General features: G+C 58.5%; 51 protein-coding genes (1 of these 51 running past the window's edge). 23 read left to right on the plus strand and 28 right to left on the minus strand.

Annotation, left to right across the window (positions count from 1 at the left end):
- The 3 genes from GSQ94_RS07170 to GSQ94_RS07180 form a co-directional block, all read left to right on the plus strand.
- Positions 1-975, plus strand: a 975-nt coding sequence (locus GSQ94_RS07170; protein ID WP_158943266.1) for an IS91 family transposase, incomplete at its 5' end; no start/stop codon positions are given.
- Between the two features lie 612 nt (positions 976-1,587).
- Positions 1,588-3,555: a glycosyltransferase family 39 protein gene (locus GSQ94_RS07175; protein WP_254063709.1), complete on the plus strand. Its 1,968-nt coding sequence runs from the start codon at positions 1,588-1,590 to the stop codon at positions 3,553-3,555.
- A 258-nt stretch (positions 3,556-3,813) separates the two neighbouring features.
- Positions 3,814-4,473, plus strand: coding sequence for a MarC family protein (locus tag GSQ94_RS07180; RefSeq protein WP_158942894.1), 660 nt, complete (start codon positions 3,814-3,816; stop codon positions 4,471-4,473).
- A gap of 41 nt (positions 4,474-4,514) precedes the next feature.
- On the opposite strand, the gene GSQ94_RS07185 is transcribed toward GSQ94_RS07180, so the two are convergent.
- A complete protein-coding gene (locus tag GSQ94_RS07185) occupies positions 4,515-5,969 on the minus strand; it encodes a PLP-dependent aminotransferase family protein (RefSeq protein ID WP_158942895.1) in 1,455 nt (484 codons plus the stop codon).
- Between GSQ94_RS07185 and GSQ94_RS07190 the strand changes: the two genes are divergently transcribed.
- Positions 5,962-6,942 carry a hypothetical protein gene (locus tag GSQ94_RS07190; protein WP_254063710.1) on the plus strand — a complete coding sequence of 327 codons (981 nt, stop codon included), beginning with the start codon at positions 5,962-5,964 and terminating at the stop codon, positions 6,940-6,942. The two genes, GSQ94_RS07185 and GSQ94_RS07190, sit on opposite strands and share 8 nt — an antisense overlap.
- A gap of 200 nt (positions 6,943-7,142) precedes the next feature.
- Here the strand turns inward: GSQ94_RS07190 and GSQ94_RS07195 are convergent, their stop codons facing one another.
- Complete coding sequence (locus tag GSQ94_RS07195; protein ID WP_158942896.1) at positions 7,143-8,033, minus strand: SDR family oxidoreductase; 891 nt, start codon at positions 8,031-8,033, stop codon at positions 7,143-7,145.
- A 175-nt stretch (positions 8,034-8,208) separates the two neighbouring features.
- On the opposite strand from GSQ94_RS07195, the gene GSQ94_RS07200 reads away from it, so the two are divergent.
- Positions 8,209-9,111 carry an AraC family transcriptional regulator gene (locus tag GSQ94_RS07200; protein WP_158943269.1) on the plus strand — a complete coding sequence of 301 codons (903 nt, stop codon included), beginning with the start codon at positions 8,209-8,211 and terminating at the stop codon, positions 9,109-9,111.
- A 34-nt stretch (positions 9,112-9,145) separates the two neighbouring features.
- On the opposite strand, the gene GSQ94_RS07205 is transcribed toward GSQ94_RS07200, so the two are convergent.
- From GSQ94_RS07205 to GSQ94_RS07220, 4 genes are all read right to left on the minus strand, one after another.
- On the minus strand, positions 9,146-9,529 hold the full coding sequence (locus GSQ94_RS07205) for a nuclear transport factor 2 family protein (RefSeq protein ID WP_158942897.1): 384 nt from the start codon (positions 9,527-9,529) through the stop codon (positions 9,146-9,148).
- 208 nt (positions 9,530-9,737) lie between these two features.
- Entirely contained in the window at positions 9,738-10,127 is a 390-nt protein-coding gene (locus GSQ94_RS07210) for a VOC family protein (RefSeq protein WP_158942898.1), read from the minus strand.
- Between the two features lie 311 nt (positions 10,128-10,438).
- Positions 10,439-10,894: a VOC family protein gene (locus GSQ94_RS07215; RefSeq protein ID WP_158942899.1), complete on the minus strand. Its 456-nt coding sequence runs from the start codon at positions 10,892-10,894 to the stop codon at positions 10,439-10,441.
- Between the two features lie 76 nt (positions 10,895-10,970).
- Positions 10,971-11,879: a LysR family transcriptional regulator gene (locus tag GSQ94_RS07220; protein ID WP_158942900.1), complete on the minus strand. Its 909-nt coding sequence runs from the start codon at positions 11,877-11,879 to the stop codon at positions 10,971-10,973.
- 293 nt (positions 11,880-12,172) lie between these two features.
- Here GSQ94_RS07220 and GSQ94_RS07225 point away from each other — a divergent pair, with 293 nt between their 5' ends.
- Together GSQ94_RS07225 and GSQ94_RS07230 are read left to right on the plus strand one after the other, a co-directional pair.
- Entirely contained in the window at positions 12,173-12,913 is a 741-nt protein-coding gene (locus GSQ94_RS07225) for a 3-oxoacyl-ACP reductase family protein (protein WP_158942901.1), read from the plus strand.
- Positions 12,914-13,051: 138 nt separating this feature from the next.
- Positions 13,052-13,819 carry an SDR family NAD(P)-dependent oxidoreductase gene (locus GSQ94_RS07230; RefSeq protein ID WP_158942902.1) on the plus strand — a complete coding sequence of 256 codons (768 nt, stop codon included), beginning with the start codon at positions 13,052-13,054 and terminating at the stop codon, positions 13,817-13,819.
- 85 nt (positions 13,820-13,904) lie between these two features.
- Here the strand turns inward: GSQ94_RS07230 and GSQ94_RS07235 are convergent, their stop codons facing one another.
- Together GSQ94_RS07235 and GSQ94_RS07240 are read right to left on the minus strand one after the other, a co-directional pair.
- Positions 13,905-14,909, minus strand: coding sequence for an NAD-dependent epimerase/dehydratase family protein (locus tag GSQ94_RS07235; RefSeq protein ID WP_158942903.1), 1,005 nt, complete (start codon positions 14,907-14,909; stop codon positions 13,905-13,907).
- 181 nt (positions 14,910-15,090) lie between these two features.
- A complete protein-coding gene (locus GSQ94_RS07240) occupies positions 15,091-16,935 on the minus strand; it encodes a mechanosensitive ion channel family protein (protein ID WP_158942904.1) in 1,845 nt (614 codons plus the stop codon).
- Between the two features lie 72 nt (positions 16,936-17,007).
- Between GSQ94_RS07240 and GSQ94_RS07245 the strand changes: the two genes are divergently transcribed.
- Positions 17,008-17,889, plus strand: coding sequence for an ABC transporter permease (locus GSQ94_RS07245; RefSeq protein ID WP_371417464.1), 882 nt, complete (start codon positions 17,008-17,010; stop codon positions 17,887-17,889).
- Between the two features lie 21 nt (positions 17,890-17,910).
- Here the strand turns inward: GSQ94_RS07245 and GSQ94_RS20965 are convergent, their stop codons facing one another.
- Positions 17,911-18,171 (minus strand): hypothetical protein, encoded by a 261-nt coding sequence (locus tag GSQ94_RS20965; protein ID WP_174240891.1) that lies wholly within the window; start codon positions 18,169-18,171, stop codon positions 17,911-17,913.
- A 1-nt stretch (position 18,172) separates the two neighbouring features.
- Here GSQ94_RS20965 and GSQ94_RS07250 point away from each other — a divergent pair, with 1 nt between their 5' ends.
- The 3 genes from GSQ94_RS07250 (at position 18,173) to GSQ94_RS07260 (ending at position 20,570) form a co-directional block, all read left to right on the plus strand.
- Positions 18,173-18,619 carry a hypothetical protein gene (locus GSQ94_RS07250; RefSeq protein ID WP_216843042.1) on the plus strand — a complete coding sequence of 149 codons (447 nt, stop codon included), beginning with the start codon at positions 18,173-18,175 and terminating at the stop codon, positions 18,617-18,619.
- A gap of 6 nt (positions 18,620-18,625) precedes the next feature.
- The gene (locus tag GSQ94_RS07255) at positions 18,626-19,084 is read left to right on the plus strand and encodes a metallophosphoesterase family protein (protein ID WP_158942906.1); all 459 of its coding nucleotides are present in this window, start codon (positions 18,626-18,628) and stop codon (positions 19,082-19,084) included.
- 112 nt (positions 19,085-19,196) lie between these two features.
- The gene (locus GSQ94_RS07260; protein ID WP_158942907.1) at positions 19,197-20,570 is read left to right on the plus strand and encodes a choice-of-anchor tandem repeat GloVer-containing protein; all 1,374 of its coding nucleotides are present in this window, start codon (positions 19,197-19,199) and stop codon (positions 20,568-20,570) included.
- A 90-nt stretch (positions 20,571-20,660) separates the two neighbouring features.
- On the opposite strand, the gene GSQ94_RS07265 is transcribed toward GSQ94_RS07260, so the two are convergent.
- Positions 20,661-21,749, minus strand: a complete 1,089-nt coding sequence (locus tag GSQ94_RS07265; protein ID WP_158943273.1) for an aldo/keto reductase — start codon at positions 21,747-21,749, stop codon at positions 20,661-20,663.
- A 125-nt stretch (positions 21,750-21,874) separates the two neighbouring features.
- Here GSQ94_RS07265 and GSQ94_RS07270 point away from each other — a divergent pair, with 125 nt between their 5' ends.
- The gene (locus GSQ94_RS07270) at positions 21,875-23,068 is read left to right on the plus strand and encodes an amidohydrolase family protein (protein WP_158942908.1); all 1,194 of its coding nucleotides are present in this window, start codon (positions 21,875-21,877) and stop codon (positions 23,066-23,068) included.
- Between the two features lie 25 nt (positions 23,069-23,093).
- Here GSQ94_RS07270 and GSQ94_RS07275 read toward each other — a convergent pair whose 3' ends face one another.
- The 6 genes from GSQ94_RS07275 to thrC all read right to left on the minus strand — a co-directional run bounded on the left by GSQ94_RS07275 (position 23,094) and on the right by thrC (position 29,193).
- Positions 23,094-23,768: a hypothetical protein gene (locus GSQ94_RS07275; protein WP_158942909.1), complete on the minus strand. Its 675-nt coding sequence runs from the start codon at positions 23,766-23,768 to the stop codon at positions 23,094-23,096.
- Between the two features lie 18 nt (positions 23,769-23,786).
- Positions 23,787-24,755, minus strand: coding sequence for an ABC transporter permease (locus GSQ94_RS07280; protein ID WP_254063712.1), 969 nt, complete (start codon positions 24,753-24,755; stop codon positions 23,787-23,789).
- Positions 24,752-26,149, minus strand: coding sequence for a hemolysin family protein (locus GSQ94_RS07285; RefSeq protein ID WP_158942910.1), 1,398 nt, complete (start codon positions 26,147-26,149; stop codon positions 24,752-24,754). Before GSQ94_RS07285 ends, GSQ94_RS07280 begins: the two co-directional genes overlap by 4 nt.
- A gap of 120 nt (positions 26,150-26,269) precedes the next feature.
- Entirely contained in the window at positions 26,270-26,602 is a 333-nt protein-coding gene (trxA, locus tag GSQ94_RS07290) for a thioredoxin (protein ID WP_158942911.1), read from the minus strand.
- A gap of 291 nt (positions 26,603-26,893) precedes the next feature.
- On the minus strand, positions 26,894-27,811 hold the full coding sequence (thrB, locus tag GSQ94_RS07295; protein WP_158942912.1) for a homoserine kinase: 918 nt from the start codon (positions 27,809-27,811) through the stop codon (positions 26,894-26,896).
- The gene (gene thrC / locus GSQ94_RS07300) at positions 27,808-29,193 is read right to left on the minus strand and encodes a threonine synthase (protein WP_158942913.1); all 1,386 of its coding nucleotides are present in this window, start codon (positions 29,191-29,193) and stop codon (positions 27,808-27,810) included. Before thrC ends, thrB begins: the two co-directional genes overlap by 4 nt.
- 116 nt (positions 29,194-29,309) lie before the next feature.
- Between thrC and modA the strand changes: the two genes are divergently transcribed.
- From modA to GSQ94_RS07315, 3 genes are all read left to right on the plus strand, one after another.
- Positions 29,310-29,993: a molybdate ABC transporter substrate-binding protein gene (gene modA / locus GSQ94_RS07305; protein ID WP_254063713.1), complete on the plus strand. Its 684-nt coding sequence runs from the start codon at positions 29,310-29,312 to the stop codon at positions 29,991-29,993.
- 92 nt (positions 29,994-30,085) lie between these two features.
- The gene (gene modB / locus GSQ94_RS07310) at positions 30,086-30,751 is read left to right on the plus strand and encodes a molybdate ABC transporter permease subunit (protein ID WP_371417465.1); all 666 of its coding nucleotides are present in this window, start codon (positions 30,086-30,088) and stop codon (positions 30,749-30,751) included.
- Positions 30,752-30,851: 100 nt separating this feature from the next.
- Positions 30,852-31,556 (plus strand): ATP-binding cassette domain-containing protein, encoded by a 705-nt coding sequence (locus GSQ94_RS07315; RefSeq protein ID WP_158942916.1) that lies wholly within the window; start codon positions 30,852-30,854, stop codon positions 31,554-31,556.
- A 6-nt stretch (positions 31,557-31,562) separates the two neighbouring features.
- Here GSQ94_RS07315 and GSQ94_RS07320 read toward each other — a convergent pair whose 3' ends face one another.
- A complete protein-coding gene (locus GSQ94_RS07320; protein WP_158942917.1) occupies positions 31,563-32,648 on the minus strand; it encodes a UDP-N-acetylmuramate dehydrogenase in 1,086 nt (361 codons plus the stop codon).
- A gap of 124 nt (positions 32,649-32,772) precedes the next feature.
- Between GSQ94_RS07320 and GSQ94_RS07325 the strand changes: the two genes are divergently transcribed.
- A complete protein-coding gene (locus GSQ94_RS07325; RefSeq protein ID WP_158942918.1) occupies positions 32,773-33,198 on the plus strand; it encodes a BrxA/BrxB family bacilliredoxin in 426 nt (141 codons plus the stop codon).
- Positions 33,199-33,207: 9 nt separating this feature from the next.
- Here the strand turns inward: GSQ94_RS07325 and GSQ94_RS21640 are convergent, their stop codons facing one another.
- Positions 33,208-33,342 carry a hypothetical protein gene (locus GSQ94_RS21640; RefSeq protein ID WP_256369964.1) on the minus strand — a complete coding sequence of 45 codons (135 nt, stop codon included), beginning with the start codon at positions 33,340-33,342 and terminating at the stop codon, positions 33,208-33,210.
- 64 nt (positions 33,343-33,406) lie between these two features.
- Between GSQ94_RS21640 and GSQ94_RS07330 the strand changes: the two genes are divergently transcribed.
- The 4 genes from GSQ94_RS07330 to GSQ94_RS07345 all read left to right on the plus strand — a co-directional run bounded on the left by GSQ94_RS07330 (position 33,407) and on the right by GSQ94_RS07345 (position 38,099).
- Complete coding sequence (locus tag GSQ94_RS07330) at positions 33,407-34,330, plus strand: sigma 54-interacting transcriptional regulator (RefSeq protein WP_158942919.1); 924 nt, start codon at positions 33,407-33,409, stop codon at positions 34,328-34,330.
- A 27-nt stretch (positions 34,331-34,357) separates the two neighbouring features.
- The gene (locus tag GSQ94_RS07335; RefSeq protein WP_158942920.1) at positions 34,358-36,163 is read left to right on the plus strand and encodes a DUF885 family protein; all 1,806 of its coding nucleotides are present in this window, start codon (positions 34,358-34,360) and stop codon (positions 36,161-36,163) included.
- Between the two features lie 37 nt (positions 36,164-36,200).
- The gene (gene proC / locus GSQ94_RS07340) at positions 36,201-37,052 is read left to right on the plus strand and encodes a pyrroline-5-carboxylate reductase (protein ID WP_158942921.1); all 852 of its coding nucleotides are present in this window, start codon (positions 36,201-36,203) and stop codon (positions 37,050-37,052) included.
- A 66-nt stretch (positions 37,053-37,118) separates the two neighbouring features.
- Positions 37,119-38,099 carry a COX15/CtaA family protein gene (locus tag GSQ94_RS07345; protein ID WP_158942922.1) on the plus strand — a complete coding sequence of 327 codons (981 nt, stop codon included), beginning with the start codon at positions 37,119-37,121 and terminating at the stop codon, positions 38,097-38,099.
- A 63-nt stretch (positions 38,100-38,162) separates the two neighbouring features.
- Here GSQ94_RS07345 and GSQ94_RS07350 read toward each other — a convergent pair whose 3' ends face one another.
- Entirely contained in the window at positions 38,163-38,528 is a 366-nt protein-coding gene (locus GSQ94_RS07350) for a hypothetical protein (RefSeq protein WP_158942923.1), read from the minus strand.
- A gap of 338 nt (positions 38,529-38,866) precedes the next feature.
- Here GSQ94_RS07350 and GSQ94_RS07355 point away from each other — a divergent pair, with 338 nt between their 5' ends.
- Positions 38,867-40,594 (plus strand): sodium:solute symporter family protein, encoded by a 1,728-nt coding sequence (locus GSQ94_RS07355; RefSeq protein WP_158942924.1) that lies wholly within the window; start codon positions 38,867-38,869, stop codon positions 40,592-40,594.
- Between the two features lie 12 nt (positions 40,595-40,606).
- Positions 40,607-40,849 (plus strand): hypothetical protein, encoded by a 243-nt coding sequence (locus GSQ94_RS07360; RefSeq protein WP_158942925.1) that lies wholly within the window; start codon positions 40,607-40,609, stop codon positions 40,847-40,849.
- Between the two features lie 52 nt (positions 40,850-40,901).
- Here the strand turns inward: GSQ94_RS07360 and GSQ94_RS07365 are convergent, their stop codons facing one another.
- Genes GSQ94_RS07365 through GSQ94_RS07375 form a run of 3 tightly spaced genes read right to left on the minus strand, consistent with a single transcriptional unit; the run spans position 40,902 to position 42,019 of the window.
- Entirely contained in the window at positions 40,902-41,099 is a 198-nt protein-coding gene (locus GSQ94_RS07365; RefSeq protein WP_158942926.1) for a hypothetical protein, read from the minus strand.
- Positions 41,096-41,434 carry a hypothetical protein gene (locus GSQ94_RS07370; RefSeq protein ID WP_216843043.1) on the minus strand — a complete coding sequence of 113 codons (339 nt, stop codon included), beginning with the start codon at positions 41,432-41,434 and terminating at the stop codon, positions 41,096-41,098. The genes GSQ94_RS07365 and GSQ94_RS07370 overlap by 4 nt, the downstream gene beginning before the upstream one ends.
- Positions 41,435-41,443: 9 nt before the next feature.
- Positions 41,444-42,019 carry an RNA polymerase sigma factor gene (locus GSQ94_RS07375; RefSeq protein ID WP_158942927.1) on the minus strand — a complete coding sequence of 192 codons (576 nt, stop codon included), beginning with the start codon at positions 42,017-42,019 and terminating at the stop codon, positions 41,444-41,446.
- 163 nt (positions 42,020-42,182) lie between these two features.
- On the opposite strand from GSQ94_RS07375, the gene ppk1 reads away from it, so the two are divergent.
- Complete coding sequence (gene ppk1 / locus GSQ94_RS07380) at positions 42,183-44,348, plus strand: polyphosphate kinase 1 (RefSeq protein ID WP_158942928.1); 2,166 nt, start codon at positions 42,183-42,185, stop codon at positions 44,346-44,348.
- Between the two features lie 26 nt (positions 44,349-44,374).
- Here the strand turns inward: ppk1 and GSQ94_RS07385 are convergent, their stop codons facing one another.
- The 6 genes from GSQ94_RS07385 to GSQ94_RS07410 all read right to left on the minus strand — a co-directional run.
- Positions 44,375-48,661 carry an Ig-like domain repeat protein gene (locus GSQ94_RS07385; RefSeq protein WP_158942929.1) on the minus strand — a complete coding sequence of 1,429 codons (4,287 nt, stop codon included), beginning with the start codon at positions 48,659-48,661 and terminating at the stop codon, positions 44,375-44,377.
- Between the two features lie 194 nt (positions 48,662-48,855).
- Positions 48,856-51,864 (minus strand): protease pro-enzyme activation domain-containing protein, encoded by a 3,009-nt coding sequence (locus GSQ94_RS07390; protein WP_158942930.1) that lies wholly within the window; start codon positions 51,862-51,864, stop codon positions 48,856-48,858.
- 300 nt (positions 51,865-52,164) lie between these two features.
- Positions 52,165-53,994: an acyl-CoA dehydrogenase family protein gene (locus tag GSQ94_RS07395; RefSeq protein WP_158942931.1), complete on the minus strand. Its 1,830-nt coding sequence runs from the start codon at positions 53,992-53,994 to the stop codon at positions 52,165-52,167.
- Between the two features lie 42 nt (positions 53,995-54,036).
- A complete protein-coding gene (locus GSQ94_RS07400) occupies positions 54,037-54,477 on the minus strand; it encodes a transmembrane domain-containing protein (protein WP_158942932.1) in 441 nt (146 codons plus the stop codon).
- Positions 54,478-54,479: 2 nt separating this feature from the next.
- On the minus strand, positions 54,480-55,658 hold the full coding sequence (locus tag GSQ94_RS07405; RefSeq protein ID WP_158942933.1) for an acetyl-CoA C-acyltransferase: 1,179 nt from the start codon (positions 55,656-55,658) through the stop codon (positions 54,480-54,482).
- A gap of 61 nt (positions 55,659-55,719) precedes the next feature.
- Positions 55,720-57,359, minus strand: the 3' portion of a protein-coding gene (locus GSQ94_RS07410) for a 3-hydroxyacyl-CoA dehydrogenase/enoyl-CoA hydratase family protein (protein ID WP_158942934.1). It continues 850 nt past the right edge of the window; only the last 1,640 of its 2,490 coding nucleotides appear in the window; its start codon lies beyond the right edge, outside the window — the gene reads right to left on this strand; the stop codon is at positions 55,720-55,722.

A 57,359-nucleotide genomic window follows, 5' to 3' on the forward strand; every position in this document is an offset into this window, starting at 1 on the left:
TGCCCGAAGTGCCAGGGCAACGCCCGCATCCGCTGGCTCCAGCAGCGCGAACGCGAGCTGCTGCCCACCCGCTACGTCCATGCGGTGTTCACGCTCCCGCGTGAACTGGCACCGCTCGCACTCCAGAACAAGCGGTTGATCTATGGACTGCTGTTCCGCGCCAGTGCCGCCACGTTGCTGGAGGTCGCTCGCGATCCGCGACACCTTGGAGCCGAGATCGGATTTTTCAGCGTGCTCCACACCTGGGACCAGAGGTTGGAGCATCATCCCCATGTCCACTGCGTCATCGCCTCCGGCGGTCTGGCACCGGATCACGGCAGCTGGATCTCGTCACGCCGCACCTTCTTCCTCCCGGTCAAGGTGCTTGGACGTGTCTTTCGCGGCAAGTTCATCGCTGGCCTCAAGGCCGCGTTTCATCAAGGCAAGCTTGAGTTCCATGGACACCTCGCATCGCTTGCCGAGCCACGCAGCTTCACCGCCTGGATCAGAGTGCTTTTCCGTCATGACTGGGTCGTCTACTCCAAGCCTCCTTTCGCTGGGCCGGAGCATGCCCTGCGCTATCTCGGCGCTTACACCCATCGCGCCGGCATCTCGAACAGCAGGCTGGTCGCCCTCTCCGACGGCCAGGTCAGCTTCCGCTGGCGAGACTCAGCTCATAACAACAAGAAGCGCGTCATGAGCCTACCGGTCGATGAGTTCCTGCGCCGTTTCCTGCTTCATCTGCTTCCGCGAGGCTTCGTCCGCATCCGCAACTTCGGCTTCCTCGCCAACCGGCAACGCGCCATGCTGCTGCCGCTCTGCTTCAGCCTGCTCCAGAGCGCACCCCATCTATCAACCCAGGGACCTCAAGTCACCCGACCACAGACGCTTCCGAAGTGCCCGCACTGCGGTGGAACCATGCAACTCATCGAACGGCTCACACCGGCACAACTGCTGAATCGATCTCCACCGTGCGCACAAGGGCGTGCCGCATGAACCAACACCTTGATCCCGTGCCTCGGCATGCATCCCCGGCCTGCGCCCGGAGCGACCTTTACTGCTCTTGTCTTCGTCTGTCTACACGCTTCGACAACGTTCCGAAGCTTATACGCCGCCATAAACACGTGACGCAGGTCCTCTCGACACACCCAAAACTCCGCCCACCTGCCCACCACAAACGCCTCAGGCATATTCAACGCCCATAGTCAGCGGCCCCGGATGAAGCGGCTTCCTTCAAGTCGCTGTATCTGAATCGCCCGCGCAGAGCTGCCCCGCTACCGGCTTCGAACCAGGGCGATCCAGATACAGCACTAAGACTTCTCGTTACTAATCACGTCAAGAGTGATTCGGCGATTTATCACTCGTCCAGAGTGAGTATCGGTAAAGTGAAGCGCGTTTTTGTTTCTCAATCGTGCGCGACAATCAAGGCAAGGGCATATCGACGGCTGGCCCGCTACACGATCAAGTGAGGAGGAAATCCGTCCAAAAAGACCCTTCGTGGAATTCCCTATAATGAGGGGTGCGAATCATTGCGCATAGCGTTTTCATCAACTACTGCATTACACGCGTAAATTCTGTGGCGGCGGAGTGTCGATGAAGAGATTGCAAATGCCCATCGGGTCCTTTGCAGGCGGATTGATCATCTTGCAGATGATCCTGGTTGCGATCATCGTTCATGGCGAGTCGCTCACCTTCGATGAGGGCGATCATATTTTCGCCGGCTACATGATGTGGCATAGCGGCGACTACGGCCTGAATCCCGAGCATCCGCCGCTGGTGAAGCTGGTGGCGACACTGCCTCTGCTGCAGGAGAAGCTTTGGGTGCCTCCGCTGCAACAGCGATGGTTCAAGTCGGAGGCCTATCGGGACGGCCGTGATTTTATGGAACGGAATGATGGCCCAGAGCATCGCCTGCTCTTTCGTATGCGTCTCGCAGCAGGCGTCTTTGCCGTGGGCCTCTCGGTGACGGTGTTCCTGATGGGGAGCGAGCTCTTTGGCGAGTCCGCTGGTTTGCTGGCTTTGCTCTTGGTGGTCTTCGAGCCCAATGTGTTGGCCAACAGTGATTTGGTCACGACCGATATGGGAGTCGCTTGCTTCTTTCTCGCCACAATCTATTGCTTCTACCGTTACGCAAGGCAGCCATCTGTGATTCGTCTGTTGCTGACCGGCTTGGCCGCTGGACTCACGCTGTCGGCCAAGCACAGCGGGATTTTGCTGGCTCCGATGCTGCTGGGATTGACGCTTGTAGAGATCGCCTGTGCCGAGCGGGGACGGCGCAAGCGGATGGCTGGGACACTGTTTGGCGGACTTGCATCCATCGTGGTCCTCGCGGTCGTAGTGCTTTGGGCTTTCTACGGTTTTCGTTATGCGGCCAGACCGGCAGGGTTGGTGATGAACCCGACGTTGAGCGAATACGCTGCCCCTCTTAAGGGAATCAATAGTTGGGTGATCGGGCATGCCGCCAATTGGCGACTGTTGCCAGAGTCTTACCTTATGGGGATGACTGACATCCACTATGCAGCGCAGCAGTATCCCATCTTCCTGCTGGGGCACGATTATGCGCATGGCGTTTGGTGGTACTTTCCAGTGGCGTTGTCCATCAAGACCACTCTGGGCTTGATCGGACTGGTAGCGCTGGCCGGTTTTGCGCTGCTCAGGAGGCGGCTCAGGCAGGGGCGAGAATTGGCGTACCTGGTTGTGCCTGGCGCTATCTATCTGAGTGTGGCGATCCTCAGCGGTATGAACATCGGCACGCGTCATGTTCTGTTCTTGTATCCACTGGCCGCGTTGCTGGCGGCAGCGGGTCTAGTGGCGCTCGCGCGGCATAGCCGACGCTGGATTTGGGTCGGCGGAGGGTTGGTCGTCTTCCACGTCATCTCTGCCATGGCGATATTCCCGGCAGAGATGGCGTACGCGAACGAAGCCTGGGGTGGCACGGCGGACACGCACAAATACCTCAGCGACTCCAGCGTGGATTGGGCGCAGCAACTGCCGCACATCAAGCAATGGGTTGACGCCCATCCCGGCGAGGAGTGCTGGTTGGCCTATTCCGCTTATCCGGATCTTCGTCCGCAAGCCTACGGCATTCCCTGCCATCCGCTGCCCACGGCCCATACCGGATGGGAGATATTGCCGACCGATGTGCCAGAAACCATCCATGGCAACCTCCTGTTAAGCGCAGACGATCTGGAAGCTTGTGACTGGCCCAGCGACCAGTTGAATGTCTTTGAGCGATTTCGGTGGATGCCGATGGCGGAGCAGATCGATCACAGCGTGTTTGTGTACCATGGCGATTTCGATGTGCATGAAGCGGCGGCGTTGGGAGCAGTCCAAAAGTCGAATATCTTGCTAAGGAAGAATAGGCTCGCAGAGGCTTTGGTTGCGGCACAGAGGGCTGTCGCTTTGCAGCCGGAGAATTTGCTGGCGCAGATGGCCTTAGGAGACGCCCAGACGGCGTTAGGCGACAAAAATAGTGCACGAGCCGCCTATGAACTGGCGCTGGCGGCGGCGCATCGATTGGAAGCCGACGCACAACCCCTCTATGTGCCGGATTTAGAGCAGAAGCTGCGTCCATGACAACGTCACAACATAAGCGGGAATAACGTGACGAGAGTCTTAAATCGTCCCTTGCTTCCCGGAGTCAGCACGAACGTCGTGGCCGTAAGTGGTCGAGTACGTGGACCTTTCGATGGGATAACAGTCACAGCTCACCGCGAAATCCAGACCCGGAATTGAAGCGCGCCCTATGCTGCCTTCAACGACAGACGTTGATTCGGGCAACTGTCACCTCGGCCTAACGGTAATCGAGATCGAATACAATCGAGAGATTGATCTATGCAGGAAGCAGCTCAAACGATACTCCTGGTTCTTGTGACGCTCTTCCCCATCGTGGATCCGCTCGGAGGCAGCCCTTTCTTTCTGGCACTGACCCGGGATTACTCACCTGAAGCGCGAAAAGTATTGTCCTGGCGCATTGCCGTCAACAGTTTTTTCCTGCTGGTTGCGACGTATTTTATCGGGACTTACGTGCTCGCTTTTTTTGGGATTTCGCTGCCTGTGGTCCAGGTCGGCGGGGGGCTGATCGTCGTTGCGACAGGATGGTCGCTGCTGAAGCAGCGGGACGACGAAAAACAGGATGTACAGGAAGCCGTACAGCCGCAGGACGCAATCCGCCGAGCATTCTATCCCTTGACATTGCCATTAACCGTAGGCCCTGGATCAATTGCAGCGGCGCTCACGCTGGGCGCGAACGCGGCTCACCATCACATGTACCATCCTGTGACAATCCTGGCGGCACTCGTTGGATTGGCTCTGATCGCGGTCAGCATCTTGCTCTGCTATGGATTTGCCGATCGGTTGGCACGGATCCTGGGGCCGACCGGGATGACGGTAATCACCCAATTGTCTTCCTTTTTGTTGGTTTGTATCGGTGTGCAGATCACCTGGAACGGGGTTAAAGCATTGATGGAGTCAGTGAGCCTGCATATTGGATGATCAAAGCCGTTGAGAGAACTCGTCTCCTGTCTCAAGTCTGGCTAGCTTAATGCCTTCGAGAGTCGAATGAGTCCTTGCCGTATGGCAAGCTCATCGAATCCACCAAAGCCGAGGAGCAACGCATTCGGATCAGGACGTCTCAGAGTGCAGCGATCGACGGCGAGAACCTCAACACCCTGGGCCGCCGCCAGCTTTTCCGCCTGTTGTGAAGTCATTCCATTCTTGAGGTATCCGATCGTGTAGAGGCCTGCCCTGACGTTAGAGATCTCAAGCAACCCACCCAGATATTGGTTGGCTCCTTCTATGAGTGTTGCGAGACGCTCCGCATACAGATTCCGCATCCTCCGCAGATGACGCGCCAAATGCCCATCGACGATGAAGTCGCAGAGTACCGCCTGGTCAAAGGATGAATTCCGGAAATCGGTTCGGTAACGGAAACTCAGGAAAGGATCTACTAACGGCGCAGGCAATACCACGTAGCCCACGCGCAAGGCGGGGAATAGCGTCTTGCTGAATGAGCCGATGAAGATAACGCTTGAGTGATTGTCGAGGCTTTGCAGTGCAGGTATAGGCGGCCCCTCAAATCTATACTCGCTGTCATAGTCGTCTTCGATAACAAAAGCGCCGGCGCGTGCGGCCCAGCTAAGAAGGGCCATCCGCCGCTCCAGCGACATCGTTACCCCCAGCGGGAATTGGTGAGCTGGTGTTACGTATGCCCCCTTCGCATCCGGACAGATTTTGATTCCGGCGGATACAGACAGCCCTTCATCATTCACTGGTACAGGGATCATCCTGGCTCCGACATTGTCGAACGCAATTCTGGCCCCGAAGTATCCAGGATCTTCCATCCATATCGGATCGCTCTTTTTCAAGAGCAGTCGTGCCAACAGGTCGAGCGCCTGTTGTATTCCGGAGACGAGGACGATTTGTTCCGCAGTGCATCGCACCCCACGGGACGTACGCAAGTACTCGGCGATTGCATCGCGCAATGGCCGATACCCACGCCGATCAGCCTCCTTCTTTAACCATGACCTGAAATTACGTGCTCGATCCGCGGCAATACGTCCCCAAACCTCGGACGGGAATTCGTTGATAGCTGGAACCCCGATGCGAAAGGGGCGGATGCCGTCTACAAAAGCCTGGTCGACCCAGGGTTGCGGCCGTTTATATGTCGAAACGACGCGACGAATGTATGCCGGTGTCGCGGTTGCCTGGCGCGTCGGACGAGGCGACTCGACACGATTGACCCACGTACCGAATCCCACACGAGCGGTGATGTAACCCTCGGCTTGTAGTCGCTCCAGAACGCTGACGACTGTACCTCGGGAGAGTTCATACTGGCTGGCGAAATCTCTGGATGCTGGCAGTCTGGCGCCCGGAGCGAGCCGTCCTTCCAGAATGGCAGAACGCAGTTCGCCATATAGCCAATTGGTCAGGGTCTGATGGCGCGGCTGGCTTTTGAGGGTGAGTTCGAAGGAACTAACGGCTTTGGTCATCTCAATGGTCCAAAATGTTTTACTAAAATGGCTCTATTCGATGTACCACTGCGGCCATACTATCAGGCCTGAGGTCGCGAAAAGGGCATCGATTGTCATTGAGTTCTTGATTCCCGCTAAGCGACTCATGGGAGATCAACAGATGAAAGCTGGACTTTGGTTCTATGGCTTAGGCACTGCTCTCACCGGCATTCTAAATATCGCCTGGGGTGCATTCGATGCCTCGCATCAGCCCATCCAAGCGCTGGGCATAAATTTTCCTGATCAACACCTACTGGCCTACGTCGCGGGCCTCTGGCTGGTCGCAGCGGGTCTTGCAATTTTGTGGCAGCGCAGCGCAAAGATTGGCGCCGCGGCATCCGCCACCGCCTACTTGATTTTTGCGGCATTTTGGCTGTTTCGGTACCAAGCCGGAGTTCATGCCCTTGGCTGGAGAATCGACGTTTTATTTGGCGTCACGTTCGGGCTCGCTCAACAGTTGATGCTGGTTGCTCCGGCAGCAATCGTTTATGTCTCCACCGCCTCACCGGATTCCCTGTTGCAAAAGAGAGGAGCTATCACTGCACGTTGGATGCTCGGATTGCCTCCTGTCATCTTCGGCTTATTTCACCTCATTGCCCTTCGCGTCTTCGCGACCATCGTCCCGCACTGGATGTCGTTTGGATATTTTTGGGCGGCGCTGACCGGAATCGCCTTCTTCCTGGCAGGAAGTGCAATTTGTTCAGGAATTATGGATGTCCAGGCCGCCAGGCTTCTTGCATTGATGCTGTTGCTGTTTGAAGGTTTTGTAGAAGCACCTCCTATTTTTATCCGATTGCACGATCAGGCAACATGGGGTGCCGCAGTCTACAATCTGGCTGCGATCGGAGCATGCTGGATATTCGCCGAGTTTCTCACAAGCCGCGCAGATCGAGAACGAATCGAACCCGCGGAGAATGTCGCCGCGTCACACCCCCAACCAGTGGTTGCGTGATTGACGACATACGCTACCATCCGCTTTGGGCGTTGGCTCTTTCGCTGATCCCGCTTTCTCTCGCCATCTATGGACGGTCATCGGGACCGCGATGATGAAAAGCTCAAGGGTAGAGCGTGCCAAGAAGTCCATTCGAGTTCTTCTTTCCATGAAGCGAGCGCACCGGTGGACTCGCGGTTTCCGGTGCGCCGTCATTCCGCTCAGGCTGTTGTGTAGTCCATCCCATCCAGGTCGGCGATCAAGCCGGGTCCGGTTGGCTTCCAGTTGAGCTTTTGTCTTGTGATCGCGCTCGAGGCGGGCATATCGTGGCCAGCAAAAGCACCGAGCCAGCCGAAGTGGGCCTGAGCCTCTTCAAGCTTGATGCTCGCCACAGGCACCTTCAGGCCGCGGCCCAGCGCCTCGGCTACAGCCTTCATCGACACGCCTTCTTCGTCGGAGGCGTGATAGATCGCGCCCCGCTCGGCCTTCTCGAATGCCAACCGATACAGCCGCGCCACGTCGGAGATATGCGCCGCCGCCCAGCGATTGCTGCCGTCTCCTACATAGACCGAGATGCGCTTCTCGCGCGCCACCGCTGTGATGTATGGCACCAGACCCTGCTTGCGCGTGTCGTGCACCTGCGGCAGCCGCACGACCGAGGTGTTGACGCCGCGTTTAGTCAGTTCGAGGGTCGCCGCCTCCGAAGCTGCGCGAGGGTTCCAGGATGATGTCGGGCCGTCTTCCGTTGCGGGCTTGCCGTCGTCGCTGTTTGCGATGGCGGTGCCGGAGGTCACGAGGAAGGGCCGGTTCGATCCCAACAGCACCTCGCCGATCGCCTCGATCGCCTTACGGTCGTCGTCACAGTTCTTCTGGAACTGCGAAAAATCATGGTTGAAGGCAAGGTGAATCACGCCATCCGAGTCAGCTGCACCCTGGCGCAGGCTGTCGAGATCGTCCAGGTTGCCGTGCTTTACCTCGGCTCCAGCCGCTCGCAGAGCCTGGGCTCCAGCCTCCGACCGCGTCAGCCCCAGCACGTGATGGCGAGCCTGGATCAGCTCCGACACAACCGCCGAAGCGATGAAACCTGTCGCCCCGGTCACAAAGATACGCATAATGTTTCTCCTTAGGATTCCATGAATAAGCGGCCAGTCTGCGCCGTCGAAGTACTAGATGGCTTGCGCCCACATACGATCTATACTGAAAGTCCTTATGGTCGGTCCATTCGTCCCGCAGCCACGGAATTACGAAGCGCAGAGCTCAGTTGCGGGTGAGCGGCAAGGTCCGCTCATGGATCCGCTCTCCGAGGTGCTCGCGCTGCTGAAGCCAAAAAGCTACTCCTCCGGCGGCTTTGCGGTGCCTGGCGATATTGCTATCAGCTTCCCCAAGCATCAGGGAATCAAGTGCTACTCCATGTTGGCCGGGCAGTGCTGGCTGGTTGTCGAAGGTCACGAGCCAGTACGGATCGACGCCGGGGACTGCTTCCTGCTGCCGCGTGGGCTGCCGTTTCGGCTCGCCACGGACCTGTCCCTCGAACCGGTGCACTACACAGTTGCGCGCGCCCGGCTGGGCATGGGCGGCGAGGCCTCGGATACAGAGTGTTTGTACTACATCGCCGGTGGCCACTTCGCCCTGACTGGCGGCCACGCTGAGATGCTGCTTCAGTCTCTGCCGCCTATCGTCCATATCCGTCGCGAGTCCGATAAGGCCGCGATGCGCTGGTCGCTGGAGCGCATGCGCGAGGAGCTTCGCGACCCGCAGCCCGGCGGTTCTCTGATCGCGCAGCAGCTCGCCTACATGATGCTGGTGCAGGCGCTTCGCCTGCATTTATCCGACGCCGCGAGCGCCGGTCCCGGCTGGCTCTCCGCGCTGTCGGATAAACACATGAGCCTCGCCATCGCCAGCATGCATGAAGCCCCGGGTCATCCCTGGACGCTGCAGTCGCTGGCAGAACGAGTCGGCCTGTCGCGCTCGGTCTTTGCCCTGCGCTTCCGCGGGATCGTGGGCGCTACCCCGATGGAGTACCTCACTCGCTGGCGCATGCTGCTCGCCGCCGACCGCCTGAAGAGCTCGTCCGATGGTCTTGCGAGCATCGCGCAGTCGCTCGGCTATGATTCTGAGAGCGCCTTCGGCAAGGCGTTCCGCCGCGTGATGGGCTGCTCTCCCAGGCGTTATGCCCGCAACGGAGCGTAATCCGCGCGCCGATGAAGCGAGACGCCAAAAAAGTTCAATGTGACTGCTGAACCCATTGGCTCCGCCAGGTTGGGGCCTCGAAGGGGTCTGCGAAATATTGTGTCTCGTGCACGACCTTACCGTTGCGGAACTCCATAATGCTGACTGTATATGCCGGCCGTCCCTGGTAGGTAATTGTGTATTCCGTGATCCAGAGATCCCCTGTTCCCAGAATTCGTTTGACGTTGAAGCCTGACGGCTTGCCGGGATGATGACTCCGCAGAGCCTGTAGGTTGCTTCGTCCGAGGATTCGCTCGCCCGACTGGGGATAATCACAGATGGCATCGTCATCGTAGATATCGTGTTCCGCATTTGCATCGCCGGCTGCCGACGCCTGCCAATGCGCGTTCAGGGCTTCGCGTATTTGTTCTTCTTTCATAAACCGCTCCAGTTACTGTTGGGTTTTCATTTTAGGCCTATTTCGTGGAGTGTGGTCAACGCAGGTCACACCTTCTCCTGGAAGAGTTTGCCATGATTGCAGGTCAGAGCGCTGACCCTATCCAAATGATCTCTCATCGCAGCTGGTGTAGAGAGTGAACGCGAGTGAGAATCTGCACTCTCACCCGCTTCGCTTTGGGATTTGCGGGTTAGGCAGGTTCGGCAATGTTCATGGTGCTGACCTCCACCATGACACCGCCGAGAGCATTGTAGTAGAAGCCGTACGTTGGCGGTCCGCCGCGCTGCAGCTGCGCAGGCTTTGGTGCCATATAGTTCCGAGCACTCAAACTATCGTGCAAAAGGTCAACAGCATGTTGCGTGGGCTGAAGAAAGCCGATGTGAAACATTCCGGGATATCCCTGCTCTGGAGTCATGTGCTTGTCGTACATCAGTGTCAGCAGAAAGCCTTCGGCATTCCGCAACACAGATAATTTGTCGCCGCGTTTCTCCAGGGGTTGAAAATCAAACACCGAGCAGAAGAGCTCCGTCAGTGCAGGCACGTTGTAGGTGGTGAGGTTGGTGTGATTTATCGTTGCCATCGCGATCTCCGTTTTACAGAAAGTTCCATCGCGTGGCTTGTCAGGGATTTAGACCGAAACGCACCACGCGACAGGCAGCAGTGCCGTAGCACTACTACTATCGCCGTGGGTCCCTTCTCCGCTGTGAAGCAGGAGCTGACTGGACTGCGGATTGGTATCCGCAGCGAGCCGTGCTTACCAATACGGCCCAGCGTTTTTCGGCAGCTATTTGATGTTGCCCATTCTTCCCCGGTTGCAGGATTTTTGCTCGCGTCTGTGGTCGACGCGGAGGGTAAATACCATACCGATGACTGGAGATGATGAGAGAGCTGTTAGCTCTCGCGCGCGGCGGCTTCCAACGCGGACAGGTCCATCTTGACCATCCCCATCATGGCTCCCATAGCTTTGGGATGGCTGACCAACTCGCCGATATTGCGCGGCACAATCTGCCAGCATAAGCCGAAGCGGTCTGTGAGCCAGCCGCAGGCCATGGGTTTGCCACCTTCGATCAGCTTGTCCCAATAGCTGTCGATCTCTTGCTGGGAGTCGCAGCGGACGAAGAACGAGAAGGCGGGGTTGAGCTGATGCCCAGGGCCGCCGTTGAGGAAGACCATCTCCTGGCCCTCAAGCTCGATCGTAATCGTACCAATCTTGCCCACGGGCCAGGGACCGACACCTTTGGAGCGCAACTCATCGAGCTTGCGTGCATGCGGAAAGACGCTTAGGTAAAACTCAGCGGCTTCTTCGGCGTTGTCATTGAACCAGAGGAACGGCGCTAGTTTATTCATGGTTGGCATGGTAGCAAAAAGAGGTCACTTCCTACAGGCGAACTCCCATTCCGGATTCTCTGCGGCCTTTGCCGGCTTAGCTGGGCCGTGGATTGAACTGAGAACAGAGTGCGAATGTCTTCTCCAGATGCTCCATGAAGACGCGAACTTTGGTGGACATGCGGCGGCTGGCGGGACGTACGGCGAGGATGGGCACCGTTCGCTCAAAAGGAGTGAGAAGGCGAACGACGGTGCCTTCGCGGAGCTCTGCGGCGAAGAGCCACGCGGGTGCCTGGGCTATGCCGAGATGTTCGAGGACCCCCATTCGCATCTGTTCGATGTCGCTGGTGCGAAAGACCCCTGTAGGGATGACGCGTTTGGCGTTTTGACCTGAGCCGAAGATCCACGGCTGCGCCACGCCTCGCTCCGTGAAGACAACGGCTCGATGGCGGGATAGATCTTCGGGCGATTCGGGGGCACCGTGGTGGGTGAGGTACTGCGGCGTGGTGACGAGGATGATCATCGTCTGCGCGAACTTTCGCGCGACGAGACTGGAGTCGGGTAGATCGCCCGAGTGGATGGCGAGATCGAAGCCGTCCTGGATGATGGTTGTGGGGCTCTCGGACGCTGCCATCTCAACTGCCATGTCGGGGTAAGCCGCGAAGAACGATGGCAGCTTCGACACCATGTGGAGGCGGGCAAACGTGGGAGGAACGGTGAGGCGGATGAGGCCCTTCGGCGTGGTCTGGCCGCGTCCGATGCGTGAGGTTGCACTCTCAAAGTCGTCGAGGATGCGCAGAGAGGACTCGTAAAAATCGCGGCCCGCTTCAGTGAGCGAGATGGAGCGGGAGGTGCGATGAATGAGCTCGGTGCCCAGCTCGTCTTCGAGGCCGGAGATCTGTTTGCTGATCGCTGGTTGGCCAATGCCGCGCTCTTTCGCGACCGCGGAGAAGCTTCCCTTTTCGATGACCCGGACGAAGACCTGCATAGCGTCGAACTTGTCCACACGACCTCCTCATTCCTTTTAGGGAATGGATTATATTTTGCCAGTTTATGATTCATCGGCTTTCAAAAAAGAACAATCGTTTTAGAAGAGGGGCTCTTTTTGGCCCTTCTCAAGGGGGTGCTTTCATAATCTCTTATGTATTCCTGTTTGGAATGGCTCGTATTCCCCAAAATGGCAAGTCTGTTTGGTTCGATGGCACATCAGATAGCTGTTCCAGAGGCGACCTGAGCAGAGAGCAGCTGGTTAAATCAGCGGCGCTCTGACACATTTTTAGAAATATCAAAGGAGAAGTCATGTCTAAGTTAATCGACAAAGTAGCTCTGGTCACTGGCGGTTCGCGCGGCATTGGCGCAGGAATCGCAAAGCGCCTGGCAGCGGACGGTGCGAACGTAGCGATCACCTATACCAAGGGGGCAGACGCAGCCGCGGCGGTCGTCAAAGAGATTGAAAGTACCGGTCGTAAAGCCATCGCGATCGAGGCGGATGCAGCGGATGCAGACGCGGTCAAGGCCGCGGTCGAGAAGACCGTTGCGACCTTCGGACGGCTTGATGTGCTTGTCAATAATGCCGGTACGGCTATTCCTAAGACATTCGAGGAGACCACGCTGGAGGAGTTGGACCGCGTGATCGACATCAATATTCGCGGAGTGTTCGTGGCGACGCAGGCGGCGTTGAAGCACATGAAAGAAGGCGGCCGCATCATCTCGATCGGCTCGTGCGTGGGAGAGCGCATGATGACACCTGGCCTGGTCCCCTACTCCGCTACGAAGGGCGCTGTGAAGATGTTTACGCAGGGTCTGTCTCGGGAGGTTGGCAGCCGTGGGATCACCGTCAACAATGTTCAGCCTGGTCCGATCGATACAGATCTGAACCCCGCTGCGGGCGACTGGGCAGAGCCGCAGGTGGCTGCGACGGCGCTGAAACGCTACGGACATGTGGACGAAGTGGCCGCGTTGGTCTCCTTCGTCGCCAGTCCCGAGGCGTCGTACATCACCGGAACGAACCTGACGGTAGATGGCGGAACCAACGCCTGATCGACGCTTACGTTCCTCCCTCAAGGAGAAAGATTTCTCCTTGAGGGAGGAGGGAGCGGCGCGTCCGCAAGGTCGAGCCTTCTTTGGCGGTAGCCGCCCCGACTAGTTTTTGTTAGCAAACATCTGACAGGAGGAATCATGTCGACGCTACAAGGTAAGACTGCGCTCGTCACGGGCGCATCCAGAGGCATAGGCCGGGCCACGGCGCTTGCTCTGGCGAGAGCCGGCGCACACGTGCTGGCCCACTATGGCCGCTCCACGCAGGAGGCAGAGTCGCTCGTCGCCGAGATACGGGCGAACGGCGGGCGTGCCGACGCGATCTCCGCTGATCTGGCAACACCACAAGGTGCTGCAACGCTGGCGAAAGAAGTACAAGCCATCATCGGCGAACGATTGGATGTGCTGGTGCTGAACGCCGGAATCAGCAAGGCGGCACGTCTCGCGGACTACACCGTTGAGGACTTCGACACACTCTTCGCAACCAACGTTCGCGGCCCGTTCTTCCTGGTGCAGCAACTTCTTCCGGTGTTGGGCGAAGGGTCGAACATTACGGTGATCTCTTCCGCCGTTGCTCGGACCGTCGTGGGCAAGCCGGGCGTGGACAACCCCTCAATTCTTGCGTACGCCTCTACGAAAGGAGCTATCGAAACGCTGGTCAAGAACTGGGCCGCGATTCTGGGGCCGCGTGGCATACGCGTAAACGCTGTTGCACCGGGCGTCATCGATACGGATATGTCGAACTTCACAAAGACAGAAGCCGGACGCGAGATCACACTGGGAATGCAGGCGTTGAAGCGGCTCGGCAAGGCTGAGGATGTTGCCGACGTGGTCGCTTTTATGGCATCCGAGGGTGCGCGCTGGATCACGGGAGCAAGCATCCCGGTTGATGGAGGTTCGAAGTTGTAACTGGAATAGCGACAATTCCATTGAGATGCAAAAAATGGCCCCGGAACAGGGATCTGCTCCAGGGCCATTTCTTGCGTTTCGTTCTCTACCGTGTCGCTGCGGCAAGAGGCTTGCTGGACAGGATCTCGTCTTCGATCCAGGCGTAGGTCTTTGCGAGACCGTCCCGCAGTCTGATGGACGGAGCCCAGTGGAGCTTCTCGTGGATGAGGGTGTTGTCGCTGTTGCGGCCGTTGACGCCCTTGGGAGCGCTGAGGTTGTAGTTGCGCTTCAGCTTGATGCCGGCGATGTCTTCGGCGATATCGACAAGCTGGTTGATGGTGACGAGTTCGTCGGAGCCGAGGTTCAGGGGCTCGTGAATGTCGCTCTCGGTGATCATCTGGACGCCCTTGGTGCAGTCGTCGATGTACATAAAGGAACGAGTCTGTTTGCCGTCGCCCCAGATCTCGATCTCGTGCTTGCCGGAGTGCTTGGCTTCGATGACCTTGCGGCAGACAGCGGCGGGAGCTTTTTCGCGGCCTCCGGTCCAGGTGCCCAGCGGGCCGTAGACGTTGTGGAAGCGGGCGACTCGGCTCTGCAGGCCATAGTCCTCTTCGAAGTGGCGGCACATGCGCTCGGAGAAGAGCTTCTCCCAGCCGTAGCCGTCTTCGGGCATCGCGGGGTAGGCATCCTCTTCTTTGAGGGCGACGACGTCCGGGTTGGTCTGCTTTTCGGCGTTGTAGACGCAGGCGGAGGAGGAGTAGAAGAAGCGCTCGACACCCTTTTCGCGTGCGGCCATCAGCATATGGGTGTTGGTGAGAACGGAGAGCATGCAGAGGGCTTTGTTATTTTCGATGAAGCCCATGCCTCCCATATCGGCGGCGAGCTGGAAGACTACCTCCGAGCCGGCGGCTGTCGTCAGGCAGTTGTCCTTGTCCTTGAGGTCGAGGGAGAGGCTTTCGACGCCCTTCGAGACCTGATACCACTCGTCGAGGGGCTTGATATCGACGGCTCGGATGACGTCAACGCCATTTTCGATCAGGCTTTGCACGAGGTGGCCGCCGATGAAACCACCGGCACCGCAGACGACTGCTTTCTTTCCTTTGAGCTTCATAGAGAGGGACTCCTTGGGGTCTTAGAGTTTGAAGCTATTGAAGTGGTTCAGTGATCCGGACAACCCGGCAGACATTCTCTGCTTTGCTTCTAAGTGCTAAGTATAGTCGGGAGGCATAGTGGCTTGCTATGAGAAATAACTCCTACCCGGAGGGATTGACTTTTCGGGATTGAGTTCGCGGCTAAACCTTCGCCAACTCTCGCTCCTCTACCTTCGATGGGCTTGAGGTGGGGTCGGGTGTGCCGGCGTGCTGATTCAGAAGGCCGATAACCGATTGGTAGAGGCGGTTGCGCGTGTCGAAACGGTCCCCTGCGCGGATGACATAGCGGACGACGATATCGACGCCCGAGGCTGCGGGGCGCATATCGACCGAGGGCGTGGCCTTGAACTGGCTGAGGCCGTTCTGGCGCGTGATGTTCTGCCACTCCTGCTCGGCGAGCTTGGCATCTTGTTCGGTCTGCTTGATGACGCTGTTGTGGATGGCTTCGATGGTCTTGTAGGAGTCGACGCTAGGCGGGATGTTGACGGTGATCTCGTCCCACATCCACTGGCCGGTGGTGGAGAAGTTGAAGTACTGACCGGAGATGGCGAAGTTGTTGATGAAGGTGACGCGGCGGCCGGTGGGATGGCCCTTGTCGGTCCAGTTTCCGGTTTCAAGCAGCGCGGTGCGGAAGAGGCCGATCTCAACCACCTCGCCGCCGACGCTGTTGATCTCGACCCAGTCGCCGACGCGGATGCCGTTCTTGCCCATGAGAATGAACCAGCCAAAGAAGGCGAGGATAAAGTCCTGGAAGACGACCGTGAGGCCGGCAGCCCCGAGGCCGAGGATGGTGGGAACCTGGCTGGGCGCGCCGAAGATCACAAGAAGAACAAGCAGTAGCGTGACGAGTTGAATGCCGAGGCCGGCGATGGTGCGAAGGGTGTGGAGGCGGCGCTGCTCCATATGCGAGCGGTCGAGGAGCTTGCCGGACAAGGTCGCGAGAATGACGCCACACAGAATGAGAAAGGCGATCACAGAGAACGACTGCAAGGCAAGGTGGGTGACGATGGAGTGCTGCAGCTCGACCTGGGCAAGCCACTTCGCATAGACAGCGGAGAGCTGCTGCTGAGTCTCAAGCTGGTCATCGACGATGCTGTGCATCTGCGAGAGTGCGTGAGCCTGGGCGAGGCGGGCGACATGGCTCTTGACTGCATCCTGCGGTGTAGTGGGGCTTGTCTGGGAGGATGCGGCATTGACATCCGCAACTGCCGCCGTGGCTTTGCTCTCAAAGTCGGCGTGCTTCGCGGTGAGGCTGGCGATGTTGGAGTCGGTCTCGACTTTGGCCTGGCGGATCAGATCCATGCGGCTGCGCTGGTCAAACCAGGCGGAGACGCGGCCGTAGAGGGTGCCGTAGCGGCGGGCGGAGAGGACAGCAATCTGGCCTCCGGTGTTGGCCTGAGCCGCGTCGTACTTCTTCATCGCAGCTTGCCGGGCGGTGAGCTCCTGCTGGATCTGGCCGCGCTTGTCGCCGCTGGCGCGCGAGAGCTGCTCGGTGGCGTCGCCAAGCTCATCGCTGTCGAGCTGGAGCTGCGCCTTGGCTACATCGAGATCGTCCGAGTCGGCGATGGATCCGTTGGGCTGCTTGAGCGGGGCGGTGAGCGCGTCTACTTTGCCCTGGTCTTCTTTGACGAGGGCCTGAAGCTGGGCGGCCTTCTGCTGGAGGATGAGGGCATCCCCGGTAGGGGTGCGGGTCTGAAGCGCAGCCTGGCGAAGGGCAAGGGCGAAGGCCTGGTCAACCTCGTGATCGGCGAGGCGTGCGGCCTCGTGCGCGAAGGATTGCTCCTCTGAGGAGACAGCCAGCGGGGCGAGCGACTCGATGGTCTGCCACGGGCGCTGGTCGACAAGCGTGTGGGTGCCGGCAGGTCCGCCGTTAGATTTAAGGAAGGGCATGTGAGCCATCGAGCCGCGTGTCGCCCACGCTGCCGCGAGGCAAAGGACGAGAAGGGCTGCGGGGACTGCGATGGCGAGACGACGGAGATCCTTCATCCTTTAACCCTACATGCTCCTTCAGTTACCTTCAAAGCCCCGTAAGGGCCATTGCACATGTAGGATTCAGGGGTGGAAACATCAGTTGCAAACGCTGGGGTTGCTCCTGGACGAACGGCTTTCGGCGCGGTGAGACGTCAGCCGCTGGCCGCCGTGGGAGTCGTGCTGCTGATTCTGTTCGTGTTATGCGCCGTGTTTGCGCCGTGGCTGGCTCCGCAGGATCCGGCGCGACTCGATCTGACGGGCAGGTTGATGGGGCCGTCGGCGACACACTGGTTTGGCACCGACGAGCTGGGGCGCGATATCCTTTCGCGAACTTTGTTTGGGGCGAGGATCTCGCTGCTTGTGGCGGTGAGCGTGGTGGGGCTCTCGCTGGCGATCGGCCTGGTTGCGGGTGGACTGGCCGGGTTCTATGGGGGGTGGACCGATACCGTCGTTAACATCTATGTGACCAACGCCTTTCTTGCGCTGCCGGGGATTCTACTCGCCATTGCGTTTGTCGCCTTCATGGGGCCGGGGTTGGGAAATGTGATCCTGGCACTGGCGATCTCAGGCTGGGTGGGCTATGCGCGACTGGTGCGGGCGCAGGTGATGGCGGTGAAGGAGCGCGAGTTTGTGGAAGCCGCGCGGGCACTGGGCGCGACGGATCTTCGCGTGATGACGCGGCATATCCTGCCGAATATTCTGCAGCCGCTGATCGTGCAGGCTGCGATAGGGATGGCGGGCGCAGTGTTGGCCGAGGCTACGCTGAGCTTCCTCGGGCTTGGAGTTCCGCCACCCTCTGCCAGTTGGGGATCGATGCTGAACGACGCGCGGTCGCATCTGTTCGACTCGCCGCACCTGGTCTTCTTTCCGGCGATGGCGGTAATGCTGTGTGTCCTCTCGTTCAACTTTATCGGGGATGCGCTGCGCGACTATCTCGATCCTCGGACTCGGATGAGCGCTGGGCTTTGATCGGGGAAGGCGTAACAGTGATCAAAATGATAAGAGTTGATTTAATTCTCGTTCTCGCTTCCTTCGTTCCATAGTTCTTCCCTGTTGAACAGCTCCTTCTTTGCTGAAAGCCTTTATTTCTCGTGGTGTTTTGTTGCTTCTATTGTTCTTTATCGTTTTGATCACCGTTACGCCTTTGCCATACAGAATGCTGGCGGCATGGGCGACGCCAATCAGATATGCTTGGCCTTGGAACTGAAAGGCAATATCAATGCGTAAGAGTATCGTTTCACCATCGTCCACAATGGCAAGTCCTATCGGCGATCTATGGCGCGATCTGGAGAGAATTGCGCGAGTGGAGATCAGCTCCGAAGATGAGCAGTTCCCCATTGAACATGCCCTGGGCAAGAAAGAGACGACAGGCTGGCGTGCAGCAGGCACCGGTCCTCAGTTGATCCGGCTGCACTTCGACGAGCCGCAGACGATCAAACGGATTCATCTGCAGTTTGTGGATCGAAGTTCCGAGCGGTCGCAGGAGTTCGCCGTGTTTGCAGGAGCGGGCAACGAGCTGAAGGAAGTGGTGAGACAGCAGTGGGCGTTCTCGCCGAACGGCTCTACGGAAGAGAACGAAGACTACCCGGTCGATCTGAAGGGCGTGACGACGTTTGAGCTTCGCATCGATCCGGATAGAAGCCACGACCCGAAGTTGAGCCAGGCGTATGCCTCGCTGCAGAGTCTGAAGCTGGCTTAGGGCGCTATGTTGATCGGAGTCATCTCGGATACGCATGGGTTGCTGCGGCCGGAGGCTTTGGCCGCGCTGCGCGGGGTGGAGCACATTCTGCATGCGGGCGATGTGGGGGATATTGCGATCCTAGATACGCTGCGTGAGATTGCTCCGGTGACGGCGATTCGCGGTAACGTAGATGTGCACGGGGCGTGTGCGGAGCTGCCTGCGACCGATGTGGTGGAGTTAGGCGGGCAGCTGTTTTATCTGGTGCACTCGGTCCACGATCTGGACATCAACCCTAAGGCGGCTGGCGTGGCGATGGTGGTTAGTGGCCACTCGCATAAGGCTAAGGTTGAAGTGAAGGATGGAGTGGTCTACTTCAATCCAGGGAGTGCGGGGCCGCGGAGGTTTTCGCTGCCGGTGACGGTGGGATTTGTGACCGTGCAGGATGGAGTGGAGGCTAGTGTGATGGAGTTGGTAGTTGGGTGAGAAGGGCCTTCGCGCTTTACTCGAATGCATTCGGCCATCCCCATGTGTCCGCATTGACACGACTCCGAAAGAAAGTGCAAGCTGAATGCGTTTCGAATACTGGGGAGGAAAAATGTGGACCAACTGGACACCATCTTCAAGTTCGCGGACCGATCACTCACGTAAGTTACTGTCAGTAATTGCGGCAGCAGTCGTTATCGTCATCTTCTCGACGTCCTCTACCTACTCTCAAACCTCGCCCGGAGTTAAGTACACCGTTCTTTTCAAGTTCAACGGCACTTCAAATGGAGCTCAGCCAGTCGGAAACCTGCTTGTTGATAGTCAAAGATTTGTGTATGGCGTCACGGTTGACGGTGGCGAAAACTATGGCGAGTGCAACCCGGGACCTGGTTGCGGCGTCCTTTACAAATTGGGCCATGCCCAGTTTGCCGATTTGCATAACTTTACGGGCCAAAACCCTAGCATCTACTTTCCTTCCTCAGGTTTGGTGCGTGATGCGCAGGGCAATTTATATGGTGAAACGGCCGGAAATGACGGTAGTCCTTATGGAAGTGTCTATCGGATTGATCCGACAGGGAACATCAATGTGCTGCATTCCTTCACTGAGTCGGAGTTTTTGCCGCGCGGTGGTCTGACCCAGGATGCGGAGGGAAACCTTTACGGCGTTACGAATGGATACTGTAACCCTGGCGTCGGCTGCGGAGAGGTGTTCAGGATAAATCCAGCTGGCTCTGAGACTGTTCTTTACACCTTCCCTACTGGCGGAAACGAAGGTTCTAATCCACAATCTGCGCTCGTTCAAGATGCGCAGGGAAATCTATATGGGACGACCGCCTTCGGCGGTACTCACAGGGTCAACAACGACAGTGAATACGGCGGTGGAGTGCTCTTCAAACTGAGCCCGAGCGGCCAGCTGACTGTGCTTCATGATTTCAATGGCACCACTGAGGGAGCCTATCCGACGAATCTTGTTCGTGACGCACAAGGCAATTTGTATGGCTACGCCGCACACGGAGGATGTACTTCAGCAGTTGGCTGCTACACACCCGGGGGCAGTACGGCGCAATGTACTACGTCAGGCGGCGGCTGCGGTGTCGTGTTTAAGTACGACACGACCGGCAAGTTTTCAGTCGTGTACACCTTCACGGGCGGACCAGACGGGGCAATCCCCGTCGGGATTCCACTCCTGATTGGAAACAGCATCTATGGTGCGACTCTGGAGGGAGGCTACGACGCAACCGCGATATGCTACAGCGGATGCGGCACGGTTTTCAAACTCGATCTCAACGGAACTGAGACCGTTCTCCACGCTTTCACGAGTTCTGGTGGCGACGGGGCGCAGCCATCCAGCGGACTCGTCATGGATGCGGAGGGATATTTCTATGGCGCGACCGCTCTAGGAGGCGATCTCCACGTTCCCCTTGAGAGCTGCGGACCAGGGTCAGGTTGTGGCACCGTTTACACCTTTACGCTCAGCAATCCGTGAAGAGAGCATAATCACTTGTCCGGTAAACCGCGGAACCGGACAAATGATTATGCAAATGGAAACCTTTGCGCGTGACGTCTCATCTGACCCTCAACCTTTGCTGCGGTCGGTGAAGCGGAAGAAGAGGGATTGCTCGGCTACGGGGGCGGCCAGTTCGTTGAGCGCGGCCATCTGGGAGTTCGAGAGCGGCGTAAAGTCGCGGGCGATCTTTACGTTCTCTTCAAGCTGCGCGATGTTGTCGCAGCCGATGATGACCGTGCTGACCGGATGCGTGAGCGTGAAGTGCATCGCGTCGCGCATGGTCATGACGCCGGGGCGGTGCGCGATGGCGGAACCCTCCCACGAGTGCTGTTGCGCTTCGAGCGAGGGCGGCGTCCATGAGGCGAGCAGGCGGCCACGCGAGGGGACCTTCATGCCGATGATGCCCATCTGCTTTTCGACGACGAGCGGAAGGAGTTTATCAGTGAAGCTGTGGATGTGGGTATCGGCGGCGTTCATGGCCATCAGGATGGTGTCGAAGTTGTGGCGGTTGACGGTGTCGATGAGCGCCTCGGGGCGGTAGTGGCCGGTAACGCCGAGATAGCGGACGACCTTCTGATCCTGCATCTCGAGGAGAGCCTCCATCGCGCCGCCCTTGGCGAAGATCGCATTGACGTCCTCGGGCAGGCCGACGTCGTGAAGCTGCCAGAGATCGACGTGGTCGGTGTTCAGAAGCTGAAGCGACTTTTCGATCATCCGCAGGGAGCCGTCGCGGGTGCGCTCCTTGGTCTTGGTGGCGAGGAAGGCCTCGTTGCGGCGGGTCTTCATGACGCGGCCAACGTACTGTTCGCTCCAGCGCGAGGGGCCGCCGTAGATAGAAGAGGTGTCGATGTAGTTGACGCCTAGGTCGAGTGCGCGCTCGAGGATGGGCACTGCGACGTCGAAGTTATCGGGCTTCTCGAGAGCAGCCTGACCGCCGAGCGAGAAGATGCCGACCTTGTAGCCCGTCTTACCGAGGTTGCGCGTGGGCATCGCGGCAACCGTCTTTGTGTTGTCGGGGAGAGGCGGCAGGCTGCGCGGGGTTTCAGCGGCGATTGCGCCTTTGGTCAAGAGAGCTGCGGCTGCGACGCCTCCGGTCTTCAGGAAGGTACGGCGGTCGGGGGCGGAAGACGTTGTGGGGGGCAGATTCTTTGGCTTCATTCGAGTCCTCGTAGACGGTCATACGCTTCTAGAAAGAGTGTAATCCTATCGAGAATTTTCCGGGATTTGTGTTCTCGGAGCGTTACTGCTTGAACTTCGTTTCAGCGGATTTCGTAGAATGCCGCATGCGAATCGCCTTCCTTTTGCTGTTGTGTCTTCCTGCGCTTTGCAAAGTGTCCGCACAGGATCTTGCCATCGTGGATGCAAAAGTCTATCCGTCGCCAGAGGCGCAAGCCGTCAATCATGCAACGATCCTGATTCGCGGCGGAAAGATTATGGCAGTTGGGGAGCATGTCGTTCTCCCACACGGGATCGCAACGCTGCCTTGCACCGGCTGCGTCGTGTTTGCAGGCTTCTGGAACACCCATGTTCACTTTATGGAGGCGAAATGGGTCGACGCGGCCCACCAGCCAGCAGAAAAGCTGGCGCAACAACTGCGAGAGATGCTCACCCTCTCGGGTTTTACAACGGTTGTGGATACTGCTTCGTTTCCAGATAACACGGTTGCTCTTCGTCGTCGCATCGAATCCGGAGAGGTGGTGGGGCCTCGTATCTATACAGCGGGCGTGGGGATTTTTCCGCCACACGCGCTTCCCTACTATGTGAAAGATCTGCCTCCGGAGGAGCTGGCTCAGCTGCCGCAGCCTGATACTCCGGCAGAAGCCGTCGCGGCTGTTCAGAAGAACATCGCAGCGGGCTCGGATATTGTGAAGCTCTTTACAGGTTCCATCGTGGCGCCCGGACATATCGTCCCCATGCCACTTGCTATCGCTACAGCGGCTGCGGCGGCTGGCCACGAGCACGGTCAGCTTGTCTTCGCTCACCCTTCGGATCTTGCAGGAACTCGCGTAGCGATGGAGAGCGGAGTAGATGTCTTAGCTCATTCGCCGGAGGCGCTTGAAGGAATCGACGACACTCTTCTTCGTCAGATGATTGCTCGTCACATGGCTATGATTCCAACCCTCAAACTTTTTTCCCAGGATTCGAATATCGCTGAGATACGGTCAGTTGTCTTCAAGTTTCATCAGTATGGAGGACAGCTTATGTTCGGCACCGATACCGGCTTTCTGACCGACTACAGCGTGACAGAGGAGTATCGGCAGCTTGCGCTTGCCGGGCTGACTTTTCGCGACGTTCTGGCCATGCTGACGACGAATCCGGCGGAAAGATTTCACGTCAACAAGGAAAAAGGCCGCGTGGCGCCAGGCATGGCGGGCGATTTGACGGTGCTGTCGAGCGATCCTGCAACAGACTCACTCGCATTCACGCAGGTTCGCTACACGATTCGCGGCGGCAAGGTGATCGCGAGCAAGCCCTGATCCCGCCACTTTGTGTAAGCCGCCCTTAGTTGGTGTCGAAGTGGACCGAGTCCAGGATCTTCTGCATGCGCTTGCGAACGGAGTCCAGCTCGCGCGGCGAGATGTCCTGCACGCCGCTGACATCGCCGCCGCAGAAGGTGTTGATGACGGCGTCGAAGCGATAGCAGCTATTGTTGTGAGCGGTGGTGTAGATCTCGTCGCGGGATTCCGTGCAGATACCGCCGTGCTCGTCGTAGCCGTGGGTGAAGGGGATGCCACCAATCTGCGCGGTGGAGGCAGTCCGTGGAGCCTGGATGGTGGCCTGGCTGCTGCACTCCGCAGGAGTAAGGTGCGGGGTGACGCTGAAGTAGAAGAGCGCTCCGCTGAAGGTGGAGTTAGGGTGGGGATTGAAGCTGATGCTGGCCACGGCGCGCAGCTGCGTGGTGCGAGCCACGGAGCGGGCATCGAGGTTGAAGGTGCTGACCTCGGCGTCTTTGCGATTTAGCTCCCAGGCTGCGGGAACGGTGAAGGTGATGCCATAGCGCCCGTCGTGGAAGGGGTGCGCGGGCGGCATGGTGGGTTCGACCACGGGAGGCTTGGGCCGCAGGAGAGGCGGGACCGGCTCGGAGCCCGAGGACTTCGTCTGCGCTGCGCAGGCGAGAGTGGTCAGGACAGCCATCAGGGCGACTGGGACGCAAAGTGTGATGGGGCGGAGGTTCATGCTTCCTTCTCTAAGCGGCTATTGGGCGCGCATGCGCGGATTGGCTACAGTGTAGGCGATGTCGGTCAGGAGATTCGCTCCCACATAAGTTAGCCCCACAGCCAGGATGCACCCCTGGACGAGAGCGTAGTCGCGGTTGGAGATGGCAGAGAGGGTCAGGCGTCCGATGCCGGGCCAGCTGAAGATCGTTTCAGTTACGATTGCGCCTGCAAGAAGGCTGCCAAATTGGAGACCAATCACTGTAAGAACGGGGATAAGGGCGTTGCGCAGAGCGTGACGGTAGACGACGGTGTTCTGGGTGAGCCCTTTGGCTCGAGCCGTTCGAATGTAATCCTGATTCAGCTCTTCGAGCATCGCGGTGCGGACCATGCGGGTGAGGATGGCCGCAAGGCTAAGTCCTAATGTAACGGCAGGCAGGATGAGATGCAGGACAAAACTGGTGATGTCGCCAGTACCCGCACCGGAGACCGGAAGCCAGCCAAGCTGAATGGAGAAGGCAAGGATGAGGATCGGCCCCAGGGCGAAGTTGGGGAAGGAGAGCCCGACAAGCGAGACGACGCCAAGCGTGCGGTCCTGCCAACGGTTGCGATGGAGCGCCGAGGCGATTCCCGCGGGTACGGAGAGCGCAATGCCGAGGAGCAGGGCGGCGGCGGTCAGGGCGAGGGTGTACGGATAGCGCTGGAGAACCAGGTGGACGACCGAGTCGTGAAGACGTAGCGACTGGCCCAGATCGGCATGGAAGACGCCATGCCAGTAGTGTGCGTACTGCTGACTGAGAGGCGCGTCCAGGCCGTAGGAGTGGCGAAGAGCATCGATGTCGGAGGCCGTGGCGCCTTCGCCGAGCATCTGGACGATCGGGTCGCCCGGCACGAGGTGGATGAGCAGGAAGACGACTGAGACTACCACCCAGAGAACCGGAAGCGTAAGCAGGATGCGGCGAAGAGGCCGCCAGATTGCCGCGCTGGAAAAACTCTGGGAAAGACTCACTGGATGGCTTCCCTGCTGTCGGCTTCATCTTCAAGCTGGCCCGGCGGCGGTGCGATATCTTCGACGATCACGCGACTGATGCGGCGTCCAGTCATCTCGGCAACTTCATAGCGGCGTCCGGCCTGCTCGACGCTCTCGCCGACGGCGGGGATATGGCCGAGGTTCGCAAGCAGGAAGCCTGCGAGAGTCTCTACGCCGGCCTCGCGGGGGAAGGTCCAGTGAAGCTGGTTGCCGAGATCGCGGAGCGTGGTGCTGCCGTCGAGCGACATAGCTCCAGTGGTGCTGAGTAGAGGAGATTTGCTGATGTCGAACTCATCCTCGAGCTCGCCGACAATCTGCTCGAGGACGTCTTCTGCTGTGACCAGGCCGACGGTGCTGCCGAACTCGTCGACGACGATAGCGATGTGGCGGCGGCGCTCCTGGAACTCCTGCAGAAGCTCGATGGCGAGTTTGGTCTCGGGGACGACGGTAAGCTCGCGCATGACCTGGCGAAGCGTGAGGCCGGATTCGCCCTTACCGCCGAGCGAGAGTGCCACCGTGCGGAAGTGCATAAGCCGCGAGATGTCCTTGGAGTAGACGATGCCGATGATGTGCTCGGGGCCGTTAGCCGGATCGTAGACGGGGACACGGGAGTGCTGCTCCTCGACGATGCGGGCGCTGGCCTGTTGAAGCGGAAGATCGGCGGAGAGCGAAAAGATGCTCCCGCGCGGCGTCATGATCTCGCGGACAGTGACGTGGTTCAGCTCAATGGCGCGGTGGATGATCTCTTCCTGGAAGACCGGCAGGAGGCCCATGCGGCGAGTCGCGGTGGCGATCAGCTTCAGCTCCTCCGGGGAGTGGACAGCTCCCTCACCCCGCAGAGGAGCACGAAAGAGCCTGAGCACGAGAGCTGCCGAGGTGTTCATCAGCTTCACAACGGGCCGGGTAAGACGGATGAAGACGTCCATCGGGCCAGCGACGGCGAGGGCGATACGCTCCGTTCGCTGTAGCGCGAGAGACTTGGGAACAAGTTCTCCAAGAAGAACTTCGAAGTAAGTGATCAACGAGAACGCGAAGATCACGGCGCCGGTATGAGCGTAGAGAACCGCATGCTCAGGCAGGCGGTGCAGAGTGCCAGCCAGCAGGTTGAGGATGATCTCGGCGACAGCCGGCTCGCCGATCCAGCCCAGGGCCAGCCCGGCTACGGTGACGCCAAGCTGCACGGCGGGAAGGAACTCATCAATGGAGTGTTTGAGCTTGAGGACTGTGCGAGCACCGGGACGGCCTAAGGCGATGAGCTGCTGGACGCGGGTCTCGCGGACGCTGACCAGGGCGAACTCGGCAGCCACGAAGAAGCTGCTGGCCAGAATGAAAAAGGCCACCATGATTATGCGAAAGAGCATCCACTCGAGCATCAATGCTTGAGTTTAGCAGGGGAGAACAGCGGAGAACTTCTCCCTCGCACCACATACGACAGACGAAACGGCCCGCGAGACCAACTCAGCGGGCCGTACGTTTTAGACCTGATCCGAAGCTTACGCCAGAACCTTGATCACGGACTTATCGATGGTGTCCTTGGGGACGAAGCCAACGATCTGCTCTGCGACCTTGCCATCCTTGAAGATGAGCAGGGCAGGGATTCCGCGGATGCCATAACGCATCGGGGTCGCAGTGTTGGAGTCGACGTCCATCTTCATAACCTTGAGCTTGCCGTGGTAGTGTGTGGCCACCTCATCAACAACCGGGGCGAGAGCGCGACACGGTCCGCACCAGGCGGCCCAAAAATCGACGAGAACAGGCTCGGTCGACTGGAGAACATCTTTTTCAAAGTTTGCATCGTTTACTTCGGTGACGTACTGTCCTGCCATTTATCTTCCTCCAGAATGCTCTGCGCATTTACACCCATCGGTGCAGTGCAGTCTTCTTCATAATAGATGCAATTATGAATGAAGAGTTTCAGACCCGTACTACCACTTAAAGAGCAAACGCCCGGACCTCTGTAAAGAGGTCAACGGGCGGCGTAGCAGCCCTCCCCAGAACTGCCCACTCGGCTAAAGTACGGGTCTTTTTACGATTCGTAAAGAACTCTTAGGTAACAAAATGTGGTATTACCAAATGTTACTTGTGTACCTAAACCCTTCTGAGAGAGTGGGATGCGCTCAATCCTCAAGCGCCCCAGCCGAAATGGAGGTCTGCAAAACCTCTAGGGTGGGATCGTTGGCTGCGGTACGCAGGGTGGCCGGAATGATGGATGACTCTGTCGCCTCGGTAATCACGAGCACCGAGGGGCCTGCTCCGCTGAGGGCTACTCCCATAATCGATGGGTTGTCGGCCAAGGGCAGCAGAAGCGGAAGCAGCGGGCAGGCTTCCATCCGGTAGGGCTGGTGAATGCGATCTTGCATGGCGGTGCGCAGAAGGTCTCCACGTCCCTGGCAAAAAGCGGCCACGAGGAGCGCAGTGGACTGGATGTTGGCTACTGCGTCTTCTCTGGAGTACGTTGCAGGAAGCAAAGCGCGTGCCTTCTCTGTGGCGAGGCTGGATGAGGGCAGAGCGATATTCAAGCCCCAGGTGAGCGTTTCTCCACAAGTCACTGTTACTACTCTATTTTGCTTGATGGAGGAGACCGTCATTCCCCCATGAAAACAGGCGGCAACATTATCTGGATGACCCTCTCGAAAGCAGGCCTCCTCGAGGATCTGCTGGCCCGTCCAGGCAAGATTGCCGAAGTGATTGGCGAGGAAGACTCCCGCAAGAAGCGCGGCGGCACTCGAACCACACCCCATACCCAAGGGTATTTCATTGTGTAGCTGAAGGTGGAGCTGTGGAGCAAGCACGCCTGCGGTCGCGAGCACATCGATGTACGTGGTGAGAATGAGATTGCCTTCGAGATTCGCGCAGAGGTCGGCGTTGCGGCCAGTGGCATCTATGTGGAAGGCATCGGAGACGGTCGCGTCAATGGTGAGATAGAGCGCCATGGCAAGACCCAGCGCATCGAAGCCGGGTCCGAGGTTGGCAGAGGTGGCAGGCAGACGCAGATGATAGGGCTTGCCGGCAGTCTTCTGGCTTGTCTCGGTCATGCAGGCTGGGGCTGACTCATATGAGATTCGAGGGTACGCAGAACTACGCTGGGGTCAGCATCCAACACGATGGGCCGCTTGCGCAGAGCTGCATGTTCGGATTGCTCCGAAGCGCTAAGCTGCTTTTTTTCAGCCTCTAAGAACAATTCGTTACGGTGATAGTCGATGGTATAAGCGGAGTCTTTAAGGGTGTGGCCGGTGAGAATAAGAACGACCCGCTCTTCGCGAGTGACCTTGCCCAGTGCGACCAGCTTCTTGAGGCCAGCAAGCGTGACTGCGGAAGCAGGTTCGCAGCCGATTCCTTCGGCTCCGATCTGGGCCTTCGCCAGAGCGATCTCCTGCTCCGAGACCTGTTCGCACCAGCCGCCAAGATTGTCGATCACCGAGGCTGCCTTGCGCCAAGAGGCCGGATTGCCGATCCTAATCGCGGTGGCGCGGGTGTCGGCCGTGACCGGAGTCATAACCCGATTCGAATCGATGAACCAGCGGTAGAGCGGGTTTGCGCCTTCAGCCTGAATGATGCTGATCTTCGGCCTCCGCGGGATGAGGCCGAGCTGAAACATCTCAGAGAAGCCCTTGCCAAGGGCGGCGGAGTTGGCGAGGTTTCCGCCAGGAACGATGATGTGCTCGGGAACCTGCCAGTCCATCTGCTCGACCATCTCGAAGGCGGGCGTCTTCTGGCCTTCCAGCCGATAAGGGTTGACGGAGTTGAGGAGGTAGATGGGAAACTGCTTGACCAGTTCGCCGAGGATCTTGACGCAGCCATCGAAGTCCGTCTTGAGCTGAATCGTGAGAGCCCCGTAGTCCATCGACTGCGAGAGCTTGCCCCAGGCGATCTTGCCCTCGGGGATGAAGACGATGCTGCGAAGGCCAGCGCGGGCAGCGTAGGCAGCCATTGCGGCGGAGGTGTTGCCCGTGGAGGCGCAGGCGACCCACTCGAATCCACGCTGGGCGGCGACCGAAAGAGCTGCGGTCATGCCCGTATCCTTGAAGGAGCCGGTAGGGTTCATCCCCTGGTGCTTGGCCAGAAGCCAGTCGATGCCTGCGGACTTGGCACAACGCGGAAGATCGTAGAGTGGAGTGTTGCCTTCGCGGAGCGTGACCACCTTTTCCATGTCATCGACGATGGGAAGCAGGTCACGGAACCGCCAGACGCCGGACTGGTCGATAGGCATGGTGGACGACCGGCGCTCCTGCCAGAGCCAGCGAAGAGCACTGGGATTGGGCAGGCGGCTGTCGGGACCTGCCGCTCCGTTGCTCCAGGAGTAGAGCACTTCATAGAGACCATTGCACAAAGGGCAGCGAAAGTTGCTGCTGACTTCGTCACTTCCGATGACGGTTGCGCACTCGGTGCATCTAAGATGATGTGTTGCTACTTTCATGGTTGGTACTAGCCTATCGTAAAGGCCGGAGCGCGTCTGCCGGCTTAGTGTGTCTCGGACTCTGCCTGGTCGGGATGTTTGGTATCCGGGCGGCCTCAGCTCAAAAAGAGGTTCGGGTGGCGGCGGCAGCCGATCTGCAACCCGTAATGCCCGTGCTGGCGCAGAGGTACGAGCACGAGACCGGAACGAAGCTGGTGGTCAGCTTCGGGTCGTCGGCGACATTGGTCACCCAGATCCTGAATGGTGCTCCTTTCGATATCTTCCTCGCTGCAGACTACGTCTTTCCAGAGAAGATCGTGGCAGCGGGGCTGGCGGATGGCTCCGCTCCCACGCCCTACGCCAAGGGCACCCTGGTGCTGTGGACCCGCAAGGACTCCGGCCTGTTGCCGCTGAGTCTGGAACTGTTGACCGATCCGCGCGTGAAGACCATTGCCATCGCGAACGAGCTCCATGCACCCTACGGGCGCGCTGCGGCTGCGGCCCTGAGGAACATGAAGATCTACGACCAGGTGTCGCCGCACTTTGTGGTGGGCGAGAACATCTCGCAGACGGCGCAGTTTGCGGAGTCCGGCAACGCGCAGTTAGGGCTGATCTCGCTGACGGCGGCCAGCTCCGAGCACTTCAAGGAGATTGGCACCTACGTGCTGGTGCCCACCTCGCAGTATCCGCCGATCCAACAGTGCGCGGTCATCCTAGCGAAGTCAGCCCGCAAGGCAGAGGCTCAGAGCTTCCTGACCTGGCTGCTCTCATCCCCTATTCAGAGCGAACTGCCAAAGGTAGGTCTGGGAGCTGTGCGCTAGCAGTGCTGTCGTAACGGTGGCTTGAGAGTGTCCTTCAGAGCGTTCCTCAGAATGTCATAGACTGGCGCTGTATGGATTTTGAGGCGCTGTGGTTGACCTTGCGGCTGGCGGGCGGTACGACGGCGATTCTGCTGGTGGCGGCGCTGCCGCTCGCATGGTGGATCGCCTCTGGACACGGACCATGGCGTGCTCTGGTGCAGGCCGTTGTGGCTCTGCCCCTGGTGCTGCCCCCGACGGTGCTTGGATTCTATCTACTGATTGCGATGGGACCGCTGACCGCTCCCGGGCGGCTGCTGATTCGCCTCTTCGGACATCCTCTGGCCTTCAGCTTTGGCGGGTTGCTGGTGGGGTCAATCCTCTATAGTCTGCCGTTCGCGGTGCAGCCGCTTGTGGCCGGCTTTCAGGCGGTGGATCGAGGATTTATTGAGGCGGCGGCAGGGCTTGGCGCCAGGCCGACAAAGATATTCTTCTCGGTGGTGCTGCCCATGGCGCGCGCTTCCCTGCTGACCAGCGCGGTGCTCGCATTCACTCACACCGTCGGCGAATTCGGCGTAGTACTGATGTTGGGCGGCAACATCCCCGGCGCCACGCGCACGCTGTCGATCTCGCTCTACGACCTGGTACAGGATGGAGACTATGCGGCGGCAAACCGCACGGCGTTGGTTCTTGTCAGCTTCGCGATGGTGGCGCTACTGGCGATCTATCTACTCCCAGGAATAAGGAAGACGGACGGAAGGCAGGCTGACCTTGTCCGCTGACCCGCTCACTAGTCCGCGGGCTAATCCGCCCGCCAGCCCGACAAATATCTTGCCCGAATACTTATCCCCTGGGCCGCCTGAGCGTCTTCTCACGGTGACGATGAAACATCGCGTAGGAGCCGTCTCGCTTGACGTGGACTTTGCCCTGAGCAAGCCGTGGACCGTTCTGTTCGGCTCCTCCGGCAGCGGCAAGACGACGGTGCTTCGGGCAATCGCAGGCTTTTTGCGGCCAGATGCCGGGTCAATCGTAATAGGCGAGAGAGTTCTGGTGGATCGAGCCTCCCGGGTTTTTGTACCTGCGGCTCTGCGCCCGATGCGGACGGCGGGGCAGACCGCGAGGCTCTTCCCTCACATGTCGGTGCGATCGAATGTGATCTACGGTATCGGTCCGCAAAGACACGAGGAGACAAACGCGATCGTCGCCGTGGTGATGGAGATGTTTCGTCTCAGTAGATTGCTGGACAGGATGCCTCACGAGTTGAGCGGCGGAGAGCGGCAGAGAGCCTCCGTGGCTCGCGCTGTTATCTCCGCCGCCACCTACACCGTTCCTGAGACTGTGCTGTTACTGCTCGACGAGCCGTTCTCCGGATTGGACTACGCCAGGCGCGACGACCTGGTGGCAGAGCTGCGCGAGTTCCTCAGGCAGCGGAAGATCCCGGTGCTCTCGGTGACCCACGATGTAGGCGAGGCGTTTCAGCTTGGAGCTGAGGTGATCAAGCTCGCAGAAGGTCGCGTGATGCAGCAGGGACCTGCAGTCGATGTATTGCAAAAGGAGCGGATGCGGCTGCGCGAGCACCTGGGCTGAGGCTGGCTACTCCCCCAGTTGTACGGGCTCCTGCTCCAGCTGAATACCGAAGCGTTGAGCCACTTCGCACTGTATGGTGTCGCGCAGACCTGCGATGTCAGCGAAGGAGGCATGGCCGCGATTAATCAGCGCCAGCGTGTGACGAGAGGAGATTCCAGCCTCGCCCCTCTGAAAGCCTTTGGGAAATCCGGCGCGTTCCAGCAGCCACGCGGCAGGCAGCTTGATGCGATCCTCTCCCGCTGGCCAGTGGGGAATCTTATCGACCGGAAGGGTCAAGGTAGCGGCGATGTTTTGTAAGACGGCAGCGGGGACGACCGGGTTCTTGAAGAAGGAGCCTGCGCTGCGGCAATCATCCTCGCCTTCGAGGATCAACATGCCCTTGCGGTGACGAATCTCTCGAACGGCATGGTAGATGTCGATGGGCTTTGGCGCAAAGCCACGGCCCGCGAAGTAATCTTTCAGATCCGCATAGCGGAGAGTCGGTGTTGCATCGAGGTCCAACCGGAAGGTGACTGAGATGACGATGTATCGGTTGCGGTGGGTGGTGTTGAAGATACTGCAGCGATAGGCGAAGCCACAGTCTTTGGCAGTCAGACTGACAAAATTGAGAGTTTCGAGATCGAGTACGTGAACCCAAAGAATGCTGGTGGAGACCTCCTGTCCATAAGCTCCGATGTTCTGAATGGGCGCACCCCCTGCGAAACCCGGGATACCTGCAAGACACTCGATACCGGTGACACCCGCCTTGGCAACTTTAAGAACGAAGGCGTCCCAATCCATTCCGCCGGGGACGTCGTAGGTCACGCTTGCCTGCCTGGGCCTATCTTCTCGGTAGCCGCCGCCGGTATTGATCGCCCCTTCGATCTTGACGCGGAGGACCAGTCCATCGAAACCTTGATCGGTCACCAGAAGGTTGCTGCCGCCACCGAGTACAAAGAGGGGTAGGCTGCATTCGCGCGCGAAGGTTACAGCCTCGAGAAGCTCCTGCGTGGTCGTGACTTCGCAGAAAAAACGTGCAGGACCTCCAATACGGAAGGTCGTGTAGGGAGCGAGCGGAACGTTCTCCTGGATGTAAACGGCGCGAGGGGGCACGGGTTAGAGAGTACAACACCGGCAGCCTCTCCACAGACCGAGCTAGCGCGACGGGGGGCGAAACCGTACAATCGAATCAAGCGCGGCTTTTACCCGCGAACAAAAGGGTTAAAGGGAGAGTGTTATGTATCCAGAGATTATGGTGATTCCGATGCGCGAGGAGCTGACGCGCGCCGGCTTGACAGAAGCCCGCAGTGCGGCAGACGTGGATGCGGCCATCGCGCAGCCCGGAACGACGATGGTAGTGGTGAACTCCATCTGTGGCTGTGCAGCTGGCAAGATGCGTCCGGGAGTTCGTCTCGCGATGCAGCACAGTGCCAAGCCCGACCACGCTGTAACCGTCTTCGCGGGACAGGATCGCGAGGCCACGGAGAAGGCCCGCGGCTACTTCGGCGGCCATCCCCCCACCTCGCCCGCAATTGCGATTCTGCGCGACGGCCAGCTCGTCTACCTGATGCAGCGTTCGGCGATCGAAACCTCGACCGCCCCGGCGATTGCGCAGGAGCTGCAGCGCGCATTCGACACCTACTGCGCGCCGACGACCGCCTAAACCGGCAAGCTAGCTGAAATAAAGGCCGGAGACCCCACCGCGATATGCGGAGGTTTCCGGTTTTTTTCGTCTGCCGCTGAACGGAAGACCGATGCTGCCGATGTAACAGACAGCCATGTCGATCACCCGGTCAGATTCTTCCATCTTATCCAGCGCTCTTTACGGGTCTCTTGAAGACGCTTCACCAGGTACAGATAGCTTCGAGGTCGTGGGCAGCAGCCCCGAGACTCAGCGTCTGCGGCTTCAGGTGCGCCGGATCGGTCCGCACTTTCGAACCGTGTTGATCAGCGGCGAGGCGGGAGCCGGGAAGAGACGTATAGCTCGTGCCCTGCATGCGCGCAGCCGGGCAGCCAACGGCCCGTTTGTGGCTTGCCACGGAGCGGCGCTCGAAGTGGCGGCTGCAGCATATGGCAGCCAGGGTCGTGGTGCAGACGCTCCCGATGCACTTGGATACCTCCACAGAGTGGCTCAGCAGGGAACGCTCTTTCTGGATGCCATCAACGAGATGCCGTTGCAGGATCGGTTGCGCCTGTTGCGTCTGCTGCGAAGACAGGACGCTGCAGACGCCACGCGGCTACAGCTTAGAATCATCGCGACAACCAGCGAGAGCCTGAAGATCCTGGCTGCTGCTGGACGGTTTCAACAGGAGCTCTACGAACGGCTGGCCATGGTGGAGATCTCCTTGCCGCCCCTGCGAAATCGAAAAGAGGATCTTCTCGCGTTGGCGGAGCAGCTTCTTTCTCAGTTTGCAGCTCTCCACGGCAGGCAGGCGCCTGCGATCTCAGAGCAGGCCATGGAGCAGATGCAAAGCTATTACTGGCCGGGCAATGTAACGGAGCTGAAGGATGTTCTGCAGAGCAGCCTGTTGCGGATTGAGGGTGGTGTGTTAGAGCCGCATCATCTGCCTGCCTTCCGCGAAGAGGCCGTTCCCGCACCCTATCTAAAGACGAACAGCGCACGCCTGCAGGATGTGGTGGAGCAGCATGTGCTGCGTGTGCTCCAGGATTGCAAAGGCAACAAGGTGCGAGCGGCAGAGGTGTTGGGAATCAGCCGGTCCACCCTCTACCGCATGCTGGACGCCACCTCTGCAGCGGTCATGCCCCGGGCTTCAACAAAACACTCTCCGCGATAGACTGAAGGCTGGAGTTTAGGGAGAATCATGACGAAATTGTGGCTGAGTCGTACGGGCGTATTGACACTTGTCTGCTGTCTGGGTGTAGCCCCGGAGAGAGGGCATGCGCAGTTGACACCCGCAGCCCAGGCAGCCACTTCGCCCGCAGCCCAGAGCAAAGCGTTGTCCACGCTCTTCACGCAGATCTGGGAAGATCGGCTAAAGCGCGCGCCCGAGTTCGCCTCCTCTATCGGCGACAAACGCTACAACGATCAGCTGACCGACTATTCCACCCAGGCGTTGAATGCGTCGCTGGCGCGTGGCCGCGATTACATTCAAAAGCTCTCGGAGATCGACACCACCGGGTTGACCGAACAGGAAAAGCTATCGGCGGACCTCATGTTGCGCCAGCTGATCGACGAGCAGGAGGGCGCGAAGTTCAAAGAGTGGGAGATGCCGGTCAACCAGTTCTACGGCTTCCACACCGACCTTCCGCAGCTTCCAGGCCGGCTGCAGTTTGACTCGGCCAAGGACTACGACGACTACATCGTGCGCCTCAAGAAAGTCCCTAACGCCTTCTCGCAGATCATGACGAACATGCAGCTCGGCGCAGACGAAGGCCGCGTGCAGGTGCAGTACCTCATGGAGAAGGTCTTGGTGCAGACTCTGGCGCTGGCGAATCAGAAGCCGGAGGAGAGTCCATTTGCTCAGCCGCTGAAAAAGTTCCCCAAAACAGTGACTGCTGCGGAACAGAAGCGCATCTCGGCCGATCTGCTGGATGCGATCTCCACTGACGTGCTGCCCTCGTATAAGCGCTTCGCGGGGTTTCTCAAGGCAGAGTACATTCCCAAGTCGCGTAAAGAGATCGGAGCCTCCGCGCTGCCCGACGGCGAGGCCTACTACGCCTTCCGCATTCGCCAGAGTACAACGCTGAACAAGACTGCCGCCGAGATTCACCAGATCGGACTCGATGAGGTGAAGCGCGACGAAGCCGAGATGCTCACGATTGTGAAGAGCCTGGGCTTCGCTGACATCAAAAGCTTCAGCGCTGCGCTCAAGACCAATCCAAAAGAGCATCCTGCATCCGCCGAAGCGTTGATCGACGACTACAAAGGCTATCTCGCGGGGATGAAGCCGAAGCTGCCCGAGCTCTTCGGGCGTCTGCCCAAGGCTCCGCTTGAAGTTGTCCCTGTGCCTGCGTACATGGAGAAGGATCAGGCAGCCGCATACTACGACAATGGCACGCCCGATGGAAGCAGACCCGGCCACGTCTACGTGAACGAGTACAACTTTGCCGAACGCTCGCTGGCTCCGGTCGAAGCCGTCTCGTATCACGAGGGGCTTCCCGGCCACCACTTGCAGATCTCCATCGCACAGGAGCTGACCGGTCTGCCGGAGTTCCGCAAGTTCACCTACTACACCGCCTACACCGAAGGCTGGGGCCTCTACAGCGAACGCCTGGGCAAGGATATCGGCTTCTACAAAGATCCTTACAGCGACTATGGTCGGCTGGAGGCCGATATCTGGCGCGCGATCCGGCTCGTGGTCGATACCGGCGTTCACTCGCAGCATTGGACGCGCCAGCAGATGGTCGACTACTTCCACGATCACTCCGCCATCGATGAGACCAACATTCAGGCTGAGACCGACCGCTACATCGCATGGCCCGCACAGGCTCTGGGATACAAGATGGGGCAGCTCAAGATTCTCGAGCTGCGGGAGCGCGCAAAGACCGCGCTTGGTCCGAAGTTCGATATCAAGGCGTTTCACGATGAGGTGCTCGACTCGGGCGCGCTTCCGATGGACGTACTGGAGCAGCGTGTTGACGCATGGATCGCCGCGCAGAAAAAGTAGGCTGCGTCGAAAGATAGCTGTCTGATAGCCTTTGAGGATGAGCGAGAGCTATGAGGTTGCACTTCCAGCTCCGGTAATGCCGGGGCTACGGGTAGCTGTACTGGGCGCAGGAAAGATGGGCGGCATTCTGCTGCAGGCCTTCCTCAAAAACAACCTGCTGGCACCGGAGCAGATCTCCGCCACGGTGCAACATGCCGAACGGGCGCAGGCGCTGTCGGCGCAGTTTGGCGTGGAGGTAACGACCGACAACCTGGCCGCCGCACAACAGGCAGACGTCATTCTGCTTGGAGTGAAGCCGACCCAGGTGCCCGCGCTGATCGAAGTAATCAAGCCTGCGCTGAACCCAAAGAAGATGGTGCTGTCGTTTGCGGCTTCAGTGAAGACGCGCAGCATCGAGGACGGCGCAGGATGCGAGCTGGCAGTGATCCGCGCGATGCCCAACACTCCGGCGATGCTTGCGGCAGGTATCACGGCGCTCTGCAGCGGACGTTTCGTCTCCGCAGAGCAGATGTCGGTTGCACAGAAGATCTTTCAGACCGTCGGTCGAACCGTCGTAGTCGATGAGAAGCACATGGATGCCGTCACAGGGCTCTCCGGCTCCGGACCCGCGTTTCTTTACATCATCATCGAAGCGCTCGCCGAAGCAGGGGTCAACGTCGGCTTGCCGCGCGACATCGCGACGCTATTGGCAGCACAGACCACGCTGGGATCGGCAAGGATGGTTCTCGAAACCGGATATCATCCAGCGCTTCTGAAGGACGCCGTAACCACTCCCGCCGGCTGTACCGTCGACGGAATTTTAGAGCTCGAAGAGGGTGGCCTGCGCGTCACTCTGATCAAAGCGGTCAAGCGTGCGACGCAACGTGCGAAGGAACTCGCTAACGGCTAGTATCGCTACTTTTTGGTGCGATGATCGGCCCCAAGCGTCTTCCAAAAAGCTGCGTAGAATAGCACTATGGCTACGGCTGGAGCGATAAAGATCCCCGTTGGTTCGACGACGCAGCCTCAAGTGTCTCAGGCACTCGTGCGGTTTGCGTGGGTCGTCGTGGGATATAACGTGCTCGTGATCCTCTGGGGAGCGCTTGTACGCGCCACAGGCTCCGGCGCAGGCTGCGGAAACCACTGGCCGCTGTGCAATGGACAAGTCATTCCGCTCTCTCCGCGAATCGACACGATCATCGAGTTCACGCACCGCTGTATGACTGGCGGTTCAACCTTCCTCGTGATCGGCCTGCTCGTTTGGACATTCCGTGGAACGGTAAAGGGGCAAGCGGCTCGCATGCTCGCTGCAGCGTCGATGTTGTTACTGCTGAACGAGGCGTTTCTCGGCGCGCTGTTGGTGAAGCTGGGATACGTTACGGGAAACCAGTCTGTCGGAAGAGTCGTTGTGCTCTCCATTCATCTCAGCAACACGCTCTTACTCCTCGCAGCCTTGACCCTGACCGCGACTCTGCTGGAAACAGGCCAGCGAACCGCCGGGCTCAGAGTCGGAGGAACAAAGAAGCTTTGGGCGCTCCTTGGCCTTGGCGCCACTCTGATCGTTGGTGTCAGCGGCTCGCTGGCCGCGCTTGGAGACACCCTCTTCCCCGCTTCTTCTCTTCGCGCAGCCTTCGCTCAGGACTTTGCCGCAGGCTCACCCTGGCTGCTGCGGTTACGCGGCATCCATCCGGTCAGCGCTCTGGTCGCAGCGGCATTCGTGTTATGGCTGGTAGCGCAGGCCAGGCGTGCCGGGGCCAATCGACTTGCGGGGATCGTCGTGGCTCTGCTCTGCTTCCAGTTCGCACTAGGGCTGGCTGACGTTCTGCTGCTCGCCCCTGTATGGATGCAGATTCTGCATCTTCTGGGAGCGGATCTCTATTGGGTCGCCCTCGTAGCGATCGCAGCAAAAGTGATGTGGCCACAGCAAAACCTAAACCACGCCAATTCGACCCACTAAGCAGCTGTCTCCGAGCCCCGCGGTCATCGCAGGGCTCCAGGAGAAAGCCCGATAAAAGAGGGACTACTGCGGGGTGGGCTTGCCAGCGATCTTATCGCCGACCTTTTCTGTCCCGTGCGCTGTATCCTTTGCCGCAACCTTGGTGCCGTGGCCGATGTCTTTGCCTACTGTCTTGGTTCCGTCGGCGGTCTTATCGGCCGCTGTCTTCGTCCCGCTTACGGACTTGTGGTAGACCTTCTTCGTACCAGTCGCGGTCTTCTTGGATCCGGTGGCAATTGCATGGCCCGTGTCTTTGGTCGCGTCCTTTGTATCGTGTCCCGCTGCCTTCACGTCCTGCTTGGCGCTGTCCTGCGCGAGCGCAAACGTGCCCGATGCAGATACAGCGAGAGCAGACGCAAGAACAATAAATCCTAGTTTTTTAGCGTACATATGGTCTCCTTGGAGGTTCGAAAAAACCTCTTTACAAAATAGAGTATCGACTTACGTGAAGCGATTCATAACTCTATCGAGTCTCTCCCTCGCGGCCCGAGCCTGTATGGCAGCCGAAGCGAGAGACCGATGTCGCATGGCCCGCTGAATAAGTCATTTCAGGTTACAAATCGTTGTTGTATAGTTGCTAACGTTCGAAAGTTGTCCTAGTTACGGTTCTGATTGCCGGCCGGCATGGCTGACACAGACCCGCTTCCTACTCAAACTATACATAGATTCGAACGAGAAGATGAGCGTCGAAACGAGCCGCTCAGATATCGTTTACTCTGGGGTACCTCATGCAGGGTTTGGCCGCGATCTTTCTGATGACCCACCAACTAACGCGCCTCGCGCCGGTCGACATCCTCATCCTTGTCCTTTACTTCGCCCTTGTCGTATTCATCGGCTTCTACGCCAAAGGCAAAGCGAACACCAGCGAAGACTTCTTCCTCGCAGGGCGGGAGATGACAGCCTGGATCGCCGGACTAAGCTTCGTCTCGGCCAATCTTGGGTCGCTCGAGTTGATGGGATGGGCTGGCGCAGCCTATCAGTACGGCATTCTGGCAGCGCACTGGTACTGGATCGGCGCCATTCCAGCGATGCTGTTCCTTGGCATCGTGATGATGCCGTTCTACTACATCTCAAAGACCCACTCCGTACCCGGATATCTGCAGCTTCGCTTTGGCGAGGGCGCGCGTGCCGTCTCGGCAGTTTCTTTCGCCATCATGACGATCCTGATGAGCGGCGTCAACATGTACGCCATGGCCCTGGTGATGAAGACGGTCCTCGGCTGGAACATCAGCTTCAGCATCTGGGTCGGCGCAGCAACTGTAGCCCTCTATGTCATGCTGGGTGGCCTGCGGTCGGCCATCATCAATGAGGTGCTTCAGTTCGTGCTCATCTGGGCCGGTGCAGCCATGATTCCGATCCTCGGACTCATCGAGGCTGGCGGATGGACCAAGTTAAAGGCGCAGATCGCCATCAACGTCGGAACCACCGACTACGGCCACATGTGGAGCACCCTCGGCAGCTTCAGGGATAACCCAATGGGCGTTCACTGGACCGGCATCGTCTTCGGTCTCGGCTTCGTGATCAGCTTCGGATACTGGACCACCGACTTCCTCGTGGTGCAGCGCGTGCTGAGCGCCAACAATCTGCGCGCCGCAAAGATGGCTCCCATCATCGGAGCAGCCTTCAAGATGGCGGTTCCTTTCATCGTCATCGTCCCCGGCTTGCTCGCCCTCGCCGTGTTGAAGAATCCCGACGGCAGCATGATGCACCTGGTTCCTGAGAGCGTGGCTGCAGCAACAGGGCAACACAGTTACAACGAAGTCCTGCCACTCATGCTGATTCGGTACTGCGGACCCGGGCTGCTAGGCCTGGGAATCACCGCTCTGGTCGCAGGCTTCATGAGCGGCATGGCCGGCAACGTCAGCGCCTTCTCCACCGTCTGGACCTACGATCTCTACGGCGCTTTCATGAACAAGAAAGCCAGCGATAAGCACTACGTCGCGATGGGCCGCTGGTCAACCGTGATCGGAATGCTGGTCTCCATCGGCACAGCCTATCTTGTGATGAACGCGGCCAGCATCATGGACTACGTCCAAGCCCTCTTCAGCTTCTTTATCGCGCCACTCTTCGGCACGGTGATACTCGGCATGCTGTGGAAGCGCGCAACCCATTGGGGCGGCTTTCTTGGGCTGCTCGCTGGAACCGTCTCCTCCGTTGGAATGTTCCTCTGGGTACAGGGCAATGCGGGAGCCCTCCGCTACATCGCCATGAGCCCCGACGCGAAGCCGATGGCCGAGAACCTCTACCGTGCCCTCTGGAGCTGGATCATCTGCGTCGTCGTCACGGTTGTCGTCAGCCTCGTCACAAAGCCAGTACCTACTGAGCAGCTCGCTGGACTGGTCTACGGTGTGACCCCAATTCCCGATGATGGCGCGACGAGCATCTGGCAGAAGCCGATCTTTTGGGCCATCATCGTCATCGTCGTCTTCTTCACTCTCAACTTGATCTTCTGGTAAAGGCGGAGCGTTATGGACGAAAAAGAAAGAAAAATTGAGTCTGCGGAGCTTTCCATCTGGTTCTTCTGCGGCATCCTGATGTTGGCCTACGGACTCGTGTTGGTGGTTACAGGGTTCGTGGAGTTCAACCATCCACCGGCTAACGAAGTACTGTTGCCGTGGCTTAAAGCGCTGCATCCAACCTTGTGGTGGGGCGTGGTGCTGACGGTCTTCGGTGGATTCTATTCAGTCCGCTTTCGCCCCGGCAGAGCCTGAGAACGATTAAAATGACGCCCCTCCAATCGTTCGCTAGATCAACGTCGAAAATCTAATCTATCCGGCGAAGCTTCTGGTTTTTGATCAAAAGCTCCGCCACCAGCCGGTGCAAGCGGGCGTTCTCCGTCTCAAGCTCGCCGAGCCGGTCATGGAATGAAGCCGCGGACAGCCTGCCGTGAATGGAGCTCGTCGCTCCGCTACTTTCTCTCTCTTCCCTGCTATTCAAGATGCTGCTGTCAGTCTCGTTCATATCTGGGTCTCCGCGGATTGAGCAAAGGGTCTGCGGCCGCAGCGCATACCGCTGCGAAACTTCTCACGCTCTTCGGGGGTCATATTCTCCCAGCGCTCTTTCATGCCTCGCCGCCAGCGGTTGCGTCCTCCGCCACTGTGACGATGAAAGCCTCCGAAGAGAACCTTGCTGAGCACGAACAGGCCGAGTCCCTGCCAGAACGTGATCATATGCCAGCCGAAGATCGGCGGCATCAGAATGTTCCACATAACCTTGACGAAAAAACCTATCGCAACGCCTCCAACCAAGGCGAACATTGCAAACTTTACTGCCCGATGGACTGGATGATGATTCATAGATATCTCCTATTTCTTTCCAAAATCTTCGTAGATCAGTTGCAGTCTTTGGCGCAGATGCGTCACCGCATAGTGCTTCCTCGACAGCAACGTGTTAACGCTGAGACCGGTCTCTTCCGCCATCTCTTTGAAGCTCTGGCCCATCACCTCATGGGCCACGAACACCTCCCGCTGAGCCTCTGGCAACTCTTCAAGAGCCTCCTCCAGAGCCTCAAGCAGCAGACCTCTTGCATAAACTGCCTCTGGTCCGGCATCGGGCGACGGTAAAAGATCTTCCAGCGTGTCGCCCTCCTCTTCCATCGAGACCGGGTTGTTGAGCGACGTCGGCTTCTTCCTGCGAAAGAGATCGATCATCCGGTTGCGTGCGACGCGAAACAGCCACGCCGTAACATGCTCTACCGGCTTCATCAGGCGATACGCTTCAACCAGTTCGTAGAAGACGTCCTGAAGAATATCCTCCGCCTCACCGGTGTCCGCGACATGCTTCCGGATAAAACTGCGCAGCCTGGGCTGATCTCTCTCTACTGCTTGAGAGAGGAGCTGGTCTTGCTCGATGATGGTCCAATTGCTTGGAATTTCGCTCATCTACTGGTAGAGACGGATGACTAACGGGAATATTGTATGGTGGCAAAGATTTTGTTTAGAGTCGCCAAAAGCACCGCACCCGCCACCAAAAGGGTTTCCAGCCGATATTTGTCGGTTCTTCATACTAAGGATTCATACAAGTACGGTAATCTTTTAGTCCTCTATGACTGCTACGAAGCGAACTGCCGGAAGATCTGCCAACACCAGAAAGACATCTGCAAAGGTTGTCGAAAATCTCTTCTTCAGCCGCGACGAATCCTGGATGCGGTTCAACCAGCGCGTTCTGGAAGAAGCGCAGGATGAGACCAACCCTCTGCTGGAAAGAGTGAAGTTTCTTGCGATCACCGCGAGCAATCTGGACGAGTTCGTCGAGATCAGGGTCGCCGGCTTCCTGCAGCGGATCGAAGATGGTTACAATCTCGCGCAACCGCCCGACGAGGGCGGACTCACTCCTCAGGAGCGGCTCGATGGATTGATGGAACGAATTCATCAGTTCGTCGCAGCTCAATATCAATGCTGGAACGACCAGCTCTTACCGGCCATGCAGGCTGAGAAGATTCGCGTCCTCCGCTGGAGCCAGCTTAGCGATACAGCGCGGAAGCAGGCCCTCAGCTTCTACGACAACGAAGTCGATCCTCTGCTGACCCCTGTCACCATCGATCCTTCCCACCCTTTTCCGCGTGTCCTGAACAAGGCCCTCTGCATCGGCTTGCTCTTGCGCCATAAGCGGCGCGGTCTGAAAGCGCCGACCGCCTTAGGAGTGGTCACCGTGCCGCGCGCCCTGCCAAGGCTGGTTCCCCTTCCAGGCGCCGGTGGCAACTACGACTTCATTCTCCTTCACGAGCTGGTCGAGTCGCAGGTCGAGCGAATGTTTCGAGGCTACGAGGTGCTGTCCCGCTCGGCATTTCGTGTTACCCGCAACAGTAACCTCTACATGCAGGAGGAAGAGTCGCGCTCCGTTCTCGAAAGTGTGCGCGCTGAGTTACATAATCGGCGCAAAGGCGACGCAGTCCGCATGGAGATTGAAAGTTCAGCCACGGAAGAGATCATCGAGCGGCTGCGAATCAACTTTGAGCTGGACCCCGAGCAGGTCTTTCGCACCGATGGCCCCGTAAATCTCTCGCGGCTCATGAACCTCTACTCCGAGGTAAAACGCCCGCTCCTGAAGTACCCCGCGTTTGTCGCGAAAGAGTTCAAACTAAGTACCAAATCCATCGATATCTTCGACGAGCTGCGGAAGCACGATGTCATGCTGCATCATCCCTTCGACTCGTACAAGACCGTAGAAGAGTTTATCGAGGCTGGAGCGCAGGACCCCAACGTCATCTCCATGAAGCAGACGCTCTATCGGACAAGCAAGGACTCTCCCATCTTCAAAGCTCTTACCGAGGCTGGTCAGAGCAAAGAGGTGACGGTAGTCGTTGAGCTGATGGCGCGCTTCGATGAGGACTCGAACATCCGCTGGGCCAGAGAGCTGGAAGACGCAGGCGTCGGAGTCTTTCATGGCATCTTCGGTCTGAAGACGCATTGCAAACTGTCTCTGTTAATTCGTCGCGATCCAGATGGCGTCGTTCGGCGCTACGCTCATCTGGGCACCGGAAACTACAACCCGGTCACCGCCCGCTTCTACACCGACATCAGCCTGCTTACCTCAAAGCCGGAGCTGACCGGCGAGGTGCAGAAGGTCTTCAACTACCTGACTGCGGAGACCGAATCAGACTCCTACAAGCCGCTGCTGGTCGCACCGCTCACCCTCGCCGACGGCCTCGTCTCTCTCATCGAAAGAGAAGCAGCTCATGCGAAGGCTGGCCGTCCTGCTTGCATCATCGCAAAGATGAACGGCCTCCTCGACCGCAGAACAGTAGAAGCTCTCTACGCAGCATCAAAAGCCGGCGTAGAGATAGACCTCATCATTCGCGGAATGTGCTCTCTGCGTCCAGGAGTCAAAGGCCTTAGCGAGCGCATTCGAGTGCGGAGCATCGTCGGACGATTTCTCGAGCACAGCCGCATCTTCAGCTTCGAGAACGGAGGCAAGGAGGAGGTCTTCTGCGGAAGCGCAGACTGGATGCCGCGAAATCTCATGGAGCGATGTGAGGTCGTGTTCCCTATAACGCAGCCAGAGCTTCATAAACGTCTTCGCGAAGAGATTCTCGCTGCTTATCTCGCGGACAACACCAAGGCCCGTCTGCTACAACCCGATGGCGACTACGTGCGGGCGCCAAAGACAGGGACTCCCTTCAGCTCGCAGAACTACCTCATGCGAGTGGCGGAGGGAGCAGACGACAAGCTTCCCGATGCCGCCAAGATTGAGAAGACGGCGGCTCACTGACGCAACTTCAATAACCCGACACGGAGCTACTGAATCGTAAAATTAATCGTAGTGGTTTGGATCGTCGATCCGCCGCTCGCTTTCACTGTCACCGCATAACTACCGGGCATGAGAGTACTCGCACCATTAGGATCGACCGCGCCTCTACCGCATCCGTTCAAGCCCCCTAGCGCCGCGAATGCAAGAAGCACCAGAAACACCTTCCAGTAACGAATCCCGAGCCTTGGCAGGAAGACGATCCCCAGCCCCGCACAAGCCACGCTCAGGATTGGCATAAAGCCACGAGGGTTCGGATTAACCTCTCGGCTCGCCAGTTCAGTCGACGAGATGCTGAGAACAGTCATCGCAGAACTCGAACCAGCGAGCGCAACCGAAGCTGGAGCGAAGAGGCAGCTCACTCCCGACGGCAGGCCGCCGCTGCAGGCGAACGCGACCGTCGAGTGAAACCCATCCACAGGCGTAACAGTTAGCGTCACTGCCCCGGAACTGCTCTTATCTTGGGTCATCGTGGCCGAAGTGGCAGAGGGCGACAAGGTAAAACTTCCCACCGGATCAACCACAGAGAGCATAGCCGGAGACGAGACGCTCGCTAAATGGCTCGTATCGCCAGAGTAGCTGACCTGTACGACATGCCCCCCTGGCTGGAGTGTATTCGTTAGAACGGAAAGGGTGATCGTAGCGCTGGTCAGCGGGGTGGGCTGTCCGTAAGCAACTCCATCGAGCACCAGCCGGACCGTTCCATTGGGAGTCGGAGACGCTGGCGAAATGGTAGTGCTGACGGCTACAGAAGCACCCTGCTCGACACTGGATGCCCCGAGTGCAATTGCAACCGTACTCGGCACAGTTTTCTCCCCAAGAGTAAGAGAAGTTGCTGACGATACCGACGCCTGGTAGTTCCCGTCGCCGGAATAAAGTGCAGTGATGAGATGTGCCCCCGGAGAGACCGTAAAGTTGTTGCTATACACAATCACTGACCCCGCGGAGAGTGCCAGGGGTTTGGTCACTGCTTGGCCGTCGCTGAGAAATACGATCGTACCGGAAGGCACCGGGTTGTTAGGCAAGACCTCTGCGAAGAAACTAAACAAATCTCCCATCGCCGCACTTGCATTCGAGAGCCGAAGCGTCGTAGCGCTCACACCAAGAGTCGAACTGCTGACGAGTACGCTGACAGGCGCGGAGGCCGAAGATTGATCGTTCCCATCGCCCGAGTAGCTGGCCGTAATGGTATTGCTGCCGATCGAAAGTTCATTGGCAGGAAAGGTAAAGCTGACCGTACCGTAATCGTTCGCAGAGGTAGGGAAAGTATTCTGTGTAACCGCTACGCTGCCAAGCACAACCGAACCCGTATTAAAAGTCACCGTGCCTCCGGGAGCTGCGATGCCGAAGCCCTCTAGTCCACTCTTTGCGAAACCCAACGCATTGATCTGGACATTAAGTGTCACCGTCGCGCCTGCGGACACACTGCTTACGCTCGATTGCAGCATGCTGCTCGTCTGCGCTTTGGTGATGGTCACTGTGAACGGAGCCGACTGACTCGCATTGAAGCTCGCATCGCCCGAATAGGATGCAGTCAATACGTGTACGCCCGGGCTCGGTGAACGCGTCTGATCCTCCGTATTCGCGGCAGAGTTAAGCCGAAATGGACCTCCGTCGAAGGGTATGCCTGCGTCCGTAAGAGTGATATTGCCCGTAGCCAACCCCTCTTGGGACACGCCCACAACATCGGCGCGAAGAAGAAAGAAGCCTCCATACGGCAGCGTCGAACCAGAGGGGACTGCCGTGACCGCCGCACTGGTTGGGTCGTAGAGAAGAGCACGCAGCCCTGTCGTGCTCGCCTCCGGGCTTACCGTTAGCGTCACTGCATTCGAATCACTCGACGCATAGACTCCATCCCCGCCATAATGCGCCTGCACGGAATAAGTGCCTCCTGGAAAACTACCAAGCGATGCGCCGTAGCTGCCGTTCTGCAAACTTCCACCTTGCAGAGAACCATTGGAAGTCAAGGCATTGATCGAGACACCGCCGGTCGGCGTCCCTGTGGTCGAGGTCACATTAACCTTGGCCGATACGGGGCTTCCGTGAGAAAACGTTGTGGGCGAGAGCGAAAGAGTCGTCGAACTCGCCGCAAAGGTAGCACTCGTCCAATCGTTGACAAGGTTCGCGGCATTGACGCTGCCCAGGCCCGTAGCCAGATCGTAGCCCGCCCCGCTGGGATAGCCGGAGAGCACGCCATAGTGGTCGGAAGAGTTGGACACCGTACAGTTAGGACTGCCTTTCAGGCAGGGCATCGCGATCGTGCCGGTAGTCATGTCGTTGAAGACGCGGCCAGCCGCTGGCGCTCCCGAGATGGAGTTACAACTTGTGCCGGCCCTGTGCTGCTGGGCGGCAAGATTGTAGAGAACGTAGTTGGCGTTCCCTTGGCGATCACCCGTCTTCTGGTTCACCAGCGAAAGAATACCCGCGAACGCTGGCGCAGCTACCGAAGTGCCACCGTAGCCGCCGAAGTCGTAGCTCGGGGCACCCAAGCTGCAGGGCTGTCCATCCTTGTTCAAACTCTGCTGGCATACAACATAGAACGCTCCAAAAAAAACCGCGCCCGCAAAGAGAGAGACATCGGGAGTATCTCGAACACCATCTGAAGGCACCCCGGCGCCGGTCTGCCACGAAGGCTTGCTGTAGCCAGCCTTGCAGCTCGAAGGAGAAATCCCGTTGGACTGGGTGCACGCGCTTGCGCCTCCTCCGCCTCCATCCACGGAGACGAGGCCTCCCGTAAAAGCTACGCTACTGTTACAAATCTGTTCGGCTGTCTGTCCCGCGTTGGCATAGGAGGCGGCGAAGACCGAATTCGTGCAACTCTCATTCCACGGAGTCTCCGGAATATAACCGTTCGCAGAGGCCTGCGTCGTGGAGTCGTTGATGCTGTTCCAAAACGCAGCGCCGCCCTGGGGCATGTAGAAGTCGGTCCCACCGACGGAGATGTTGTATGGCGTGCTGCCGAGCCCGTTGACACCGAGACCGCCGCTCGCTCCCACATCCCCTGCCGCATCGCAGCCCGCCGCGCCGGAGTCGCCGCTGGCGATCAAAACCGAGATACCCTGTGCCGCCGCCTGCTGCCACAGTGTCTTGTAAAAAGCATTGCCAGAGGTACCAAGGAAGAGCTCGCACTGTCCGTAGCTGTAGCTCATCACTGGCGCGAGATTGTTATCGACGATGTAAAGCGCCGAGAGGTCCGTGCCCTGCATCACCTCGGTCCCCTCAGAAACTACATAGTCGATCGTCGCCCCCTTTGCGACCGCAGCCGACCACTGCGTATCGATATCCGCCTCTCCTTCATCCGTCGTAACCCCTGGGTTCGGGCCGTTGTAGAAGATGTTCAGATACTCGGTGCCTGTAGGAGTCGCCGTGTTGCCCAGCGGAAGACCAAACAATCTACGAAAGTTAACGAAGTCCGCAGGATTGATGTCCGTCTGGCCGACGATCGCAATCGTCTGGCCGGTGCCGTCGATAGGTGTGCTCGCCTTCCATAGCGGAAGTATGTTGTAGATCGTGGCAAAGTCGTAAGGCGTCACGCCGTACATTGTTTGGCCCGCGATCGAAACGGTAAAGGCTGGTTGAACCTTGCTCGCGTCCTGATCCGGAAGACGAGTCGTAAGCTTCGTCGCAGCATCGTGGCGAAAGCTGCCAACACGATAACCCGCAGGCTTACGAGGAAAGTTATTCAGCGACGCGATACCCATGATGACCGGCGCGAGTGCAGTCGGAATCTGCGGATCAGATGCATTCGCGAAGCGCTGGACCCCTTGAATCGAGTACCGATGCATGCTGGTATGAAACGCAGACCGCACCATACCTGCGGTGCCGCTGAACTCAATCAACGTACGGCCTGCATTGATTTGAACGTTGCTGAAGCCGTGCCCGCCAAGCCACGTGGTCAACGAAGACAGATCGCGATCAGAGATACCAAACGCAGCGCCAAAGCTCTCCGGAGTGAGCCATCGGTGATATTCAGAAGAACTCTTATCCTGCTGCTGATCGATGAGCCGCTGCAGCTCCTCTTCCTGCTCTGGCGCATGCTGCAGAACCAGCACCATGCGCCGCAGAGGCGCGTCATCTAAAAGCGCACCCTGGTCGAACTCGGCGCGTGCCAGTGGATGCGTATTTCCAGGGAGTCGAGTGAGATGGCTGTCATCGACAGCCTGCACGATGCGGGATCGTGCTGCAGGAAGGCGTGTCTGAGCGATGCTGGCAAGCGAAGTGACAAACAGCGTGACGATAGTCAGGACGTGCAGTAGAGATCTGGGGATCCAAGGCATGAATCGATTCCTGCTGCTTCTATAAAAGTCGATAGCGTTCTTATGCAGCAAAGTGGATCAGTGCAACAGGCATAATTCTTTCGTGGTGCATGGGGGCAGTCAAGAAGGGTTTCGGGAATCATTGGTAATGGAAGAAGTGGTTCCCAAAAGAAAAAAGGCCGCGTCCAAAGGACGCGGCCTACATCGATTAGATGTTACTGACAGGTATTTGGATTGAAGTTCGTGGTGCCATCTAAGCAAGGTACGGTGTAAGAAATCTGCGCGCTGTGAACGAGAGTTCCACTGATGGCCGTAACAGTAAACGTGTAGATACCCGGGCCGGCATTTGTAGTGCCTGTGACTGGAGTAGTACCTCCGCCTGAGCCGCCAGTCGTTGAAGTATTCGATCCGCATCCCGTCACCGTCAGAGCAGAGACGGACAAGATCGCAAGCAACAGACCGGCCCACCGGCGCCGTCGTGGCAGCATCATCAAGCACAAACCAGCGAAGCCAACTCCGGATCCAGCGGCATACCACGGCATCTTGCCCGACGAGCCCCGGCCAAAAGGATTCAGCCCGGGCTTGATGGAATTTGCACTCGTAGTTGGTACTGAAGCTGTAAGAACAAATGAAGTAGTTACGCCGCTCGCAGAAGTAACGCTGACAGGCGACACGGAGAAGTTAGAGGTCGCAGCCATCTGATCGTTGTTGGTTACCGTCAAGCTGACTGAACCCGTAAACCCATTCGCCGGTGTCACGGTGAAGGTTACTCCCGTGGCCGTCGCGCCTCGCTTCACCGTCGTCGCAGCGCCGCATGGCGTAGGTGCGAAAGAGAAATCAGGTTTACCCGAAGCGGAGTTGACGATATCAACCGAGGCTATCGGGCCATTGGGATAGGCAAGAGTATTAATGTTGGGTCCAAGAAGTGTCCCCTTGGATCCAGCGTAGGTCCCGTCGCCGGAGTAAACCGCGCTGATGCTATGTCCGCCCGAAGACAAAGACGAAGTGACCAGGCTGTAGGTCGCCGTGCCAGAGCTCAACGTGGTTGTACTGCCGGTAACGAGAACATTATCGACAAAGAACTGAACTGAACCCGTTGGACTAGGTCCCGAAGCCGCCCCAGTCACAGTCACACTCAGCGCAAGCGTGCCGGAAGAAACAGCGCAGACAGAAGCGCTCGTCGTCAACGCTGTCGTGCTGATTGTCGTTCCAACGCCACTACCGCTCACACCAACTGGCGTCACTCCACTCCAACCCGTGACCAGTTGATTCACATCGAAGCTGCCCAGGCCGCTCGCCTGGTCATAGCCAGTACCTGCGGTATAGCCGATCGATCCGCCATTCGGACAGTTCGGTGTTCCCTGGGTGCAGGGAACGGAGTTGTTGCCTGTAATAGTGTCGTGGAAGACGCTGCTGTAAGTCGGACCGTTCAGGAAGCCATAGAGTGTCGGCCCCACATTGCCCAGTCCGCCAGTTGTCGTAGAAGTCTTCCCCACCTTCTGCTCGACAAGGGCCAGGATTCCTGCGAACGTCGGCGCAACGAAGGAGGTACCGCCAAACACATTCGCCCCCCCGGCGGAGTCGAGAAACCCGTTAGTACAGGGAGTCTCGCCTAGGCCGTCGTTAGAGCTGCATACAAGATAGCCGTCGTGTTCAGCCGCCGCATTCAAAGCGATATCAGGAACATCTCTGGACGAGTCGTCTGGAACGCCCGGACCAGTCTGCCATGCTGGCTTGGAGAAGAAGGCACTGGCGCCCCCGCCTCCCGCGCCACCGCCGGTCCCATCGTTATTGCCAAGCCCCGCAGTGGCAGTAGTCTCATTCCAGGGCTGCTCGGGAATATACGAGATAGCAGAACCACCGCTTGTTCCGTTGGCGCTATTCCAGTAGGTCGCTGGCGTATTCACATCCCCGCTGAACATCGTTCCGCCGGCAGAGGTAGCGTAAGGAGAGCTGGAGGGAAAGTCTACGCTGAGCCCCTCTGTCGCAAGCTCTGCCGAGTCGCAGTCGGTCGCACCATCATCCCCCGACGAACTGACCACTGTCTGACCTTGAGCATTCGCCTCCGCTAGAATCTGGTTGATGCTTGCCAACACCGCTGTCCCCAACTGAGTCTCGCATCCCCCGTAGCTGATCGTGATGATTGGAGCTACCTTATTGGTGACCGCGTATCCAAGGGCACTGCTGAAGATGTCCGCATCGTAGACATACAAAATAGCAGCTCCAGGAGCAGCGGCTCCGGACCACTCTACATCGAGATGCGCCTCATCTACATCCAGGTTCGTTGGCGTCGCGAATCCTGGATCAGTCTGGGCTAACTGCAGCTTCAAATTGATCGCGGGAAGTCCCGCCGCTGTGCGGAACTGTGTAACATCGCTGTCCGGCAGAGTATTCGCCGGGTTGAAATCGGTCTGCCCGAGCACTGCGATATCTCCGCATACCGTACCGGAGGGCTTCGCCGCGCACTGGCCAACCCCTGCACCTGTAAGACCTGCAGATGCCGGAGGAAAATCATAGATAGTGTAAAGATCGGACGGGGAGATATAGTGGCTCGTAACGCCGCCAACAGTCTGCGTATACAGTGGCTTCGAAGGATCAGCCACCGCAACACTTCGCGCCCGCAATCGGGGTTTAGGTCGAAAGTCGTTCAGGCCGGTAATCGCGGTGACCACATTCGCAACCGCTGACGGAAGCGTGGGGTCCGTCATATTCGAGATGTGCTGCTCCCCATCGACGGAAAGACTATGAATTGAGGTCCCGAAGGCCCGCTGTGCCTGCGCCACCGAACCGCTGAAGGTGATGTAGTTCGAGCTCCGCGCCGTGCCGGTAATCGTAAAGCCCTGACTGGTGAGCCACGCCGACACCTTCCCAAGGTCTGCACTGCTCAGGCCAAACCGCGCGCCGAACTGCTCCGGTGTCAGCCACTGGTGGTAGTTCGCGGAGGCGGGATTCAATTGGGCTGTCAGAAGCTGACTAAGGTCGGCCTGTTGCGCCGGCGTCATGCTGAACTGCAGCGACATCGACTCCAGCTTCTTGCCGGCTGGAGCAGCACCAAGATCCACGGCACGCTGTGCCCTTCTCATAATCGTGCCTGTCAAAGGCGTACGAGCGCCGGCGACGCTGGCAATCCGGTCTTGAACCACGGCATGGGCGAAAGGGGTAAACGAAGCGGCACAAAGGAGAGCGGCTGAGGCAACGAGAAAAGAGAGAAGGCGGCTACGCATGGATTCTTCTACCTTACTAATAGGTTACGGGGTGGCCTGCTGGTCCACACGCTAAAGTCGACTGGCCCGACGAGTTAAGACAAAGACGAGGTACATGCTTAGACAGACGATAAAACGAAATGTTGCGCCTACAGTTGTAAAAGGATTATTTCATCCATCCCAGCGTGTCATTTCAGGAAAAAGACCGCGCCTCCCCACCCGGACTCCCATAGGCCCTCGCCGCAGCCAGCGAAGCAGGAAAAAAGGACCAGCCCGAATCTCCCTCCGACTGGTTCCTTCCTTTCGGTATCATTCGGTTGTCTAAATACTGTACTTCCCAGACTTGATCACATGCTGAGCCACCTGCCGCCGCAGCTTGATCGTATCCGCCGAGTCGTGCTTCGAGAGCCGGCGAAGGATCGTTAGCTGGGTCCGCAGCATATCCCCCTCGGCCACCGCCGCAATCACCTTCCGCGCCGCAAGCTCAATCGTCGACATCGCCTTATCCGCATAGATCCCCGCCATCGCAACCGGTATTGCGGACGCCTCCCCAGGCACGTTCCCAGCCTGCTCCGCAATCTTCTCTGCCCGCAGAATCGCACTCTCCATCGCGAAGACCTCGATGATCATATCGGAGATCGCGCCCATCACCTCCTGCTCCTCCGCGATCTGCGCCATGTACCTCTGCGTCGCTGCCCCGGCAACAAACAGCGTCAGCTTCTTCGCGTTCGCCAACAGACCTCTCTCCTCCGCCAACGGTCCCTCGCGCTCCACCTTCTCGCTCGGTCCAGACATCACCTCATCCATCAGCTTTTTGATTGCAGGCATCAGCGCCAGCTTGCCGCTCATCGCCGACTTCATCAGCCACCCGGTAATAATCAGCCGATTGATCTCATTGGTCCCCTCGAAGATCCGGTTGATGCGCGCATCGCGATACGCCCGCTCCGCCGGATACTCCTCCACGTACCCATATCCAGCGAAGATTTGCAGCGTCTCATCCACCACCATGTCCAGCATCTCGCTCGCCCATACCTTCACAATCGAGCACTCCACCGCATAATCTTCAATGCGCTTCTGAATCTCCTTCGTATCGTTCTTATCCACTCCAGCAAGTGCCTTGTCGATCAGCCCCACCGTGCGATAACACACCGCCCCGCCCACAAAGATCCCCGTGGCACAGTTCGCAATCTTCTCCTGGATCAATCCAAACTCCGAGATCGACTTGCCGAACGCCTTCCGATCGATCGCATACCGTATCCCGTTGTTGAGCGCCATCCGCGCGCCACCGATAGCCGCATTCCCGAGCTTGTAACGCCCCACATTCAGAATATTGAACGCAATATGATGCCCCTTGCCCACCTCGCCCAGCAGATTCCCCGCAGGAATCACGCAGTCGGTCAGAATCAGCGGACAGGTCGAGCTGCCACGAATCCCCAGCTTGTGCTCCTCTTTGCCTTGCGTAAATCCAGGCGTCCCGCGTTCGATCAGAAACGCCGTCAGCTTCTCTTTCCCGGCGTCCGGACCCTCCGGAATCGCGCACTTGGCGAACACGGTAAACAGATCCGCAAACCCCGCATTCGAGATCCACATCTTCTCGCCGTTCAGCGTATAGCTCTTCCCATCTGCCGACAGCACCGCCTTTGTCTTCGCATTCACTGCATCCGAGCCACTGCTCGACTCCGACAGCGCATACGCCGACACAATCTCCCCCGACGCAATCTTCGGCAGGTACTTCTTCTTCTGCTCTGCTGTGCCATACCAGACCAGAGGCAACGTCCCGATGCCCGTATGCGCCGAAAACGCCACCGAGAAGCTCGCCTGCTTCGAGATGTTCTCCGCAACCAGGGCCGAGGTCACCTTATCCATCTCCAGCCCGCCATACTCTTCAGGAATATCGATCGCAGTCAGCCCCAACTCCGCGGCCTCCTTCAACAGGCGCTTGGTCACCGAGAAGTCCTTCGCCTCAATAGCCTCCGACGCCGGCATAATCTCGTTCACCGCAAAGTTCGCCGTCGTCTCCGCGATCTGCTTATGCTCGTCGGTAAAGTCTTCTGGAAAAAAGCAATCTGCAGGCGCAGGATCGCTGATAAGGAAGCTGCCTCCAGCGATACGGGGAGCAATGGTCGGTTCAGGGGTTGTCATCGTTGCCATGGTCTTACTCCTTCTGCAGTATCAAACTTCAAAAACTCGAACTCAATCCACTTCAGCAATCGGCTCATCCGGTGCTGTCCGCTTCCATCGGACAACACACTGCTGACCCTTCCAGCGAAACGTCTCCAGCTCAAACTCGGCGAGCGTTACCGGCGGTTGCTCCACGGTGATCCACTGCTCCTTGTAGGCGCCGTCCGAGACATACTTCGTAAGAATCGAAACCTCGTAGAGCACGACTCCGCCGCCCCTCGTGCTGGTCACCTGCTCCTTCACTCTCGACCGGACATCTTCAATCTTCGCGGTAGCGCACTTCCAGTTCTGCTCAAGCCCCGTATGGCGCCTCTGCCTGAAGAAGAACACCACCGCCGCCAGCGCCACAATCATTACGAGACATCCACCCGCCACGAGGACTCGATGCCAGCCACCACTCGCTGGACGCGACTTCGTCCAGGCAGCACCATCCGGCATGGAGTCTCGATTCATCGTTAGCTCATAGCCTCATAGATCCCCGCAGCACCCATCCCTCCGCCAACACACATCGTCACAATACCGTACTTCGCCTTGCGTCGAGGCATCTCCCGCAGCAGTGTCGCCGTCAGCTTCGCTCCCGTGCAACCCAGCGGATGCCCCAGCGCGATCGCGCCACCATTGACGTTCACCTTCGCGCCATCGATCCCCAGCACCTTCAACACTGCTAGCGACTGCGCCGCGAATGCCTCGTTCAACTCAAACAGATCGATATCTTCCAGCGACAACCCGGCCATCTTCAACACCTTCGGAATCGCATAAATCGGCCCGATCCCCATCTCCTCCGGATCGCATCCCGCATAGGCAAACGCCACAAACTTCGCCATCGGCGCAATCCCCAGCTGTGCCGCGCGCTCCGCCGACATCACCACCGCCGCCGCAGCCCCATCCGAGGTCTGGCTGGAGTTCCCCGCCGTCACCGTCCCCTTTGCATGAAACACCGGCCGCAACTTCGCCAGCGCCTCCAGCGAAGTATCGGCACGTGGCCCCTCATCCTGCTTGAAGGTCGCCTCCGTCGTCTTGGCCTTCTTCCCGTTCGGCACCGAATTCATAACCGTTATCGGTACAATCTCGTCCTCGAACTTCCCGGCAGCAATTGCCGCCAGCGCCTTCTGGTGGCTCTCATACGAGAACTGATCCATCTCCTCGCGCGTAATCCCATAATGATTCGCAACCCGCTCCGCAGTCAGACCCATCGACATATAAGACCCCGGATAGTTGTCTACCAGCCACGGGTTCACCGAGATCTTGTTCCCTCCAAATGGAACATACGACATGCTCTCCGTGCCGCCCGCCACGATCACATCCGCAGACCCGCCACGAATCCGGTCCGCCGCCAGCGCAATCGACTGCAGCCCCGACGCGCAGTAGCGATTGACAGTCATCCCCGCAGTCGTAATCGGCAGGCCCGCGCGGAAGCTCGCGATCTTGGCCACATTCATTCCCTGCTCTGCCTCGGGCATCGCACAACCGAGAATCACATCTTCAATCTCCGACTTGTCGAGCTGCGGAACCCGCTCCAACGCACCGGCTATCGCAAAAGCAGCAAGATCATCCGGACGCGTAGTCCTCAACGTCCCACGTGGAGCCTTCCCCACTGCCGTACGCACCGCCGATGCAATAATTACGTCCTTCATAACACCCCTCAATCCAACACGTTCAACTAACACCTGAAAACCGACAACTGACAACTGACAACTAATTCCTCAACGGCTTCCCCGTCTTCAACGTAAACGCAATCCGCTCCTGCGTCTTCTTCTCTCCGCACAGCGAAAGAAACGCCTCGCGCTCAAGATCCAGCAGATACTGCTCTGTCACCGGAGTCCCCGGCGTCACCTTCCCGCCGCACAGCGCATACGCCACCCAGTTCGCAATCTTCATATCGTGGTCGGAGATGTACTGCCCCTCCCGCATCGTCCACACCGCGAGCTTTAGCGTAGCCAGCACGCTCTCTCCCGGAGCAGCAATATCCGTCCGCAACGCCGGCGCACTATATCCCGCATCGGCAATCGCTCGAGCCTTCGTCTTCGCATCCGTCAGCAGCCGCTCGCGATTCATCGTCAAGCCATCCGAAGCTTTGAAGAACCCCATCGAACGAGCCTCTGCCGCACTCGTCGAGACCTTCGCCATCGCAATCGTCTCAAAGTTCTTCTTCAGCGCCTCGAAGATCTCCACCCCCTCGCCGCGAGCATCCGGCCGAATACTCGAACCCGCGTCCACCGAACGAATCGTCATCTCCTTGCATCCGCCGCCACCCGGAATCAGCCCAACCCCAGCCTCCACCAACCCCATGTACAACTCCGCGTGTGGCTGTCGCGCCGCCGCATGCAGCGCAATCTCCACGCCGCCGCCAAGGCACATCCCATACGGGGCCACCACCACCGGACGCGGACAGAACTTCACCGCCTGCGTCATATTCTGGAAGGCACGCACCGCCATCTCTACCTCGTCCCACTCCTCCTCCTGAACCCCCAGAAGAAGCTGCATCAGGTTCGCACCCACCGAGAAGTTCGCCGAATCCCCCGTTATCACAAACGCCTCAAAGTTCCCTACCATATCGCTCGAAGGCTTCAGCGTCTGCGTAATCAGGTTCACGATGTCGTCGCCCAACGCATTCATCTTCGAGTGCAGCTCAATCCCCGCAACCCCATCCCCCAGATCGATCACCGATGCGCCAGGATTCTTCTTCACCACCCCATTCGCCTTCTTGATCACCGCAAACGAAGTAACCCCATCCGCAGTCACAACCGGCTTGTATTCGCTGCTCACAGGATCGAAGAACATCCGCCCCGAAGCCACCGAAGCATCGTCTTTGTACCAGGTGGCCTTGGCCTCGCCATGCTTCTCCGCATAGGTCAGCAGCTTCTCCACATTCGCTGAGATAGGCGCACCCGCGGCACGCATCTTCTCCGTAGTCTCCCGCACTCCCGCCGCGTCGAACATCTCGAACGGCCCCAGCTCCCAGTTGAAGCCGGTCTTCATCGCCTGGTCAATCTCGACCAGATTGTCCGCAATCTCCGGTACGCGATTCGCGCTATACGTAAACAGCTCTGTCAGCAGCGGCCAGTAAAACGCAGCCGCCTTATCCTTCGTCGCATCTGCGTGCAGCAACTGTGCAATCCGCGCATGCGTCGACTCCACGTTCTTCGCCATCTCGATCGCCTGAAACTTCGGCCGCATACTCGGCTTGTAGTCCAGCGTCTGCCAGTCCAGAACGTGCCGCAGATCGCGCCCCTCTGCGTCCTTACCCTCTTTCTTGTAAAACCCCTGCTTCGTCTTATCGCCCAGCCACTTCTTCTCCAGCATCTTCGTAATGAATGGAGCCAGCGTCACCTCGG

The sequence above is a fragment of the Granulicella sp. S190 genome, from assembly GCF_009766095.1.
Classification (GTDB): Bacteria; Acidobacteriota; Terriglobia; order Terriglobales; family Acidobacteriaceae; genus Edaphobacter.

Excerpts from the sequence above, each read along its gene's own strand:
- GSQ94_RS07175 (WP_254063709.1), top strand. The coding sequence starts at position 1,588 with ATGCCCATCGGGTCCTTTGCAGGCGGATTGATCATCTTGCAGATGATC.
- GSQ94_RS07180 (WP_158942894.1), top strand. The coding sequence starts at position 3,814 with ATGCAGGAAGCAGCTCAAACGATACTCCTGGTTCTTGTGACGCTCTTC.
- GSQ94_RS07185 (WP_158942895.1), bottom strand. The coding sequence starts at position 5,969 with ATGACCAAAGCCGTTAGTTCCTTCGAACTCACCCTCAAAAGCCAGCCG.
- GSQ94_RS07195 (WP_158942896.1), bottom strand. The coding sequence starts at position 8,033 with ATGCGTATCTTTGTGACCGGGGCGACAGGTTTCATCGCTTCGGCGGTT.
- GSQ94_RS07200 (WP_158943269.1), top strand. The coding sequence starts at position 8,209 with ATGGATCCGCTCTCCGAGGTGCTCGCGCTGCTGAAGCCAAAAAGCTAC.
- GSQ94_RS07205 (WP_158942897.1), bottom strand. The coding sequence starts at position 9,529 with ATGAAAGAAGAACAAATACGCGAAGCCCTGAACGCGCATTGGCAGGCG.
- GSQ94_RS07210 (WP_158942898.1), bottom strand. The coding sequence starts at position 10,127 with ATGGCAACGATAAATCACACCAACCTCACCACCTACAACGTGCCTGCA.
- GSQ94_RS07215 (WP_158942899.1), bottom strand. The coding sequence starts at position 10,894 with ATGAATAAACTAGCGCCGTTCCTCTGGTTCAATGACAACGCCGAAGAA.
- GSQ94_RS07225 (WP_158942901.1), top strand. The coding sequence starts at position 12,173 with ATGTCTAAGTTAATCGACAAAGTAGCTCTGGTCACTGGCGGTTCGCGC.
- GSQ94_RS07230 (WP_158942902.1), top strand. The coding sequence starts at position 13,052 with ATGTCGACGCTACAAGGTAAGACTGCGCTCGTCACGGGCGCATCCAGA.
- GSQ94_RS07235 (WP_158942903.1), bottom strand. The coding sequence starts at position 14,909 with ATGAAGCTCAAAGGAAAGAAAGCAGTCGTCTGCGGTGCCGGTGGTTTC.
- GSQ94_RS07240 (WP_158942904.1), bottom strand. The coding sequence starts at position 16,935 with ATGAAGGATCTCCGTCGTCTCGCCATCGCAGTCCCCGCAGCCCTTCTC.
- GSQ94_RS07250 (WP_216843042.1), top strand. The coding sequence starts at position 18,173 with ATGGCAAGTCCTATCGGCGATCTATGGCGCGATCTGGAGAGAATTGCG.
- GSQ94_RS07255 (WP_158942906.1), top strand. The coding sequence starts at position 18,626 with ATGTTGATCGGAGTCATCTCGGATACGCATGGGTTGCTGCGGCCGGAG.
- GSQ94_RS07260 (WP_158942907.1), top strand. The coding sequence starts at position 19,197 with ATGTGGACCAACTGGACACCATCTTCAAGTTCGCGGACCGATCACTCA.
- GSQ94_RS07265 (WP_158943273.1), bottom strand. The coding sequence starts at position 21,749 with ATGAAGCCAAAGAATCTGCCCCCCACAACGTCTTCCGCCCCCGACCGC.
- GSQ94_RS07270 (WP_158942908.1), top strand. The coding sequence starts at position 21,875 with ATGCGAATCGCCTTCCTTTTGCTGTTGTGTCTTCCTGCGCTTTGCAAA.
- GSQ94_RS07275 (WP_158942909.1), bottom strand. The coding sequence starts at position 23,768 with ATGAACCTCCGCCCCATCACACTTTGCGTCCCAGTCGCCCTGATGGCT.
- GSQ94_RS07285 (WP_158942910.1), bottom strand. The coding sequence starts at position 26,149 with ATGCTCGAGTGGATGCTCTTTCGCATAATCATGGTGGCCTTTTTCATT.
- trxA (WP_158942911.1), bottom strand. The coding sequence starts at position 26,602 with ATGGCAGGACAGTACGTCACCGAAGTAAACGATGCAAACTTTGAAAAA.
- thrB (WP_158942912.1), bottom strand. The coding sequence starts at position 27,811 with ATGACCGAGACAAGCCAGAAGACTGCCGGCAAGCCCTATCATCTGCGT.
- thrC (WP_158942913.1), bottom strand. The coding sequence starts at position 29,193 with ATGAAAGTAGCAACACATCATCTTAGATGCACCGAGTGCGCAACCGTC.
- GSQ94_RS07315 (WP_158942916.1), top strand. The coding sequence starts at position 30,852 with ATGAAACATCGCGTAGGAGCCGTCTCGCTTGACGTGGACTTTGCCCTG.
- GSQ94_RS07325 (WP_158942918.1), top strand. The coding sequence starts at position 32,773 with ATGTATCCAGAGATTATGGTGATTCCGATGCGCGAGGAGCTGACGCGC.
- GSQ94_RS21640 (WP_256369964.1), bottom strand. The coding sequence starts at position 33,342 with ATGGAAGAATCTGACCGGGTGATCGACATGGCTGTCTGTTACATCGGC.
- GSQ94_RS07335 (WP_158942920.1), top strand. The coding sequence starts at position 34,358 with ATGACGAAATTGTGGCTGAGTCGTACGGGCGTATTGACACTTGTCTGC.
- proC (WP_158942921.1), top strand. The coding sequence starts at position 36,201 with ATGAGCGAGAGCTATGAGGTTGCACTTCCAGCTCCGGTAATGCCGGGG.
- GSQ94_RS07345 (WP_158942922.1), top strand. The coding sequence starts at position 37,119 with ATGGCTACGGCTGGAGCGATAAAGATCCCCGTTGGTTCGACGACGCAG.
- GSQ94_RS07350 (WP_158942923.1), bottom strand. The coding sequence starts at position 38,528 with ATGTACGCTAAAAAACTAGGATTTATTGTTCTTGCGTCTGCTCTCGCT.
- GSQ94_RS07355 (WP_158942924.1), top strand. The coding sequence starts at position 38,867 with ATGCAGGGTTTGGCCGCGATCTTTCTGATGACCCACCAACTAACGCGC.
- GSQ94_RS07360 (WP_158942925.1), top strand. The coding sequence starts at position 40,607 with ATGGACGAAAAAGAAAGAAAAATTGAGTCTGCGGAGCTTTCCATCTGG.
- GSQ94_RS07365 (WP_158942926.1), bottom strand. The coding sequence starts at position 41,099 with ATGAACGAGACTGACAGCAGCATCTTGAATAGCAGGGAAGAGAGAGAA.
- GSQ94_RS07370 (WP_216843043.1), bottom strand. The coding sequence starts at position 41,434 with ATGAATCATCATCCAGTCCATCGGGCAGTAAAGTTTGCAATGTTCGCC.
- GSQ94_RS07375 (WP_158942927.1), bottom strand. The coding sequence starts at position 42,019 with ATGAGCGAAATTCCAAGCAATTGGACCATCATCGAGCAAGACCAGCTC.
- ppk1 (WP_158942928.1), top strand. The coding sequence starts at position 42,183 with ATGACTGCTACGAAGCGAACTGCCGGAAGATCTGCCAACACCAGAAAG.
- GSQ94_RS07385 (WP_158942929.1), bottom strand. The coding sequence starts at position 48,661 with ATGCCTTGGATCCCCAGATCTCTACTGCACGTCCTGACTATCGTCACG.
- GSQ94_RS07390 (WP_158942930.1), bottom strand. The coding sequence starts at position 51,864 with ATGCGTAGCCGCCTTCTCTCTTTTCTCGTTGCCTCAGCCGCTCTCCTT.
- GSQ94_RS07395 (WP_158942931.1), bottom strand. The coding sequence starts at position 53,994 with ATGGCAACGATGACAACCCCTGAACCGACCATTGCTCCCCGTATCGCT.
- GSQ94_RS07400 (WP_158942932.1), bottom strand. The coding sequence starts at position 54,477 with ATGAATCGAGACTCCATGCCGGATGGTGCTGCCTGGACGAAGTCGCGT.
- GSQ94_RS07405 (WP_158942933.1), bottom strand. The coding sequence starts at position 55,658 with ATGAAGGACGTAATTATTGCATCGGCGGTGCGTACGGCAGTGGGGAAG.